Source organism: Pantoea sp. SO10 (genome assembly GCF_005281435.1).
Lineage (GTDB): Bacteria > Pseudomonadota > Gammaproteobacteria > Enterobacterales > Enterobacteriaceae > Pantoea > Pantoea leporis.
In genome coordinates this window covers 2,582,993-2,640,663 of record NZ_CP040095.1, presented here as the reverse complement: position 1 = coordinate 2,640,663, position 57,671 = coordinate 2,582,993, and the positions used below count along the sequence as shown (strand labels likewise).

Annotated in this window: 45 protein-coding genes and 1 tRNA gene (2 of these 46 running past the window's edge); 36 read left to right on the top strand and 10 right to left on the bottom strand. The window is 58.5% G+C overall.

Going from position 1 to position 57,671, the window contains the following annotated elements; translation table 11 throughout:
* The 4 genes from otnK to FCN45_RS12275 form a co-directional block, all read left to right on the top strand.
* Positions 1–28, top strand: the end of a protein-coding gene (gene otnK, locus FCN45_RS12290; RefSeq protein WP_137386090.1) for a 3-oxo-tetronate kinase. It extends 1,232 nt beyond the left edge of the window; the window shows 28 of its 1,260 coding nt (coding positions 1,233–1,260); its start codon lies beyond the left edge, outside the window; its stop codon occupies positions 26–28.
* Positions 25–651, top strand: a complete 627-nt coding sequence (locus FCN45_RS12285) for an aldolase (RefSeq protein WP_137386089.1) — start codon at positions 25–27, stop codon at positions 649–651. Before otnK ends, FCN45_RS12285 begins: the two co-directional genes overlap by 4 nt.
* Positions 651–1,430: an HPr family phosphocarrier protein gene (locus FCN45_RS12280; protein ID WP_137386088.1), complete on the top strand. Its 780-nt coding sequence runs from the start codon at positions 651–653 to the stop codon at positions 1,428–1,430. Before FCN45_RS12285 ends, FCN45_RS12280 begins: the two co-directional genes overlap by 1 nt.
* 119 nt (positions 1,431–1,549) lie before the next feature.
* On the top strand, positions 1,550–2,902 hold the full coding sequence (locus FCN45_RS12275) for a GntP family transporter (protein ID WP_137386087.1): 1,353 nt from the start codon (positions 1,550–1,552) through the stop codon (positions 2,900–2,902).
* Positions 2,903–3,030: 128 nt separating this feature from the next.
* Here FCN45_RS12275 and sbcB read toward each other — a convergent pair whose 3' ends face one another.
* On the bottom strand, positions 3,031–4,452 hold the full coding sequence (gene sbcB / locus FCN45_RS12270; RefSeq protein WP_101763407.1) for an exodeoxyribonuclease I: 1,422 nt from the start codon (positions 4,450–4,452) through the stop codon (positions 3,031–3,033).
* 202 nt (positions 4,453–4,654) lie between these two features.
* Here sbcB and dacD point away from each other — a divergent pair, with 202 nt between their 5' ends.
* The 5 genes from dacD (at position 4,655) to FCN45_RS12245 (ending at position 8,431) form a co-directional block, all read left to right on the top strand.
* Positions 4,655–5,821, top strand: coding sequence for a serine-type D-Ala-D-Ala carboxypeptidase DacD (dacD, locus tag FCN45_RS12265; RefSeq protein WP_210421282.1), 1,167 nt, complete (start codon positions 4,655–4,657; stop codon positions 5,819–5,821).
* A 308-nt stretch (positions 5,822–6,129) separates the two neighbouring features.
* A complete protein-coding gene (locus tag FCN45_RS12260; RefSeq protein WP_101763409.1) occupies positions 6,130–7,188 on the top strand; it encodes an FUSC family protein in 1,059 nt (352 codons plus the stop codon).
* A 161-nt stretch (positions 7,189–7,349) separates the two neighbouring features.
* Entirely contained in the window at positions 7,350–7,670 is a 321-nt protein-coding gene (gene tmaR, locus FCN45_RS12255; RefSeq protein ID WP_008110563.1) for a PTS system regulator TmaR, read from the top strand.
* Positions 7,671–7,811: 141 nt separating this feature from the next.
* Positions 7,812–8,000 carry a type II toxin-antitoxin system HicA family toxin gene (locus FCN45_RS12250; protein ID WP_007891008.1) on the top strand — a complete coding sequence of 63 codons (189 nt, stop codon included), beginning with the start codon at positions 7,812–7,814 and terminating at the stop codon, positions 7,998–8,000.
* 17 nt (positions 8,001–8,017) lie between these two features.
* Complete coding sequence (locus FCN45_RS12245) at positions 8,018–8,431, top strand: type II toxin-antitoxin system HicB family antitoxin (protein WP_101763410.1); 414 nt, start codon at positions 8,018–8,020, stop codon at positions 8,429–8,431.
* A gap of 86 nt (positions 8,432–8,517) precedes the next feature.
* On the opposite strand, the gene FCN45_RS12240 is transcribed toward FCN45_RS12245, so the two are convergent.
* From FCN45_RS12240 to FCN45_RS12230, 3 genes are all read right to left on the bottom strand, one after another.
* Entirely contained in the window at positions 8,518–9,345 is an 828-nt protein-coding gene (locus FCN45_RS12240) for a glycosyltransferase family 8 protein (RefSeq protein ID WP_137386085.1), read from the bottom strand.
* An 18-nt stretch (positions 9,346–9,363) separates the two neighbouring features.
* Positions 9,364–10,746 (bottom strand): D-arabinono-1,4-lactone oxidase, encoded by a 1,383-nt coding sequence (locus tag FCN45_RS12235; protein ID WP_137386084.1) that lies wholly within the window; start codon positions 10,744–10,746, stop codon positions 9,364–9,366.
* Positions 10,747–10,820: 74 nt separating this feature from the next.
* A complete protein-coding gene (locus FCN45_RS12230) occupies positions 10,821–11,462 on the bottom strand; it encodes a TetR family transcriptional regulator (RefSeq protein ID WP_137386083.1) in 642 nt (213 codons plus the stop codon).
* Positions 11,463–11,676: 214 nt separating this feature from the next.
* Between FCN45_RS12230 and FCN45_RS12225 the strand changes: the two genes are divergently transcribed.
* The 7 genes from FCN45_RS12225 to FCN45_RS12190 all read left to right on the top strand — a co-directional run bounded on the left by FCN45_RS12225 (position 11,677) and on the right by FCN45_RS12190 (position 17,905).
* Entirely contained in the window at positions 11,677–12,504 is an 828-nt protein-coding gene (locus FCN45_RS12225; protein WP_137386082.1) for a MetQ/NlpA family ABC transporter substrate-binding protein, read from the top strand.
* A gap of 12 nt (positions 12,505–12,516) precedes the next feature.
* A complete protein-coding gene (locus FCN45_RS12220; RefSeq protein ID WP_137386081.1) occupies positions 12,517–13,647 on the top strand; it encodes a methionine ABC transporter ATP-binding protein in 1,131 nt (376 codons plus the stop codon).
* Positions 13,628–14,284 (top strand): methionine ABC transporter permease, encoded by a 657-nt coding sequence (locus FCN45_RS12215; RefSeq protein WP_137386080.1) that lies wholly within the window; start codon positions 13,628–13,630, stop codon positions 14,282–14,284. The genes FCN45_RS12220 and FCN45_RS12215 overlap by 20 nt, the downstream gene beginning before the upstream one ends.
* Before the next feature lie 97 nt (positions 14,285–14,381).
* Positions 14,382–15,581 carry a M20 family metallopeptidase gene (locus tag FCN45_RS12210; RefSeq protein ID WP_137386079.1) on the top strand — a complete coding sequence of 400 codons (1,200 nt, stop codon included), beginning with the start codon at positions 14,382–14,384 and terminating at the stop codon, positions 15,579–15,581.
* Positions 15,582–15,592: 11 nt separating this feature from the next.
* Entirely contained in the window at positions 15,593–16,897 is a 1,305-nt protein-coding gene (locus FCN45_RS12205; protein WP_137386078.1) for an NtaA/DmoA family FMN-dependent monooxygenase, read from the top strand.
* A 417-nt stretch (positions 16,898–17,314) separates the two neighbouring features.
* On the top strand, positions 17,315–17,572 hold the full coding sequence (locus tag FCN45_RS12195) for an AbrB/MazE/SpoVT family DNA-binding domain-containing protein (RefSeq protein WP_075808466.1): 258 nt from the start codon (positions 17,315–17,317) through the stop codon (positions 17,570–17,572).
* Positions 17,573–17,905: a type II toxin-antitoxin system PemK/MazF family toxin gene (locus FCN45_RS12190; protein ID WP_137386077.1), complete on the top strand. Its 333-nt coding sequence runs from the start codon at positions 17,573–17,575 to the stop codon at positions 17,903–17,905.
* Positions 17,906–18,672: 767 nt separating this feature from the next.
* Here the strand turns inward: FCN45_RS12190 and FCN45_RS12185 are convergent.
* Positions 18,673–18,748 (bottom strand) — tRNA-Asn (locus FCN45_RS12185).
* A 507-nt stretch (positions 18,749–19,255) separates the two neighbouring features.
* Here FCN45_RS12185 and FCN45_RS12180 point away from each other — a divergent pair.
* The 6 genes from FCN45_RS12180 (at position 19,256) to FCN45_RS12150 (ending at position 26,502) form a co-directional block, all read left to right on the top strand.
* Positions 19,256–20,179 carry a sugar ABC transporter substrate-binding protein gene (locus FCN45_RS12180; protein ID WP_110866691.1) on the top strand — a complete coding sequence of 308 codons (924 nt, stop codon included), beginning with the start codon at positions 19,256–19,258 and terminating at the stop codon, positions 20,177–20,179.
* Positions 20,180–20,212: 33 nt separating this feature from the next.
* A complete protein-coding gene (locus FCN45_RS12175; RefSeq protein WP_101763420.1) occupies positions 20,213–21,697 on the top strand; it encodes a sugar ABC transporter ATP-binding protein in 1,485 nt (494 codons plus the stop codon).
* A 14-nt stretch (positions 21,698–21,711) separates the two neighbouring features.
* Positions 21,712–22,743, top strand: coding sequence for an ABC transporter permease (locus FCN45_RS12170; RefSeq protein ID WP_101763421.1), 1,032 nt, complete (start codon positions 21,712–21,714; stop codon positions 22,741–22,743).
* Positions 22,744–23,312: 569 nt separating this feature from the next.
* The gene (gene nac, locus FCN45_RS12160) at positions 23,313–24,230 is read left to right on the top strand and encodes a nitrogen assimilation transcriptional regulator NAC (protein ID WP_101763422.1); all 918 of its coding nucleotides are present in this window, start codon (positions 23,313–23,315) and stop codon (positions 24,228–24,230) included.
* Positions 24,231–24,582: 352 nt separating this feature from the next.
* Positions 24,583–25,542, top strand: coding sequence for an HTH-type transcriptional regulator Cbl (gene cbl / locus FCN45_RS12155; RefSeq protein WP_101762578.1), 960 nt, complete (start codon positions 24,583–24,585; stop codon positions 25,540–25,542).
* A gap of 114 nt (positions 25,543–25,656) precedes the next feature.
* Positions 25,657–26,502: a GNAT family N-acetyltransferase gene (locus tag FCN45_RS12150; RefSeq protein ID WP_137386076.1), complete on the top strand. Its 846-nt coding sequence runs from the start codon at positions 25,657–25,659 to the stop codon at positions 26,500–26,502.
* A gap of 201 nt (positions 26,503–26,703) precedes the next feature.
* Here the strand turns inward: FCN45_RS12150 and FCN45_RS12145 are convergent, their stop codons facing one another.
* From FCN45_RS12145 to FCN45_RS12130, 4 genes are all read right to left on the bottom strand, one after another.
* Positions 26,704–31,683 (bottom strand): Ig-like domain-containing protein, encoded by a 4,980-nt coding sequence (locus tag FCN45_RS12145; protein ID WP_137386075.1) that lies wholly within the window; start codon positions 31,681–31,683, stop codon positions 26,704–26,706.
* 248 nt (positions 31,684–31,931) lie between these two features.
* Complete coding sequence (locus tag FCN45_RS12140) at positions 31,932–38,780, bottom strand: Ig-like domain-containing protein (RefSeq protein ID WP_137386074.1); 6,849 nt, start codon at positions 38,778–38,780, stop codon at positions 31,932–31,934.
* A 342-nt stretch (positions 38,781–39,122) separates the two neighbouring features.
* Positions 39,123–40,550 (bottom strand): Ig-like domain-containing protein, encoded by a 1,428-nt coding sequence (locus FCN45_RS12135; RefSeq protein WP_137386073.1) that lies wholly within the window; start codon positions 40,548–40,550, stop codon positions 39,123–39,125.
* A 173-nt stretch (positions 40,551–40,723) separates the two neighbouring features.
* Positions 40,724–42,907 carry an EAL domain-containing protein gene (locus FCN45_RS12130; RefSeq protein ID WP_137386072.1) on the bottom strand — a complete coding sequence of 728 codons (2,184 nt, stop codon included), beginning with the start codon at positions 42,905–42,907 and terminating at the stop codon, positions 40,724–40,726.
* Between the two features lie 311 nt (positions 42,908–43,218).
* On the opposite strand from FCN45_RS12130, the gene phnF reads away from it, so the two are divergent.
* The 13 genes from phnF to phnE (FCN45_RS12065) all read left to right on the top strand — a co-directional run bounded on the left by phnF (position 43,219) and on the right by phnE (FCN45_RS12065) (position 53,865).
* Entirely contained in the window at positions 43,219–43,935 is a 717-nt protein-coding gene (gene phnF / locus FCN45_RS12125; protein WP_137386071.1) for a phosphonate metabolism transcriptional regulator PhnF, read from the top strand.
* Complete coding sequence (gene phnG / locus FCN45_RS12120) at positions 43,932–44,378, top strand: phosphonate C-P lyase system protein PhnG (RefSeq protein ID WP_137386070.1); 447 nt, start codon at positions 43,932–43,934, stop codon at positions 44,376–44,378. Before phnF ends, phnG begins: the two co-directional genes overlap by 4 nt.
* Entirely contained in the window at positions 44,378–44,953 is a 576-nt protein-coding gene (phnH, locus tag FCN45_RS12115; RefSeq protein ID WP_137386069.1) for a phosphonate C-P lyase system protein PhnH, read from the top strand. The genes phnG and phnH overlap by 1 nt, the downstream gene beginning before the upstream one ends.
* Positions 44,953–46,029 (top strand): carbon-phosphorus lyase complex subunit PhnI, encoded by a 1,077-nt coding sequence (locus FCN45_RS12110; RefSeq protein ID WP_137386068.1) that lies wholly within the window; start codon positions 44,953–44,955, stop codon positions 46,027–46,029. Before phnH ends, FCN45_RS12110 begins: the two co-directional genes overlap by 1 nt.
* A complete protein-coding gene (locus FCN45_RS12105; RefSeq protein ID WP_137386067.1) occupies positions 46,022–46,858 on the top strand; it encodes an alpha-D-ribose 1-methylphosphonate 5-phosphate C-P-lyase PhnJ in 837 nt (278 codons plus the stop codon). The genes FCN45_RS12110 and FCN45_RS12105 overlap by 8 nt, the downstream gene beginning before the upstream one ends.
* 1 nt (position 46,859) lies before the next feature.
* Positions 46,860–47,621: a phosphonate C-P lyase system protein PhnK gene (gene phnK, locus FCN45_RS12100; RefSeq protein WP_101762819.1), complete on the top strand. Its 762-nt coding sequence runs from the start codon at positions 46,860–46,862 to the stop codon at positions 47,619–47,621.
* A gap of 14 nt (positions 47,622–47,635) precedes the next feature.
* Entirely contained in the window at positions 47,636–48,340 is a 705-nt protein-coding gene (phnL, locus tag FCN45_RS12095; RefSeq protein WP_222233639.1) for a phosphonate C-P lyase system protein PhnL, read from the top strand.
* Positions 48,337–49,473, top strand: a complete 1,137-nt coding sequence (gene phnM / locus FCN45_RS12090) for an alpha-D-ribose 1-methylphosphonate 5-triphosphate diphosphatase (RefSeq protein WP_137386066.1) — start codon at positions 48,337–48,339, stop codon at positions 49,471–49,473. The genes phnL and phnM overlap by 4 nt, the downstream gene beginning before the upstream one ends.
* Positions 49,473–50,021, top strand: coding sequence for a ribose 1,5-bisphosphokinase (gene phnN, locus FCN45_RS12085; RefSeq protein ID WP_137386065.1), 549 nt, complete (start codon positions 49,473–49,475; stop codon positions 50,019–50,021). The genes phnM and phnN overlap by 1 nt, the downstream gene beginning before the upstream one ends.
* Positions 50,022–50,101: 80 nt before the next feature.
* The gene (gene phnC, locus FCN45_RS12080; RefSeq protein WP_137386064.1) at positions 50,102–50,932 is read left to right on the top strand and encodes a phosphonate ABC transporter ATP-binding protein; all 831 of its coding nucleotides are present in this window, start codon (positions 50,102–50,104) and stop codon (positions 50,930–50,932) included.
* Positions 50,933–50,958: 26 nt separating this feature from the next.
* Complete coding sequence (phnD, locus tag FCN45_RS12075) at positions 50,959–51,885, top strand: phosphonate ABC transporter substrate-binding protein (RefSeq protein ID WP_110868351.1); 927 nt, start codon at positions 50,959–50,961, stop codon at positions 51,883–51,885.
* Between the two features lie 235 nt (positions 51,886–52,120).
* Positions 52,121–52,984: a phosphonate ABC transporter, permease protein PhnE gene (gene phnE, locus FCN45_RS12070; protein ID WP_137386063.1), complete on the top strand. Its 864-nt coding sequence runs from the start codon at positions 52,121–52,123 to the stop codon at positions 52,982–52,984.
* A complete protein-coding gene (gene phnE, locus FCN45_RS12065) occupies positions 52,981–53,865 on the top strand; it encodes a phosphonate ABC transporter, permease protein PhnE (RefSeq protein ID WP_137386062.1) in 885 nt (294 codons plus the stop codon). Before phnE (FCN45_RS12070) ends, phnE (FCN45_RS12065) begins: the two co-directional genes overlap by 4 nt.
* Here the strand turns inward: phnE (FCN45_RS12065) and FCN45_RS12060 are convergent.
* On the bottom strand, positions 53,819–56,407 hold the full coding sequence (locus FCN45_RS12060; RefSeq protein WP_137386061.1) for an ATP-binding protein: 2,589 nt from the start codon (positions 56,405–56,407) through the stop codon (positions 53,819–53,821). The two genes, phnE (FCN45_RS12065) and FCN45_RS12060, sit on opposite strands and share 47 nt — an antisense overlap.
* A gap of 144 nt (positions 56,408–56,551) precedes the next feature.
* On the opposite strand from FCN45_RS12060, the gene FCN45_RS12055 reads away from it, so the two are divergent.
* Positions 56,552–57,671: the 5' portion of a sugar ABC transporter ATP-binding protein gene (locus tag FCN45_RS12055; RefSeq protein ID WP_101762810.1), read on the top strand. It continues 386 nt past the right edge of the window; only the first 1,120 of its 1,506 coding nucleotides appear in the window; its start codon is at positions 56,552–56,554; its stop codon lies beyond the right edge, outside the window.

Sequence of the window (57,671 nt, the reverse complement as noted above, 5' to 3'; positions counted from 1 at the left end):
CCGCGCACAACAGGAGTATTCAGCATGACGGAACAACAAGCACGCGAAGAAATGGTACAGCTCGGTGCGTCCTTCTTTCAGCGCGGTTACGCCACCGGTTCAGCGGGCAATTTGTCGCTGCTGCTGGAGGATGGCAACTTGCTGGCGACGCCAACCGGCTCCTGCCTCGGCGAATTGCAGACCGATCGCCTGTCGAAAGTGACGATTCAGGGCGAATGGATCTCCGGCGACAAGCCGTCGAAAGAGGTGGCTTTTCACCGCGCGCTCTACCTGAACAATCCCGCGTGCAAAGCGGTGGTGCATCTGCACAGCCACTATTTGACGGCGCTCTCCTGCCTGAACGATCTCGACACTGAAAACTGCATCCGTCCGTTCACGCCGTACGTGGTGATGCGCGTCGGCGATGTGCCGGTGGTGCCCTATTACAAGCCGGGCGATCAGCGCCTGGCTGACGATCTGGCCAATCTGGCCTCGCGCTATAACGCCTTCCTGCTGGCCAATCACGGTCCGGTGGTGGTGGGCAAATCCCTGCGCGAAGCTGCCAATAACACTGAAGAACTGGAAGAGACCGCGCGCCTGATGTTTACGCTCGGTGACCGCTCGATTCGTTATCTGACCGATAGCGAAGTCGCGGAATTGAGGAATGTTTAATGCCTAAGTTTGCAGCCAATCTATCTACGCAGTTCGGTGAGTTGCCGTTTATCGAACGCTTTGCCGCCGCGGCCAACGCCGGTTTTCGCGCCGTTGAATTCCTGTTCCCGTATGACTTTCCGGCCGAGGTGATTAAAGCCGAGCTGGAAAAACATCAGCTGGAACTGGTGCTGTTTAACACCGCTGCGGGCAACGTGCAGGCGGGCGAGTGGGGCGTATCCGCCATTCCGGGCCGTGAACAGGAAGCGCGTGCCGATATCGATCGGGCACTCGAGTATGCGCTGGCGCTCAACTGCCGGCAGGTGCATGTGATGGCGGCAACGGTGCCAAACGGTGCCGATCGTGCAGCCTATGAAGAGACTTTCGTGCGTAATATGCATTATGCCGCCGAGCGTTTTGCGCCGCACGGTATTCGCCTGCTGCTGGAAGCACTTAATCCAGTGACCAAGCCGAATTATCTCTACGCCAGCCAGTATCAGACGCTGGCGATGATGACGCGTATCGATCGTGCCAACGTCTTTACCCAGCTCGATCTGTTCCATGCACAGCTGGTGGACGGCAATCTGACGCATCTGATTCGTGAATACGCTGGTCGTTATCGCCATATCCAGATCGCCTCTGCGCCGCATCGCCACGAGCCGGATGAAGGCGAGATCAACTATTCCTATCTGTTCGACCTGCTGGATGAAGTGGGTTACGACGGTTGGGTGGGATGTGAATACATCCCGCGCGGCCGCACTGAAGCTGGCCTCGGCTGGTTCGCGCCTTACGCTAAATAATTTTTGTTTAACCACCCAGCACAGGGATTTTCAGCACTGTGCTGGGTAAGTCATACCTTAATCCGTCAATACCAGATAGAGCTGTACCCAAACTATACTAATTAAATCAGAGGATTATCATGTCTACCGCGTTGTTGTTAGCCATTGCTACCGCCAGCATTGTGATCTTGCTGCTGCTGGTGATTAAAACCAAAGTTCACCCCTTTGTGGCGCTGCTGATTGTCAGCTTGCTGGTGGCGATTGCGACCGGCATTCCAGCCGACAAAATTATGGAAACCATCTTTAGCGGGATGGGTAACTTGCTGGGGCATATCACCATTATCATCGTGCTGGGGGCGATGCTCGGCGCAGTGATTGAAGCCTCGGGCGGTGCCGAGTCGCTGGCGCAACGTTTCAGTAAATCGCTGGGTATCAAGCGTACCGTGGCGGCGCTGACCATGGCGGCGTTTATCCTCGGCATTCCGGTGTTCTTCGAAGTCGGCTTTATCATCGTGATTCCGCTGATTTATGGCTTCACCAAAGTGGCGCGCGTGTCACCGCTGAAGTTTGGCTTGCCGATGGCGGGCGTGATGCTGACGGTGCATGTGGCGCTGCCAACCCATCCCGGCGCGGCGGCGGCAGCGGGCATTCTTCACACTGATATGGGCTGGCTGATGATGCTCGGTATCCTGATCTCGATTCCGGTCGGTATCGTCGGTTATTACGTCGCGAAAGCGATGAACCTGCGTCAATATCATCTTTCCGTTGATGTATTAGAACAGCTGCAGCTGGCGAAGCCGGAAGGCAAGCCGAAGAACGACGCGCCAGCGCCGGGTGCACTGACCATCACCGGCCTGATTGTTGTGCCGATTCTGTTGATCGTCATGGGCACCGTCGCGCACACCACGCTGGCTGAAGGCAGCACGCTGCGTGCGGTGATGACGGTGATCGGTACGCCAGCCATTGCGCTGCTGATTGCGCTGGGACTGGCGGCGTGGCTGCTCGGCGTGCGTCGCGGCTGGAGCAAAGAGAAATTGGAAGATCTCACCGGACGTGCGATTCCCAGCTCCGCCAGCGTGATTCTGGTGGCGGGCGCGGGCGGCGCGTTTGGTAAGGTGCTGGTGGAATCGGGCGTGGGCAAAGCGCTGGCGTTGACGCTGGAAACCTTGCATCTGCCATTAGTTCCGGCGGCCTTTATTCTGTCGCTGGCGCTGCGTGCTTCGCAGGGGTCGGCAACGGTGGCGATTTTAACCACCAGCGGCTTGCTGAGCCAGGCGGTGGGCGATGTGACGGATATGCAGCGCGTGTTGGTGACGCTGGCGGCCTGTTTCGGCGGGTTAGGCTTGTCGCACGTCAATGATGCGGGTTTTTGGGTGGTGACGCGCTATCTGGGCTTGTCAGTGGCCGATGGCCTGAAGACCTGGACGGTATTGACGACGGTGATGGGGCTGAGCGGTTTCGCACTGACGTGGCTGGTGTGGGGGATGATTTAAGGGTTTTCCCTCACCCTAACCCTCTCCCACAGGGAGAGGGAACCGATCGTGCACTCACGCCAGCATTTGGCAGCGTCTTCCTCTCCCTGTGGGAGAGGGCCGGGGTGAGGGCATCAAATCGCAGAGGACTAAGACACCAGCTCCTGCGCATACAAATAGAGCGCCTTCAGCTGCGCCATCTTCTCCGTATTTCCCTCATGCAAACTCGCCAGCGACTCCAGCTCCAACAGGAACGCCTGCACGCGCTCGGCATTCAGCGCTTCGCGGCGATGCTGCAACCAGCGCTGCTGTTCGGCGTCATCCAGGGTGCCGGGGAAGTTGCGCGCACGGTAGCGGAACAACAATTTAGCAATGCGCTTATCGTCGAAGGTCAAATCCAGCGCCGGTAAATTCTGCGGCGGCGTCTGGCGGATGATATTCATGCCAGCGCGATCGGCATCGCTAAAGAAACCGTCATACAACTGCGCGTCAACATCATCTGACGGGGTAAACGGCTCGGCGTCGGCAAACAGCGCCACCACTTTCTCACGCACTTCCGCGTGGTCACGCAGCAGCTTGAGGTTTGCAAGGCACTGCTGACGATCGATGTTTAGGCGCGCGGCATCTTCCGGACGCAGCGTGCTGGCAGGCGCCAGCACCGGACACTTATTAATGTGCACCAGCTTGATCGGCACCGCAGGCAGATCGCCCAAATCGCTGTGGCGGGTATATAAACGCTCGCGCAGTTCGTCAGATTCCAGCGTCAGCAGCGGCGACATATCACCGGCCAAATCGGCGACAATCAGCGCGTTACGGTTATCCGGATGCCACGCCAGCGGCACAATCCAGCTGGTGTTACCGCGCGCCGCACCGAACATGCCGGAGACGTGCACCAGCGGTTTCATCTGCGGGATATCAATCAGCGTCATCAGTTTCTGTTTGTTGCGATGGGTAAACAGAAACTCAAACAGCTTCGGCTGCTTCTCTTTTACCAGTTTTGCCATCGCCAGCGTGGCATAAACGTCGGACATCGCATCGTGCGCCTGTTCGTGCGCTACGCCGTTGGCCTTAGTGAGATGCTCCAGCTTGAAGCTGGGGAAGCCATCGTCATTCTCCGGCCACTCAATGCCTTCCGGACGCAACGCGTAGCAGGCGCGCATCACATCGAGTAAATCCCAGCGCGAATTGCCGTTCTGCCAGCTCCAGCCATAGGGATCAAAGAAGTTGCGATAGAAGATATTGCGCGTCACTTCATCATCAAAACGCACATTGTTGTAACCAATCACACAGGTTTGCGGCTCGCTAAACAGGCCGTGAATGCGTTCGGCAAACGCTGCCTCGGTCACGCCGCGCGCTTTGGCGGTTTGCGGCGTAATGCCGGTGATCATCACCGCTTCCGGCTGCGGCAGATAATCGTCGGCTGGCTGGCAATAAAATACCTGCGGTTCACCTACTGCATTGAATTCTTTATCGGTACGCAGGCCCGCGAACTGCGCCGGACGGTCCAGCGACGGGCTTTTACCGAAGGTTTCATAATCGTGGAATAAGAAGGTGAACTCAGAGGCGGGCACGGCGTTATCCTGGCAATGGAGAATCAACGCACAGGATAGTCGTCCATGGGTAGCAGTACAACCTCGATCATCCTCGCTGCGAGCAGGCGCGCAGCATTTATGCGCAGTTCATACTTTTTTTCAATTTATTCAGATCTGTAAGCGCTATTTGCCGTAAAACGTGCGGCGGTAAATTCATTTTTTTGATTTTGAGGAAGAAGTGTTGAAAAGGCGTCTGCTGGTAACTGTATCTGGAATAATTATTTGGGCATCGTGGGCGCAGGCTGACGACAGCATGCCGTTTCCCCTGACACCACCGCCGATTGATGCGGCTTCATGGGTGTTGATGGACGCCACCACCGGACAAATTCTCACCGCTGGCAATCCGGATGAAGAGCGTAACCCGGCCAGCCTGACCAAACTGATGACCGGCTATGTCGTGGATCGCGCTATCGATCAGAATAAAATCAGCCGCGATGACAAAGTCACTATCGGCAAAGATGCGTGGGGCGCAGGCAATCCGGTGTTCAAAGGCTCCTCGCTGATGTTCCTCAAGCCGGGCGATCAGGTCACGGTGCGCGATCTGATGCGCGGCGTGATCATCGATTCTGGTAACGATGCCTGCGTAGCGCTGGCGGATCACTTGGCCGGCAGCGAAAGCAGCTTCGTCACCATGATGAACAGCTACGTGCAGAAACTCGGCCTGTCGCACACCCATTTTGAAACCGTGCACGGCCTCGATGCGCCGGGCCAGCACACCACCGCACGCGATCTGGCGGTGCTGTCGCGCGCCATCATCAGCGGCGAGCCCGATTTCTACGCCATGTACGGGGAGAAAACCCTGACGTGGAACGGCATCACCCAAAACAACCGCAACGGCTTGCTGTGGGATCAAAATCTGCACGTCGATGGTCTGAAAACCGGCCACACCGAAAGCGCCGGTTTTAACATCATCGCTTCTAACGTTGTCGGACGTCATCGCCTGATTGCGGTGATCATGGGCGGCAAGAGCCCGAAAGGGCGTGAAGATCAGGCGCGCAAGCTGCTGGTATGGGGCCAAAACAGCTTTGATACCGTGCAACTGTTCCACGCAGGCAAAAAAATCGGTAGCGAAAACGTCTGGTACGGCAATCCGCATAAGGTCGATGTCGGCACCACGCAGGATATCTACCTGTCGCTGCCGCGCACAGAAGTGGCCAACGTGATGGCGAAATACGTTATCGATCGCAAAGATCTGGAAGCGCCGCTGAAAGCGGGCGAGCAGATTGGCGAAATTCAGGTGATGGACAAAGATAAGCAGCTGGCCAGCTATCCGCTCTACGCGCTACAGGCGGTGGAAGAGGCGGGCATCATTACGCGCATCAGCGATTACGTGAAACAGAAACTGTAATCTGTCGCGTATTTCCGCGTCATCATCGTCGCCGTGATGCGACGATGATGACACATTCGTTGTTGGCGTTGCAGACCAGAAAGGTGTGCTGGTGCGCAATGACGTGATTTTCTGATCGCCATTCATGGCAACCGTTTTAATGTGCGCACCAAACCCATTGCGTTACATCAATGTTTCTATTGAGAAAACCTGATGTAACGTCCATGTTGTATTTCAGCAAAACCTGAAAAATAATTGCGTTCGACCCTGATGATGCAGCCGTCGCCAGGGTAACATAGCGCGCAAATTTTTAGCGTTCCCGGACAACCATGTTACGCGCTGACAAGCCCATCTCGCAGATTGAGTTCTGGTTCTACCGCCACTATCGCACCGTACACGGTGTGCGTATCGCTATCGCCTTTGTGCTGTGTTTCCTGTTTGTGCGGCTCACCGACATTCCCGAAGGCACCTGGCCGCTGATTACGCTGGTGGTCGTGATGGGGCCGATTTCCACCTGGGGCAATGTGCTGCCGCGCGTGGTGCAGCGTATCAGCGGCACCTTTGCCGGACTGATTTCTGGCCTGATCGCGCTCAAGCTTGAGCTGTTTTCACTGCCGGTAATGCTGGTGTGGTGCGCCGTTGTGATGGTGGTCTGCGGCTATCTGACGCTGGGAAAACATCCTTACATGGCGCTGCTGATCGGCATCACGCTCGGCGTGGTGGTTGGCGCACCGGCCGGGGATTTCACCATCGCCATGTGGCGCGGAGGCGATGTGATTCTCGGTTCACTGATGGCGCTGCTGTTTAGCGCCATCTGGGCGCAGCGTGCCTATACGCATTGGCGCATCCAGTTGTCGGATGCGTTTATCGCCATGGCCAAACTGCATCACACCGGCTTCTCCGCCAATTTGCTGGAGAAGCCGCGGCTGAATAAACCTTTTCAGAAATTGCTGAGCAGCGTGATCAAAATGCGCGCGCTGCTGGAGCCGGCGAGTAAAGAGACGCGCATTCCGAAATCGGTGTTTGAGGCGATCCAAACCATCAATCGCAATCTGGTCAACACCATGCAGATGCAAATTGATGCATGGTGGTCGTCGCGTGAAAGCCACTTGATTATGCTCAACGCACCTACGCTGCGCCGCACCCAGCAGATGACAGAAGACACGCTGAATGCGCTGGCCACGCTGATGGTGAAAGGCGAAACCGAGCAGATCACCGCCAACAGCCACGCGCTGGAGGAGATCACCCAGGAACTGGAGCAGCTGATTGCTAATCGCAGCGGACGTTCCGAAACCACGGCGATTTACGGCTACGTTTGGCTGAGCCTTGAACAGGCGCGTCAGCTGGAGCGTATGACTGATTTAGTGCGTCTGGCGCTGCGTAAATAGTTTTCTCAGGCAAGGACTTAATGTGAATCACCCTTTCTTTGCGCTAAGATAAGCGCCAGTCCGAATTTAGCGGTGAGAATTGCAACCCTGGCGGCCAAGCCGCTAAGCTAAACGTTATGACTATTCCGCCTGCCGACGCAGGCCTCAAGAAAGGTGCCAACATGGAAAATGCCAAGCAATCATTTCAGGACGTACTGGAGTTTGTGCGTATGTTCCGTCGTAAAAACAAACTGCAGCGCGAAATCGTGGATAACGAGAAGAAAGTCCGTGATAACCAGAAACGTGTGCTGCTGCTGGACAACCTGAGTGAATACATCAAACCCGGCATGAGCATCGAGGCGGTGCAGGAAATTATCGCCAGCATGCGTGTGGACTATGAAGACCGCGTTGATGAATACATCATCAAAAACGCTGACCTCTCCAAAGAGCGTCGCGAGCTGTCGAAGAAGTTGAAAGCGATGGGCGAGCCAAAAGCGCAATAAATTTCCATTCACCACTCATCTTGAGGTCGTCATTTATGACGACCTTTTTATTTGGGAAAAAGATAACCCCAATAACTCTTCTTGCGATTTAGAGTTATTGGGGTTATCTTTTATGCTTTCAGGACGCGGTAAGGCAATGGCATGGATAGCAGATCATTAATGGCCGAGATCAAGGCCGATGGCTGGGAACTGATACGTGTAAACGGTAGCCATCACCATTTTGTCCATCCGGTAAAAAAAGGGCTGGTGACGATACCGCACCCCAAAAAGGATTTGCCGATCAAAACGGTGAAAAGTATCAGGAAACAAGCCGGACTGACTGTCCATTAATTCGAAAGAGGTGACGTATGTTTTATCCCATCGCGATTGAGGCGGGTGACCAAAGCACGGCATTTGGCGTCACGGTGCCGGATTTGCCGGGCTGTTTTTCTGCTGGAGATACGCTGGAAGCGGCGGTAACAAATGCCAAAGAGGCGATTATCGGCCATCTGGAGCTGCTGGTAGAATTAGAGCAGGACATCCCGGCGGTTTCTGAATTGAAATCGTTGATGAAAGATCCGCAATATGCAGGTTATGTTTGGGTACTTATTGATGTGGATGTCACTCGCATTTTGGGCGGGTCCGAGAAAATCAACGTAACCTTGCCAAAACTGCTGATTGATCGCATTGACCGCTGCGTAGCAACGCATCCCGAATTCAAAACCCGTTCAGGTTTTTTGGCGCAGGTCGCGCTCGAGCGCATTGCGAAGACCCGTTCATAAGCTGCGTCGGGCACCCATTTATGGCGACCTGGCCCGCAGTAATGGGCAATTCATATGAAACAGCGCGACGAATCGCGCTGTTTTTTTTATTCCGCCGCGAACTCCCACCACAGCTTATCCAGCGCGTAGTAGCGGTCGCGTTCCGATTCAGGCTGATTCAGGTCGCGTTTCCAGGGCTTCGCCAGAATAAAGTGCAGGTTCTTCACTTCATCTTCGCGCCACATCTTACTGTGCTGGAACTGTAAGGTTTTCAGCGCATTGTATTTGTACGAAAGCGGCAGCCAGCGATCCTCGAACACTTCATTAAGCAAATCCTGCTCGGAGAACGGATAGCGGCGCAGATCGGTAATGCCCGCCACTTTCTCCTGCAGCCACGCAAACACCGCCAGATCCGGCTTCAGCACCAAAAAACCGCCGTTCAGGTAGCGATCGAGCGTGGTTGGTGCCGGTTCGCCGCGATCCTGCCAGGTATAGTGACAATTCTCTGGCTGCCAGCTGGCGGGATAACTGGCGATCTTGTTGGGATTGCAGCGACAGGCGTGGCACGCTGCCAGCGCATGCTTGCCCAGATCGAGCGTAAACAGCTCATCCATGTTGCGCAGCACCAGCATGTCGGCATCGAGAAATACTACGCGCTCACAATCAACCAGCTCCCACGCGCGCAGCTTGCTCCACACTTCACCGAACTGCGCCGAGGCGTAATGCTGCTCCAGTTCGGCGTTTGGCATCAGCGGATCCACCGGATGGATCACGCAGCCCAGCGCCTGCAACGCTTCACGCGTCTCCAGATCGATGGCGTCTGTAACCATCACAATCAGCGGCCAGCGGGTTTCGCTGCGCTTCAGCGAGCGGTGCAGCGCCTTCACGCCAATAAAATAGTCCGGCTGCGTTAACAGCGTTACCCATGCAAACATGGTTTCTCCCCTTCAAACTTAATCAAACAAAGCAGTGACATAGTCATTGCTAAAACGGCGTTGTGGATCGAGCTGGTCGCGCACTGCGCGGAAAGCGTCCCACTGCGGATAGATATCGCGCCACTGATAGCGCTGCGGATCGTAATATTTGCCCCAGTGCGGACGTCCGCCTTCGGCCGCCAGCAGCTTCTCGACTTCAGTGAGAAAATGCAGGCCATCCTGCGACAGCGAACCGTCATCAGCGTAATAAACCACAAAGCCAAAGAAGCAGGTGGCGTGCTGATACGCCGGGCTGAGCCAGCCTTCAGACGCGCCGGTACAGCGCAGAATGATCGGATAGTGCATGTGCGGATGATTCTCGGCATACCACGCTTTGATCTTGCTGATGATCTGCGGCGTTTTCTCTAGCGGCACGCCGATCTCGACGTTGATCTGCGGCACGGCAATGCCGCGACAAAATAGCTGATAGATATCGCCGCTGATGTCGGTGAAATCGCGGAAACGCGTCACGGTGCGGAACTGTTTACCCCCTTTGCCGTGAATCTGCGTATCGCGATGCATCTGCGCCAGCGTCTGGTCGATGGTGTCATTCAGGCTGCTGTCGGTGTCATCGCCATGCTCAATCACCTCGCGCTGATTGGCGTGCCATGCCTGCGAATCTTCAGCGCTGGCTTCGTGCGCGTTCCACACGTGCATCAGGTTGTCATCGACAAACCACCAGGCTTTGCTCATCTCATACTGCTGGTTCCATTCGATCAGATCGTTCTCCAGCGTATCGGCGGAGACGGCGAATTTGTGGCAGGTAAACAGGCGGAAAGGGCGGGTGCGCAGCGTCACGGCCGTCACAATTCCCAGGCTGCCGAGCGAAACCTGTGCGGCAGCGAAATCGGGCTCACCGCGCACAAATTCACGCACGCTGCCGTCAGCCAACACCATGCGGATGCGCAGCGCTTCATCGGCGATGGAGCTTTGCGCTAAACCCTGGCCGTGTGTGCCGGTGGCCATCGCGCCCGCCAGCGTCTGCACCGCGATCACCCCCGGCGACGAGGCCAGCATGCGATCCATCTCGGTTAGGGTGCTGTAAACCTGCTCCAGCGGCGTACCGGCGGCAAAGGTGACGCTCTCTTCGTCATGGGCGATCACGCCGTTGAACGCGCTGAGATCCAGCAGCAAATCCTGCTCATCAACGCCCAGCATGCGGCCCGGCGACAAGCGGTTGCCCAGCACGCGCACTTTGCCGCTGGCGGTGCGCAGCAGTTGTTGCAACTCCGCTTCAGTTTGCGGCTGTTGTAACTGACTACGCTGACCAACCACCGTGTTTTGCGCCCAGTTCCACAGTGCGCTGTCCCGATCGGTATTCTGCGTATGGCGTAAGGGATAAAGGTGGGGATCTTTGTTCACTACGGCGTTCCTTAGTCTGTGGTCTGTGACGGTCCCAAATTTAAAAGCGTAGACCATCAGCGCGCAGCCGCAGCCTACGAGGCTTTGCGCACATAACGCAGCGTGGCGGTGACGGCTAACTGGCGGTTGCGACGGATGCTGTCTTCCTCGCTATCGTTCGGCGTGAACAGCGTGTGAAAGGTGTAGCGATTGGAGACGTGATGCACACAAATGCTGCTCAGCAAGCGGTGCACATCCACGGTATCCAGCCCAGCAATAAACAGCCCTTGCTGCTGGCCGCGCGTCAGAATGTCATCCAGCACATCGAGTGCACTTTTGTTCAGCGCCTTGATGCGTTCGGATTGCATGATGTAGCGCCCGCGCAGCAGGTTTTCGGTACACACCAGCCGCATAAAATCCGGGTGCGAAACGTGGTAATCAAAGCTGGCTTCCACCAGTTTGGTCATCGCCAGTTCCGGTGCCATCTCGGCGAGATTAAGGCCGGTTTCATGCTGCCGAATCGCCTGATACACCTGCTCCAGCACCTCAATATAGAGCTGCTCTTTATTGCCGAAGTGATACACCACCATGCGTTTAGTGGTATGCGCGTGCTCAGCGATCTGCTCCAGCCGCGCGCCCTGCATACCGAACTCGGCGAACATTTTCAGCGCACCAGCAAGAATGCGCTTCTTAAGCCCTTCAGGGTCATTTTTTCGTTTAGGTGTGGTGTTCGACATAGCGCTTATAGTAACAAGTCCATCAAAAGGGGGAGGATAGCACAGCCCTTTCTCGCGTGTGGCGATGCGAGCGGCGCGGCGGCTTTATGCTTTTCAGGAATAGCATTCCTGAATAAATCATAATGCAGGAATAAGCATCTGCGTATACTGCGGTCAACTGTCGTTACGACAGCTAATTTTGACTCGCGCAATTATAACGATTAGGAAGCACTTTATGCACACACGTCTGTCAGCAGTAAAAAATAAATTCCTGTTAACGGCTGGCGCCTTGCTGCTGGCCAGCGCGGCGCTGTCGCCGCTGTCCATCGCGCACGCGGCGGACAAAACCTCGGTAAAAGTCGGCATTATGAGCGGCGAAGATGAAGACGTCTGGCGCGAAGTGATCAAACAGGCGGCGGCGAAAGGCTTAACGGTGAAAACCGTCATTTTCAACGATTACAACCAGCCGAACGAAGCGCTGCAAAACGGCGAAGTGGATGCCAACGCCTTCCAGCATCAGCCGTTCCTCAATAACCAAATCAAGGTCAATCACTACGACATCGTACGCGTCGGCGATACCGCCGTGTGGCCGATTGGTCTCTACTCGAAGAAAGTGAAAAGCGCCAAAGCGCTGAAAGAGGGCGCGGTGATTGGCGTGCCAAACGATCCCTCTAACGAAGCGCGCGGTCTGGTGCTGCTTGAGCAACAAGGCCTGATCAAACTGAAGCCGGGCGTCGGCATCGCGGCCACCACCGCCGATATCACCGCCAATCCGCATCATCTGAAAATCAAAGAGCTGGATTCCGGCATCATCGGCCGCTCCGTTCCTGATCTGGATGCCGCCGTGGTCAACACCGATTGGGCGCTGAAAAGTGGCCTGACCGCCGAAGATCGCATTGCGCAGGAGCCGGTAAAAGATAACCCGTACAACAACTTTATTGCGGTGAAGAAAGAGAACGTCAGCGCGCCGTGGGTGAAAACGCTGGTGGCTTCTTATCAGAACGATGCCGTGAAGACCGTGTTTGACAAGGTCTACAAAGGCACGGGCGAAACGGCCTGGTAAGGAACGATAAAGATGACGTTATTCTCAGCAGCCGAAACGCCCTTTACCGCCGTGAAACGCGGCGTGGCGGAAAGTGCCCATGACGAGGCGCAGGTGAAGTTTCGCGACAGCGGCAGCGTGGTGCGCCTGCAAGGTGTGTCACGTCGTTTTGGACAAACCCAGGCGCTGCGCGATATCTCGTTGACGGTGCAGAAAGGCGAAATCCTTGGCCTGATCGGGCGCAGCGGCGCGGGGAAATCCACGCTGATCCGCTGTCTCAACGGGCTGGAACAACCTGATGAAGGCGTCATTGAAATCGAAGGCCGTAACATCACCGGCCTGTCGGAAAAACAGCTGCAAACGGTGCGCAGCCGCGTTGGCATGGTGTTCCAGCACTTCAATCTGTTATCAGCAAAAACGGTGGCGCAGAACGTTGCGCTGCCGCTGAAAATTGCCGGCATGGATAAGGTGCAACGAAAGCAGCGCGTGGCGGAACTGCTGGCGCTGGTGGGATTGGCGGACAAAGCGCAAAGCTATCCGGCAGCGTTATCCGGCGGTCAAAAACAGCGGGTTGGCATTGCCCGCGCGCTGGCGGCCAGCCCGGCGCTGCTGCTGTGCGACGAAGCCACCTCGGCGCTCGATCCGGAAACCACGCGCTCAATTCTGGCGCTGCTCAAATCCCTGAATCAAAAACTCGGCATCACCATTCTGCTGATTACCCATGAGATGGAAGTGATCAAATCCGTGGCGCATCGCGTGGCGGTGATTGATGCCGGTGAAATCATTGAACAAGGTCCGGTTTGGCAGGTGTTTGCGCATCCGCAATCGGCCCTGACGCGCACGCTGCTGCGCGGTTTGCTGCCGCAGCTGCCGGAAAATATTGCAGCGCGCCTCAGCGATGACAAGCAAGGCGACGCCATCTACAGCGTGCACTTTGCCGGTGACGATGCGCAGGGCGATCTGCTCACCCGCTTTGCCGGTGCGCTGCCGGGCAAATTCCGCCTGCTGCAGGGCGGCATCGATCACATCCAGCACTACGCGGTGGTGCGTTTCTTTATTGCGCTCCCGGCAGCCAACGCGGCCGACGAGCAACAGATTCTCAGCTGGCTGCAGGCGCAGCAGGCTCAAGTGGAGTGGGTGGGTTATGTCGCCAGTCATGATTGATCGTTTACTCAATGCGTTAGGCGAAACGGTATTAATGACGGTGATTTCCGGCCTGTTTTCGCTGGTGGCGGGCTTGCCGCTCGGCCTGATTCTGGTGATGACCAGCCCCGGCGGCATCGCCGAACATCGCGGCGTTAATCGCGTGCTGGGCCTGATCATCAACAGCTTCCGCTCGCTGCCGTTCATCATTCTGCTGGTGGCGCTGATTCCCTTTACCCGTTTTCTGGTCGGCACCTCGCTCGGCACCTGGGCCGCGATTGTACCGCTGTCGATCACCGCCACGCCGTACTTCGCGCGCGTGGCGGAAGTGTCGCTGCGTGATGTCGATCGCGGCCTGATTGATGCGGTGCGCGCCATGGGCGCCAGCAAGCTGCGCATTGTCTGGGACGTGCTGATCCCGGAAGCGCTGCCCGGCATCTTGTCGGGATTTGTGGTTACGCTGGTGGCGCTAATTGGTGCTTCGGCCATGGCCGGCGCGATTGGCGCAGGCGGACTGGGCGATTTGGCGATCCGTTATGGCTATCAGCGCTTTGAAACCTCAGTGATGATCGCGGTGATTGCGGTGCTGATTGTGCTGGTGTGCGGCATTCAGTGGCTCGGCGACCGGTTAGTGCAGCGTATTGATAAGCGCCATTGATTATCACTGATGCGCGATAAATCGCGCCGCTACGAATACCTGCATCTAAGGTAGCGGCGCAATCTATTGCGCATTGTTTTGCCAAAGGAGAATGCTCATGTCGCTGAATCCACTTCAGCTCACGCTCGAAAACAGCCTCGAACAACACAGCGCCGCTTATCTCAAGGTATCGCAGGCGATATTCCAAAATCCCGAAACCGGCAACAACGAATATTTTGCCAGTGAGCGACTCACGCAACTACTTAGCGCTGAGGGCTTTGCGGTCACGCGCAACGTCGCCGGACATGAAACGGCGTTCTACGCGGTGAAGGCCAGCGACAAACCGGGCCCCACCATCGCTTTTCTCGCGGAATATGACGCGCTGATCGGCATCGGTCACGCCTGCGGTCATAACCTGATTGGCACCACCAGCGTGGCGGCGGCCATCACGCTCGCGCAGGTGCTGGATCAAACCGGCGGGCGCGTAGTGGTATTAGGCACCCCCGCGGAAGAGGGCGGATTGGGCGGACCGGGCGGACCCAAAGGCAACGTGAAAAAGCGCTTTGTCGAAGCCGGCTACCTCAAAGATGTCGACGTGGCGCTGATGGTGCATCCTTCGGGCAAAACCCGCCTGACTGAATCGACGCTCGCCAATAATCATCTCTATTTCCACTTCTACGGCAAGCCGTCGCACGCCGCCAGCGCGCCGCATGAAGGGATCAACGCGTTGGATGCGCTGGTGCTGCTCTACAACGGCATCAGCGTGCTGCGCCAGCAACTGCCGGATGGCGTGCGCGTGCACGGCATTATCACCAACGGCGGCCAGGCCCCGAACGTGATCCCGGAATACGCGTCGGCGCATTACTACATCCGCGCGGACAGCCGCGAAGTGGTGGAATCCTTTGAGCCGCGTCTACGTGCTATTGCTGAAGGCGTGGCGCTGGCGACCGGCGTGCGCGTCGAGATTGATCATCAGATTGGCCCGCGCGATTTCAAACTCAACGCAGCGCTGGATGCCTTGCTGCTGGAAGAGTTCACCGCGGCAGGCGAGCAGGTTGATCTCTCGCCGCAGAAAAACAAAGTCTCCACCGATGCTGGCGACATCAGCCACGCGGTGCCGACGGCGCATCCGTGGCTGAAAATCGGCCCCGACGATCTGATTTTCCATACCGTGCCATTTCGTGAAGCGGCCAACTCAGCGCGCGGCTATCAGGCGCTGCTGATTGGCGCCCGCGTGCTGGCTCGCACCGGCTTACGTCTGCTGACCGATGCGGACGCCTTAAACCATGTCAAAGCGGATTTCGCGCGACAACCATAAAGGAGAGTGTTGTGTCGCAAACGTATCGCAGAAAACTGAAAACGCTGGTCGGCGCCAGCAGTGTGATTTCCGCCGCCAATGACAGCCAGACCGGCGTGGGCATCACGCGCGCCATCGAACTGGCGAAAATTGCCGAGCGCGAAAAAATCACCGGCCTGTTCACCGCCGATTTGCTGCAGGCCGATGCGGCCGGATTAGCGGGCACCACCGGCACGCAAGATCCGCTGATTGCGCTGGCGGCATTGAGCCAGGTCACTTCGCACATCGGTTTAATCGCTACCGTCAGCACCAGCTGGCTGCATCCGTATAATCTGGCGCGTCAGGTCGGCACGCTCGATCACATCAGCGGCGGCCGCGCGGGCTGGAACGCGGTAACTTCCTCGGTTGGCGAGGAGAACTTCGGTGAGAGCCAGCTGCCGCCACCGCAGGAGCGCTACGCGCGCGCCACTGAATTTATTGAAGTGATGAACGCGCTGTATGACGCCAACGAACGCGCGGCAGTGCAGCGTACGGCCAGCGGCGGCATTCGTCTCAATCACAGCAAACTGCATCCGATTCACTATCGCGGCGACTATTTCCAGGTGGCGGGACCGCTTAACGTGCCGCCGCCGCCTCAGCGCCGTCCGGTGCAGTTCCAGGCGGGCCAATCCGACGCGGGCGTCACGCTCGGCGCACGTTATGCCGAGGTGATTTACACCTCGCAGCCCACGTTTGATGCGGCGCAAACCTTCGTGGCTGATGTGCAGCAGCGGGCGCGACGTTTTGGCCGCGAACATAATCCGCCGCTGATCATGAACTCGTTCCACGCCATCATTGGCGACAGCGACGCCGATGTGGCGCGCCGTCTGCGCGATAAGCATGAACGCATCAACTATGAACAGGGCAGATTACGCGTGGCCGACATGCTGGGCGGCGAGGTGGATCTACGCGATGTGCCGCTCGACCAACCGCTGCCCGCCGCGTTGATTCCCGAACTGGCGCAGGTGCATCGTCGTCAGGGGCGCGCCGCCATTTTCCGTGGCTATGCGTTGGAAGGATTAACCTTGCGCGAGCTGATCATCAAAGCCGAAGAGACCGGCCACTGGTTTGTAGCCGGTACGCCAGAAACCCTGGCCGATGCCATCGAACAGCGCTACCGCGCCGGCGTGCTGGATGTGATTTCGTTGCATGGACTCGGCCAGCCCGATCAGCAGGATTTGCTGCTCAACGGCCTGCTGCCAGAACTGCGTCGCCGCCAGCTGATCGATAACGATTATGTCGGCAACGATTTCCGCAGCAGTCTGGAGCTGGCTCCGCTACCAAACGCTATCGATTAACCCAAACCAGGTGCGCGCTTATGCGCATCTGGTTGGCGGTCGCCATACGAAGCGCCATTTCAAGTTAAAGCTCAGTCACTGCAAGCAAGGTTACGGAAGCTGCGCCGCATTTTGTTTATCCGATCCGTCATAATCCTTTGAACTGCAAAAACAGTTTTCTATTATCGGCCTTCTTTGTTACGCACTAAGCTCCCGCCTGTACAAAATGCTTCATGACCTGAAAGAAGCGCCTTGTGTATCAGGATGGTCGCCGTTTTTTCGGCAACGCTGCCTTTGAAAACGGCTGAATCTGTCCTTCGATGGATTAAGGCTTTCTTCACGCTTTATTACGCTAAGGAAATCACAATGAATCAGATGAATAATTGTGCATCGCCTGCTGTAGATGTTATATTAAAATATAATATCAGGAGGTGCTCTATGTATACAACTCGCCTGAAAAAGGTCGGCGGATCCATCATGCTGGCGGTTCCCCCCGCCGTGCTGAAAACGCTGGAGCTGTCGATGGGCAGCGAAGTGGGTATGACTATTGATAATGGCTGCCTGATTATTGAACCCCAGAAACGGCCCCGTTATTCGCTTGAGGAACTGCTGGCGCAGTGCGATCCGCACGCCGAAATGAGTGAAGAGGATCGGGAATGGATTGATGCGCCTGCGGTGGGCAAGGAGATCCTGTAAATGGACAGAGGGGAAATCTGGCTTGTTTCACTGGATCCGATTGCCGGCCACGAGCAAAGCGGAAAACGTCCGGTGCTTATCGTATCGAAGGCATCATTTAACACGCTCACCCGGTTGCCCGTTGTTGTCCCTGTGACCAGCGGCGGAAACTATGCTCGCGAAGCCGGTTTCACCGTTTCACTGGACGGGGCGGGAACAAAAACAACGGGCGTGATCCGCTGCGACCAGCCCAGAACCATTGATATGGGAGCCCGAAATGGTAAGCGACTGGAGCGTATACCCGACGCTGTCGTGAATGAGGTGCTGGCTCGACTGGAAGCCATTCTGAGCTGATATTTTTTATGTAACCTGAACGAGGGCGCTGTCACATACAGCGCCCTCATTTTTTATAACAACAAGTGATTAAAAAATCTTTTGCAGGTAAAAACAGTTTCTCCTTTCCCCGCCAGCGGCACTGGCGTAGTCTCCCCCTTGCTCTATGCTGTCGTAGACAGCGCCCAACGCTTCACAACCTGAAAGAAGCGCCTGTTATCAGGACGCTGGATCCGTTTACCTGTGCAGACCTCTGCAAACCCCGGGTTGCAGAACATCGCGACGGAGGCCCGAGTTTTAACACGATACGTCCTTTACTGCGCCAGCCTGCTGGTCTGAATTTGCACCGTGCCGGAATTCTCCTGGCTAACCTGTACCCTCAGCGCCTTTTACCCTACGGACTGCGGCCTGCATTGCCGCAAGGCTTTCCTGCTGCGTGGTCGTAAAACTGCACCAACAATAAATTTTCAGACACTGCACCAGTCCAGTGCGCCACTTTAACCGCGCAGAGCGGGAAGTGACGCACGCAGCCTTTTCGACCTGCACCAGAAAACTCAACTGCGCCAGCTCACGGCTGGATCCTGACACCGCCTTTTCAGGCCATTTGACCAAAAAGGAGAACATGAACCGATACCAGAGGGGAATCAGGACGATCCGGGGGATGACCCGCTAAGGCGGGCCGCTGCTCAGAGAGCACAACCGAAGCCCCACCACACCTCAACAGCGACCGCTCCGGCGCATAAAAAGCAAAAAGCCCGCTTAGTTTCCTAAGCGGGCTTTTCTAAATTTGGCTCCTCTGACTGGACTCGAACCAGTGACATACGGATTAACAGTCCGCCGTTCTACCGACTGAACTACAGAGGAATCGTGTGAACGAGGCGCATATTAGCGATGCCGATCCCCGTTGTCAAAGCCCGACTGCACACTTTTGGTTTAAGTGCGCGTAAAAGCAGCGGAATGCTGCTTTTCTGCCTTGAATGATCAGATTCTAAACTGCCAGCAAGATCTCACTTTAAACGCAATTCCTTTGAGATGTTAGATGCATGTCAAAGTTTTGTTATTTGCCGATTTTAAAACAATCATTTCAGTGCTTTTATGATGAAAGTTTCAAATGCAAGTTAGATGAAATAAATGAACTGCTAATCATCACCGGCGAAATGAGTTGTGTCATCTGAAACGGCATTTCGAAAATAACTGGCTGATTAGTAGCAAGTTACACAGAAAAGATGCAGTAAACCGATAGCGTTAGACCAGAAGCCTTACCTCTACAACCACAAAAAAAACGCCAGCGACGTTGAGTGAATGTAAAAGATATTTTTCATTCGCGGTCTCAGCCAACCTGAGCATGTTAACGAATAAGAAGGGTTACCTATGAAATTCAAAAAAGCGTTATTAACTTCCCTGTTAGTTTGCATGTTACCTGCCGCTGTGATGGCAAAAGACCTTCAGGTAGGCGTTTCTATGGCGCTGTTCGACGACAACTTCCTCACCATTCTGCGCAACGCAATGCAGAAAGAGATGCAAAAAGACAACATCAAAGGCCAGGTTGAAGACGCCAAAGGTGACGTGGCACAGCAGCTGCAGCAGGTGCAGAACTTCATTGGGCAGGGCGTTGACGCCATCATCGTTAACCCTGTGGATACCAACGCGGTGAAACCGCTGGTGGATGCCGCAGCGAAAGCCGGCGTGCCGCTGGTGTTCGTCAACCGTAAACCGGCAGGCGAGTTGAAAGACAAAATGGCGTTTGTCGGTTCGGATTCTGAACTGGCGGGCCGTCTGCAGATGGAAGCGCTGGCTAAAAAGATGAACGGCAAAGGCAACGTGGCGATTCTGCTGGGTGACCTGGCTAACGAATCCACCCGTGAACGCACCAAAGGTGTGGAAGCGGTGGTTGCCAAATATCCGGGCATTAAGGTTGTGCAGAAACAGACTGCTAAATTCACCCGTAATGATGCGGTGGACGTGGTGAGTAACTGGCTGACCGCGGGCGATGACATTCAGGCGATTGCCTCTAACAACGATGAAATGGCAATCGGTGCGCTGCAGGCGCTGGGTAAAAACCCGAATCACATCCTGGTAGCGGGTGTGGATGGGACACCGGACGCACTGCAGATGATCAAGAACGACAAAATGGTCGCCACGGTCTTCCAGGATGCGAAAGGTCAGGGCGAAGGCGCGGTACAAACGGCGGTCAAGCTGATTAACGGCGAGAAAGTGCAGAAAGTCGTCGATATCCCGTTCCAGCTGATTACCAAAGATAACTACGAAAAATTCGCCAGTCAGAACCAGAAATAAACCGTAACCGACTTAGCCGTACGGAGGTGATGTATGACCGCTTTTGCGCTTGAAGCCGAAGGCATCAGCAAGTTCTTCCCCGGAGTGAAGGCACTCGACAATGTCTCACTGCGTATTAAACCGGGGTCGGTACATGCCCTGATGGGTGAAAATGGCGCGGGCAAATCCACTTTAATGAAATGCCTTATCGGGATGTATCGTCCCGATAAGGGCACCATTCGCATTAAAGGGGAGCCGGTGCAGTTTCAGGACACCATGGATGCGCTGCGTTCCGGCATCTCCATGATTCACCAGGAACTCAATCTGGTGCCTTACATGACCGTGGCCGAGAACATCTGGCTCGGCCGCGAACCGATGAAGTACGGCTTTGTTGACCATGGCAAGCTGAACAAACAGACGCAGGAACTGCTGAACAAACTCAATATCCGTTTGAAAGCCGATCGTCTGGTCGGCGAGTTAAGTATTGCGTCGCAGCAGATGGTGGAAATCGCGAAAGCGGTGTCATGGAATTCGGACATCGTGATTATGGATGAACCGACCTCCGCACTGACGGAAACCGAAGTGGCGCACCTGTTCACCATCATCCGCGACCTGCGTGAGCAGGGCAAAGCCATCATCTACATTAGCCATAAGATGGATGAGATTTTCACCATTACCGATGAGATCAGTATTTTCCGTGACGGATCGTGGGTCGGCAGCAACAGTACCAGCGAATACACGCGTCAGTCACTGATTACGCAGATGGTGGGCCGTGAATTAACTCAGCTGTTCCCGAAATTCAACGGTGAAATCGGTGGGGATGTGCTGACGGTGCGCAATCTCACCTGCAAAGATCGCTTCACCGACATCAACTTCACGGTGCGCAAGGGCGAAATCCTCGGCGTAGCGGGATTGGTGGGTGCCGGACGCAGCGAAGTGATGGAAAGCCTGTTCGGCATGGAGAGTTTCGACAGCGGTGAAATCCTGATTGATGGCGTGCCGGTCAAGATCGATTCGCCGTCAACGGCGATTGAGAAGGGCATGGCGTTCCTGACCGAAGACCGTAAAAAGTCGGGGCTGTTCCTGGTGTTGTCGGTGATGGAGAACATGAGCATCGTCAACATGCCCGATTACACCCATAAAAGCGGTTTTGTCAGCCACATCAAAATGGCGCAGGACTGCATGGATCAGATTCGCAAGCTGAACATCAAAACCCCCACCATGGATCAGATCATCAATAACCTCAGCGGCGGTAACCAGCAGAAGGTGCTGATTGCCCGCTGGCTGCTGGCGCAACCGAAGATCCTGATTCTCGACGAACCCACGCGCGGTATCGACGTGGGGGCAAAAGCAGAGATTTATCGCTTGATCAGTGAACTGGCGAATCGCGGCGTGGCCATCATTATGGTGTCGTCCGAACTGCCAGAAATTCTCGGCATGAGCGACCGCGTGATGGTTATGCACGGCGGACGTATAACCGGCATCCTCGATAAAGAAGAGGCCAATCAGGAATCCATTTTGTCGTTGGCATCCGAGTGAGGCGTGAGACACCTATGAGTAACGTAAAAATTACGGCCCCGCAGGCCGCAGAACAGAGTTCTTTCTTTGGCAACCTGCGTCACAAGCTGCCAAAAGACACCGGGATTTTTGTCGTGATGGTGGGCATTGCCCTGATTTTTGAAATTGCCGGTTGGTACGTACGTGACCAATCTTTCCTGATGAACACCAACCGCTTAGTGCTGATTATTCTGCAGGTGGCGATCATCGGTATCATCGCGGTGGGCGTGACCCAGGTCATCATCACCACCGGTATTGACCTGTCATCCGGTTCGGTTATTGCCCTCACCGCGGTAGTGGCGGCCAGTCTGGCGCAAACTTCAGACAGCCTGTCGCCGATGTATCCCTCGCTGGTGAACCTGCCTGCGGTGATTCCCATCGTCGCCGGCATCGGGGTCGGGCTGCTGTGCGGCGTAATGAATGGCGTGCTGATCACCAAAACCGGTATTCCGCCGTTCATCGCCACGCTTGGCATGATGGTGTCGGCACGCGGTTTGGCGCAGTACTACACGCAGGGTAACCCGATTAGCTTCCTGTCAGATGGCTTCACCTCCATCGGCCAGGGCGCGATGCCGGTCATTATCTTCCTGGTGGTGGCGTTCCTGTTCCATATCGCACTGAAACACACCCGCTACGGCAAATATGTTTACGCGATTGGCGGCAACATGACCTCCGCCAAAGTGTCCGGTATCAACGTTAATAAGTACCTGATCATCGTCTACACCATCGCCGGTGCGCTCTCTGGCCTGGCGGGTGTGGTGCTGGCGGCGCGCGTCAGTAGCGGCCAGTCCAGCATGGGGATGGCGTACGAACTGGATGCCATCGCCGCAGCGGTTATTGGCGGCAGCAGCCTGATGGGCGGCGTGGGGCGCATCACCGGTACGCTGATTGGTGCAGTGATTCTTGGCCTGATCAAGAGCGGCTTCACTTTTGTCGGTGTCGATGCTTACGTGCAGGACATCATCAAAGGCATCATCATCGTCGCAGCGGTTTCTATTGATATGCACAGAAACCGTAAAAAAAGATAATACGCTTCATACTTCACGCTGTAGCGGCGTTGGCTGCGAAAATTCCCCCCGGTCACATAGTGAACTATGCTCCCGGGGCTGAATTTTCTTGCCGCCTTGCTACAGCGCGAATTATTTTGCGTAGTGACATTGTGCACGGTCGGTTCCCTCTCCCGCGCGCGGGAGAGGGTTAGGGTGAGGGACAACGCGCATCGCCCGCCACATAAGTTTTCCAACTGGCTAAACCCCTTCTTTCCCGCTCGTTTTGTTCCATTCCCGCCGTTTCTGTTCACTTTCTGTGTTTTCTGCACCAAACCAGCTCATCCGGTCATCACTTTTTTGCACGCCTGACTCGCATTTTCTGCCCCATCGCGGTGCATGTTGTTCAACGCTTACGCAAATCACGTCATCGTCCGCGCTTATTAACTCCTTAGAGGTAATCACAAACGCTTATTTTCCGTGCCGTTAGGAAAAATCTGGCAACGCAATTTTGCATCGCGAACAAACCTGGCCTGCATATTGCAACTTCATTCCCACAAGCCAGCAGGCTGAAACACCCAACTGGGTATTCGGGGATTGACGGAGGCAACATGAATTTAAGACGACTCAAATATTTTGTAAAAATCGTCGATATCGGCAGCCTGACTCAGGCAGCAGAAGTGCTGCACATCGCGCAGCCTGCGCTTAGCCAGCAGGTGGCGACGCTGGAAAATGAACTCGATCAGCAATTGCTGATCCGCACCAAGCGCGGCGTGACGCCCACTGAAGCCGGAAAAATTCTGTATGCCCACGCTCGCACCATTCTGCGCCAGTGTGAACAGGCGCAAACGGCGGTGATTAACGCCGGCCAGGCACTGAACGGCCAGGTTTCGATTGGTTTAGCGCCGGGCACCGCCGCATCTTCGCTCACCATGCCGCTGCTGCACACGGTGCGTGAGCAGTTCCCGGATGTGCTGGTGTATCTGCATGAAAACAGCGGCACCTCGCTCAATGAAAAAGTGATGAACGGCCAGCTGGATATGGCGGTGCTGTACGACCGTGCGCCAACGGCGGGCATCAACAGCATTCCCTTAATGAAAGAAGAGCTCTATCTGGTGGGCGCAACGGCATGCCCGGGTGCGACGGTCGATCTGGCCGATGTGGCGCAGATGAGCCTGTTCCTGCCACGCGATTACAGCGCGGTGCGTAAACGTGTCGATGAAGCGTTCTCGCTGCGTCGTCTGAGCGCGCGCATTATTGGCGAAATCGAATCCATTTCGACGCTGACAGCGGCGGTGTCCAGCGGCATGGGCGTGACGGTGCTGCCGGAATCTGCGGCGCGGGCGCTGGTGAGTTCAACCCATGCGTGGATGGCGCGCATTAACAGTCCGTCACTCAATCTGCCGCTGTCGCTGAACATCTCGGCGCGTCTGCCGCTGTCGCCATCGGCGCAGGCCGTGAAGAATATTCTGCTGTCGCTGCTGAATAAGCCAGCGGTAGAGGACCGTGAATTGATGCTGGTGGGATGAGTTAAGCGCACTTTTTCCCTCACCCTAACCCTCTCCCATCAATGGGAGAGGGGACCGATCCCGCCGATATTAGCCAAATAAATCACCTCACCAACCAACCGCTCGATCATCTCCCTCGCCCGCTTGCGGGAGCGGGGATCGATCCAGCGCATATTTAGCCACAATGATCACCTCACCAACCAACCGCTCGATCAGCGCCCTCGCCCGCTTGCGGGAGAGGGCGGGGGTGAGGGCGTCCTTCAAACGACTCCTTATTACTATTACGCATAACACACCGTTTTTTATTATTTGTTGCCATGACACCAACTTCATAACATGGACGAAACAGGGGCAGGAATCAGGAGAAAAGGGTGTGAATTTCCAGCAACTTAAAATTATACGTGAAGCGGCCCGTTGCGAGTTCAACCTGACCGAAGTGGCGAATACGCTGTTTACCTCCCAATCCGGAGTCAGCCGCCATATTCGCGATCTGGAAGATGAACTGGGCGTAGAAATCTTTATTCGTCGTGGCAAGCGACTGTTAGGCATGACCGAACCGGGCAAGGCGCTGTTGACCATTGCTGAGCGCATCCTTGATGAAGCGGGCAAAGTACGCCGCTTAGCGGATGTGTTTACCAATGAAACCAGCGGCGTGCTGACCATCGCCACCACGCACACCCAAGCGCGTTACAGCCTGCCGCGCGTGATCAAAGCGTTTCGCCAGCTCTATCCCAACGTGCGCCTTGAGCTGAATCAGGGATCGCCGCAGGAGATCGTCGCCATGCTGCTGGCCGGTGAAGCCGATATCGGTATCGCCTCCGAGCAGCTAGTGAACAACAGCAGTCTCGCGGCGTTCCCGTGGTTCAGCTGGCATCACTCGCTGCTGGTGCCGCACGATCATGAACTGTTACAGCAGCAGCCTATTACGCTCGCCAGCCTGAGCCGCTATCCGTTAATCACTTATCGTCAGGGCATCACCGGCCGTTCGCGGGTGGATCGGGCATTCCAGGCCGCCGGTCTGCGCCCGGATATCGTGCTCAGCGCGCAGGATTCTGACGTGGTGAAAACCTACGTGGAACTCGGTCTTGGCGTGGGGATTCTCGCCGATCAGGCGTGCGATATTTACGAAGGCGAAGATCTGGTAAAAATCGACACCCATCATCTGTTCGATGCCAATACCGTGTGGCTCGGCCTGAAGCGCGGCCAGCTGCAACGCAATTACGTTTGGCAGTTCCTCGAACTCTGTAATGCCAACCTGTCGCTGGAGGAGATCAAGCGTCAGGCGCTCTCCTACGAAACCGAAAACGAACCGGCCATCGACTTCCAGATCTAAGCCAGCACGGTGCGGCGCAACCTAGCCGCACCGCCACGCAACCGCGTTCCCGCTTTCATCCCCGCCCTGAAATGTGCTAAAGACAAGGGCATTTCCCGCACATCAGGAGCAAACATGATTAGGCTACGCGCTATGACGCCACGCGACATCGATTCCGGCGTTGCCCTCACGCAGCAACTGCACTGGCCGCATCGCCGCGAAGACTGGCAGCAGGCGCTGACGTTCGGCGCAGGCACGGTGGCTGAACATCAGGGCGACTACGCCGGCAGCGCGCTGGGGTTTCGCTGGGGCGAGCAGGCGGCCACCATCGGACTCGTCATCGTCAGCCCACGCTGGCAAGGGCAGGGCATCGGTAAACAGTTGATGCTGGCGCTGCTGGAACAATTTCCTGATTATCGGCTGCGGCTGCACGCCACCGAGAGCGGTAAACCGCTGTACCAGAAACTCGGTTTTACGGTAGCGGGCCAGATCCTGCAGCATCAAACGCGCGCGCTGGCGGCGGTGCCGGCGTTAAGGGTGCCAGCCGGTTTCACGCTGCGTCCCGCGCAGCCCGCAGAGGCACAACAGTTAACCGCCTTCGATCACCAGGCGCACGGCCTGTGGCGCCCCGCCTTAATCGCCCATCTGATTGCCGCTGCACAAACCCGGATATTGCTGGATGCACAGCAGCGCGTGCAGGGCTTTGCCAGCCTGCGCCGTTTTGGTCACGGCTGGTCGATTGGCCCGGTGATTGCGTTGAATCTGGCGAGCGCGCAAACCTTGATTGCCGCCCTGATGCAGATGCTGCGCGGCGAGTTTGTGCGCATCGATACCGACGCCGCGTTACCGCTGGCGCCATGGCTGAAAACCCTGGGTCTGGAGCAGATGGATGCGCCCACCATCATGGTACGCGGCACGCCGTGGATGCCAAAGCCCGGCGCGATGCAGGCTTATGGTTTGATGACGCAGGCGATGGGGTGATGCTGAGTGGCAAGGGGCGCGATGCCGCCACGGTAACGAGCGGAATTTGTGTGACGTGACCGCCGCGCAACGTAGCGGCGCGATTTATCGCGCAATCCCAGCCCGGGGACAATGCCAAAACCCCTAAACGTGCTGATAAACAGCAAAAAAAAGCCACCGAATTTCGGTGGCTTTCCAGACAGATGATAGAGGATCTACCCGTTAAATCAGCTCGGTTTTCACCCCCTGCTGCACCAGCAGTTCCGCGTCATCGCCGTGGCTGTAAACCTCATACTCCACGCCCGCGACCGTTACGGTACCTTGCTGATGCTGCCACTCGCTGATATCGCTGCCTTCCGGCAGAATATCTTTCAGCTGCACCACATCGCCGGCATCGCCGTTCACCATCAGCTGGGTTTTACCGTCTTCGATAAACAAATCTTTTTCGCCGTAATGCAGCAGCGCATCCAGATCGATTTTCAGCGTATTATCACCGCTGCCGCGAATATCAAATATCTCCACCGATTGAATCTCAGCTTGATGCTGAGATAAATCGAGCAGCTGATCTTTACCGGTTAATTGCAGGGTATCAACCTGCGTTTCACTGCCGGTGATAGCGTGTTCGGTTAATTTATCGACGCCGTCGAGGAAATGGACGATGTTTTCGGGTTCTTCAGAAATAAGTGGACGGGTTACAATGTCTTCTTCAACAGAATATATATTATCAATGTAAATTCCATCAATATAATTATCAAGAGTTAACTTACAAGTCCAGAAATTAGGAATGCCTATACCTGTGTAATCTGTGCTATCGAATGACAATAATTCTCCAGCCTTAACTACAAATGTATACTGTCTGGGAGTTGAGTCGTTAGGGTAAAGATAGGTAAATGAAAACGTAGCATCTTTACTACCACGATTCCAGATATTACATCCTAATTCCGAAAATGTACTCGATCTCCCCCAACCAGTCACCGCAGTCCAAATACCAAAACCTCCTGATGTCAAAAGATTGAGGCACTGATTACTCCAGCCATCGGGGGCGTTGTCAGGTGTTTTAACTACTTTGCCATTAAATACCAAGTCACCATTACTTACGAATGCTAATCTTGAATTATCATTAAATCTGATTTCATTGCCAAATTTGAATTCGCGCCCCGCCAAATTTTCAAAATCCAATACTCCCCAGTTTCCTGAATATTCTTTAGTAATATTCAGCTCAAACGATTCGCCCCAATTCTCCGCTTCGAATTGCTTAACCTGGAAATTCCATTCCCCTTTTGCCAGGCCTTTCTCCGGCGTCCAGCTCCACTTACCATCCGCATCCGCCTTCACGCTGTAAGTTGTCTCACCCGACGCATACTGCGCACGGATCATCACCACGCTGTCCGCCGGCGCGGTGCCGCGCAGGGTTGGCGTCTGGTCATCGGTGGTATCACCGCTGGCGAGGTTGCCGGTTTCGGCACCAAAATCATCAAACGCGTCGGTAATGGTCGGCGCCGGGTTGTTGTACTCCAGCACAAATTTGCCGCTCCAGTCGCTCTCAGCGCCGTCGAGTCTGGCCATCGCGCGGAACTCCCAGGTGGTGTTTTGGCTGAGCGCCGGCGAGGTCCACTCCCAGCTGCCGTCGGCTTTCACCACGGTGCTCCCCGCGTTTTCCCACGCGCCGTCCCACGTACCGCTCTGGAAGTAAATCACGCTGCCGGCCACGCCGCGCCCGCGCAGGGTCGGCGTGCTGTCGTCGGTGGTGTCACCGCTCTTCAGGCTGCCGGTCACCGCGCCGACGTCGTCCCAGGCGCTGTCAATAGTTGGCTTCAGGTCCAGCGCCGGATCGACGGTGAGCTGGAAGCTGCTCCAGCCGCTCTGGCCGGGCTTCTGCACCTCAAAGGTCCAGCTGCCTTTCGCCAGCGCGGACGGCGTCCACGTCCACTTGCCTGCACTGTCCACGTTCACCGTGGTAGAGGCGTACTCGCCCGAACCCAGCTTATAGCGCAGCGTAATGGTGCTGTTCGCCGCGCCGCTGCCGCGCAGGGTTGGCGTGGTGTCGTCGGTGCTGGCGCCGCTCGCCAGGCTTCCGGTCACCGGGCCGGCGTTGTCCAGCGCGCTGTCGATGGTCGGGTTGCGGTCCAGGTCCGGGTCGATGGTCAGCGTGAAGCTGTTCCAGCCGCTCTGGCCGGCGTTCTGCACCTCAAAGGTCCAGCTGCCCTTCGCCAGCGCGGACGGCGTCCACGTCCAGTGGCCGGTGCTGTCCACGCTCACGGTGGTGGAGGCGTAGCTGCCGCCGTCCGTTTTGTAGCGCAGCGTGATGATGCTGTTCGCCGGGCCACTGCCGCGCAGGGTTGGCGTGGTGTCGTCGGTGCTGCTGCCGCTGCTCAGGCTGCCGGTCACCGGGCCGGCGTTGTCCAGCGCGTCGGTGATGGCCGGCGCCTCTGCGGCGGTGTATTTGAGGATGAACTTGCCGGTCCAGGTGCTGTCGACGCCGCCGTGGCTGGCTTTGGCGCGGAACTCCCAGGTGCCGTTTCTGCTCAGCGCCGGCGAGGTCCACTCCCAGCTGCCGTCGGCCTTCACCACGGTGCTGCCGACGTCGTACCACGAGCCGCCCGCCGTGCCGCTCTGGAAGTAAATCACGCTGCCGGCCACGCCCTTGCCGCGCAGGGTCGGCGTGCTGTCGTCGGTGGCGTCACCGCTCTTCAGGCTGCCGGTGACCGCGCCAAAATCGTCCCAGGCGCTGTCGATGCTCGGCTTCAGGTCCAGCGCCGGATCGATGGTCAGCGTGAAGCTGCTCCAGCCGCTCTGGCCGGCCTTCTGCACCTCGAAGGTCCAGCTGCCTTTCGCCAGCGCGGACGGGGTCCACGTCCAGTGGCCTGCATTGTCCACGTTTACGGTGGTGGAGGCGTACTCGCCCGAACCCAGCTTATAGCGCAGCGTAATGGTGCTGTTGGCCGCGCCGCTGCCGCGCAGGGTTGGCGTGGTGTCGTCGGTACTGCTGCCGCTGCTCAGGCTGCCGGTCACCGGGCCGGCGTTGTCCAGCGCGCTGTCGATGGTCGGGTAGCGATCGGCATCAGAGTCAATGGTCAGCTCATAGCTGCTCCACTGCGACTGCCCCTCTTTTTTCACCTCAAAGGTCCAGTTGCCGTCCTCCAGCTGTGGCGCGGTCCACGTCCAGTTGCCGCTGGCGTCCACTTTAATGGTGCCTTCAAACATGGTGGCCAGGCGGAAGTAGCGCAGCAGAATGGTGCTGTTGGCCGGGCCGGTGCCGCGCAGGGTTGGCGTGCTGTCATCGGTGGTACCGCCGTTATTAACGAGGCCGGTGGTGGGGCCCACGTCATCCCAGGCGCTGTCGATGGTCGGTTTACGGTCCACGGTCGGGTCGATGGTCAGCGTGAAGCTGCTCCAGCCGCTCTGGCCGGGCTTCTGCACCTCAAAGGTCCATTTGCCGCTGGCCAGCGCGGACGGCGTCCAGGTCCAGTTGCCGTTCGCATCCACGTTTACCGTGGTAGAGGCGTACTCGCCCGAACCCAGCCTGTAGCGCAGCGAAATCACGCTGTTCGCCGGGCCGCTGCCGTTCAGGGTTGGGGTGGCGTCGTCGGTGATGCCGCCGTTAGCGATAATGCCCTTAACGGTTCCAAAATCATCGTAGGCGCTGTTAATGGTCGCGTTGCGGTCCAGCGTGGGATCGACGGTGAGCGTAAAGCTGCTCCAGTCGCTCTGGCCGGTTTTCTGCACCTCAAAGGTCCAGCTACCTTTCGCCAGCGCGGACGGCGTCCAGGTCCAGTGGCCGCTGCTGTCCACGTTCACCGTGATGTAGGTGTAGCCGCCGTTGCCGAGCTTATAGCGCAGCGTAATCTCGCTGTTCGCCGGGCCGCTGCCGCGCAGGGTTGGCGTGGTGTCGTCGGTGCTGCTGCCGCTAGCCAGGCTGCCGGTCACCGGGCCGACGTTGTCGAGCGCGCTGTCGATGGTGGCGTTGCGGTCGGCGTCCGGGTTGATGGTCAGCGTGAAGCTGTCGTTCCAGCCGGACTGGCCCTGCGACTTCACGTCAAACGTCCACTGACCGGTGGCCAGGCTGACGCCCGGCGTCCAGCGCCAGTGGCCGGTGCTGTCGGCGTTAACCGTGACGGAGGCGGCCGCGCCGCCCGCCAGCGTGTAGCGAATCACCACCTGGCTGTTGGCCTCCGCGCGGCCCTGGAAGGTTGGCGTGGCGTCATCGGTCATCGCGCCGTTAGCCAGCGGGCCGGTAACGGGGCCGAAGTCGTCCGTCACGGACTCAATGCGGGTGCGCTGGGCGATGCCGGCGGTGCCGGCGATTTCCAGCTCGAACAGCACCGAGGCGACCTCGCCGGTGCTGGCCTGGAACTCATAGCGGCCGTCGGGCAGGTTGCTGCCCGGCGTCCAGCTCCAGCTGTCGCCGCTGACGGTGGCGGTGGCGCTGCCGGCCCAGGTCGGGCTGCCGGCGAGGCGGTAATAGACGATAACGGTGCTGCCTGCGGAGACCTCGCCGCGCAGGGTCGGGGTGGCGTCGTCGGTGAGCGCGCCGTGGCCGAGCGAGCCGGTGAAGCTGCCCGCGTCGTCAAGCGCGTCGGTGATGGTGACTTTAACGTCCTCGCCGGCAATCACGATGTCAAAGGCCTGAGAAGGCGCGCCGGCGCGCAGCTTTCCGCCGAAGGTCTCTTCGGCCATCAGGCGCAGGCTGTTAACGCCGTCTTTCAGGTCCTGCGCCGGCTCCATCACCCACTTGCCGGTGACCTTGTCCGCCACCGCGCTGCCGATTTTTTCATTTTTGTCGTTGAGCAGGTAAACGGTGCTGCCTTTCTGCGCGATGCCGGTCAGCGTCGGGCGTTTATCGTCGGTGGCTTTGCCGGCGTCGAAGCTGCCGGTCACGGCGCCCTGGTCGTCGTAAAGGTTAATCAGGTCCGGCGCGGCCGGCGGGGTGGTGTCGACAATCACGGTGCCGAGGGTCGGCGTGCTGCGGTTGCCGGCGGCGTCAAAGTGGCGGATGGAGAAGCTGTACTCGCCGTCGGCGTAGGGCGTCGGCGCCTCCCAGCGGTAAAAGCCTTTGTCGTCCACCGGGACGCGGAAGGTGTCGGTGCCAATCACCAGCTCGATAAAGCCGCCGGGCTCGAGCGCGGTTTTATTACCGAACACCAGTCTGCCGTCGGCGCTTTCGCGATAGAACACCGGGCTGCGGGCTAGTAAGTCATTCATAGGTATTGTCCTTAATGTGTTGTCAAAGGTGGTGCGGCGCGGTCAACGCGACATCGCACAGCGGCGGGAATGGTAGAGCAGCGCGTAACGGGCCCGTATCAAGAACCGTCTGCAAAGGAGGAAAATTCCTGGAGTGGCGCAGCGCCGGGCGGGGCACAATGCCCAAACCCCTGAACGTGCTGATAAACAGCAAAAAAAAGCCACCGAATTTCGGTGGCTTTCCAGACAAACCTGCAACGATCTAACCGTTAAATCAGCTCGGTTTTCACCCCCTGCTGCACCAGCAGTTCCGCGTCATCGCCGTGGCTGTAAACCTCATACTCCACGCCCGCAACCGTCACCGTGCCCTGCTGATGCTGCCATTCGCTGATATCGCTACCTTCCGGCAGAATATCTTTCAGCTGCACCACGTCGCCAGCACCGCCATTCACCATCAGCTGAGTTTTACCGTCTTCGATAAACAGATCTTTTTCGCCGTAATGCAGCAGCGCATCAAGATCGATTTTCAGCGTATTATCCCCGCTGCCGCGAATATCAAATATCTCCACCGATTGAATCTCTGCCTGATGTTGAGATAAATCGAGCAGCTGATCTTTACCGGTTAATTGCAGGGTATCAATTTGCATTTCACTGCCGGTGATGGGGTGTTCGGTTAATGCGTCGACGCCGTCGAGTTTGTGTAGAATTGAATTAACTCCATCTTCAGTGTCATTTAAGACATTCATTTTTTGTAGCGTGCCATAAATGTTGTCTATATATATGTTTTCCGAGAATTTAATAGTTTTTATAACTACCCTATCAACATTATCAAGGCCATAATCTGAAAGGTTAAAGAAATATGATTCGCCAGCTTTAACAAGTATTCTATCTACTTCTATTGTCGAACCATAAAGTAAAACAAATTCAGCATCTTCTGTGCCATTATTCCATATAGTTGCTCCAGCCTCTTTTATATCATTATTTATATCTGATCTACCAATTTCAAGCATCCAAGGCTTATAAAAGATTAAGGATTGCTTGCCGAAATTATCCGGCGCTTCGTCTGGTGTTTTAACTATTTTACCAATTTCTGAGCGATTAGGTATACCAAAGCCAGAGGCCCGATAAAAATTAAACGAAAGTTGATTGAAGAAAGCAAATTTTTTTCCGTCTTTAATTGAACCTAATGGTAACTCTTCAAAATTGAGAATACCTGCTCCCTCAGGATAACCTTGCGAAACATTTAATTTAAAAGTATCTCCCCAGTTATCCATTGCAGAGTTTTTTACCTGGAAATCCCAGTCTCCTTTCGCCAGTCCTTTATCCGGCGTCCAGCTCCACTTACCATCCGCATCCGCCTTCACGCTGTAAGTTGTCTCACCCGACGCATGCTGCGCACGGATCATCACTACGCTGTCGGCCGGCGCAGTGCCGCGCAGGGTTGGCGTGCTGTCATCGGTGGTATCACCGCTGGCGAGGTTGCCGGTTTCGGCACCAAAATCATCAAACGCGTCGGTAATGGTCGGCGCCGGGTTGTTGTACTCCAGCACAAACTTCCCGCTCCAGTCGCTCTCAGCGCCGTCGAGTCTGGCTAACGCCCGGAACTCCCAGGTGGTGCTGTGGCTCAGCGCCGGCGAGGTCCACTCCCAGCTGCCGTCGGCTTTCACCACGGTGCTGCCCGCGTTTTCCCACGCGCCGTCCCACGTGCCGCTCTGGAAGTAAATCACGCTGCCGGCCACGCCCTTGCCGCGCAGGGTCGGCGTGCTGTCGTCGGTGGCGTCACCGCTCTTCAGGCTGCCGGTGACCGCGCCGAAATCGTCCCAGCCGCTGTCGATGCTCGGCTTCAGGTCCAGCGCCGGATCGACGGTGAGCGTGAAGCTGCTCCAGCCGCTCTGGCCGGGCTTCTGCACCTCGAAGGTCCAGCTGCCTTTGGCGAGCGCGGAGGGCGTCCACGTCCAGTGGCCTGAATTGTCCACGTTCACCGTGGTGGAGGCGTACTCGCCCGAACCCAGCTTGTAGCGCAGCGTAATCTCGCCGTTCGCCGGGCCGCTGCCGCGCAGGGTCGGCGTGCTGTCGTCGGTGCTGCTGCCGCTGCTCAGGCTGCCGGTCACCGGCCCGAAGTCGTCCCAGGCGCTGTCGATGGTCGGATAGCGGTCCAGGTCCGGGTCGATGGTCAGCGTGAAGCTGTTCCAGCCGCTCTGGCCGGCGTTCTGCACCTCAAAGGTCCAGCTACCCTTCGCCAGCGCGGACGGCGTCCACGTCCAGTGGCCTGCACTGTCCACGTTCACCGTGGTGGAGGCGTAGCTGCCGCCGTCCGTTTTGTAGCGCAGCGTGATGGTGCTGTTCGCCGGGCCGCTGCCGCGCAGGGTTGGCGTACTGTCGTCGGTGCTGCCGCCGCTCGCCAGGCTGCCGGTCACCGGGCCGGCGTTGTCCAGCGCGTCGGTGATGGCCGGCGCCTCCGCGGCGGTGTAGATGAGGACGAACTTGCCGGTCCAGGTGCTGTCGACGCCGCCGTGGCTGGCTTTGGCGCGGAACTCCCAGGTGCCGTTTCTGCTCAGCGCCGGCGAGGTCCACTCCCAGCTGCCGTCGGCCTTCACCACGGTGCTGCCGACGTCGTACCACGAGCCGCCCGCCGTGCCGCTCTGGAAGTAAATCACGCTGCCGGCCACGCCCTTGCCGCGCAGGGTCGGCGTGCTGTCGTCGGTGCTGTCACCGCTGTTCAGGCTGCCGGTGACCGCGCCAAAATCGTCCCAGGCGCTGTCGATGGTTGGCTTCAGGTCCAGCGCCGGATCGACGGTCAGCGTGAAGCTGCTCCAGCCGCTCTGGCCGGCCTTCTGTACCTCAAAGGTCCAGTTGCCTTTGGCGAGCGCGGACGGGGTCCACGTCCACTTGCCTGCACTGTCCACGTTCACCGTGGTAGAGGCGTACTCGCCCGAACCCAGCTTGTAGCGCAGCGTGATGGTGCTGTTCGCCGGGCCGCTGCCGCGCAGGGTCGGCGTGGTGTCGTCGGTGCTGCTGCCGCTGCTCAGGCTGCCGGTCACCGGGCCGGCGTTGTCCAGCGCGCTGTCAATGGTCGGGTAGCGATCGGCATCAGAGTCAATGGTCAGCTCATAGCTGCTCCACTGCGACTGCCCCTCTTTTTTCACCTCAAAGGTCCAGTTGCCGTCCTCCAGCTGTGGCGCGGTCCACGTCCAGTTGCCGCTGGCGTCCACTTTAATGGTGCCTTCAAACATGGTGGCCAGGCGGAAATAGCGCAGCAGAATGGTGCTGTTGGCCGGGCCGGTACCGCGCAGGGTTGGCGTGCTGTCGTCGGTGGTGCCGCCGTTATTAACGAGGCCGGTGGTGGGGCCCACGTCATCCCAGGCGCTGTCGATGGTCGGTTTACGGTCGACGGTCGGATCGATGGTCAGCGTGAAGCTGCTCCAGCCGCTCTGGCCGGGTTTCTGCACCTCAAAGGTCCATTTGCCGCTGGCCAGCGCGGACGGCGTCCAGGTCCAGTTGCCGTTCGCATCCACGTTCACGGTGGTGGAGGCGTACTCGCCCGAACCCAGCCTGTAGCGCAGCGAAATCACGCTGTTCGCCGGGCCGCTGCCGTTCAGGGTTGGGGTGGCGTCGTCGGTGATGCCGCCGTTAGCGATAATGCCCTTAACGGTTCCAAAATCATCGTAGGCGCTGTTAATGGTCGCGTTGCGGTCCAGCGTGGGATCGACGGTGAGCGTAAAGCTGCTCCAGTCGCTCTGGCCGGTTTTCTGCACCTCAAAGGTCCAGCTGCCTTTCGCCAGCGCGGACGGCGTCCACGTCCAGTGGCCGCTGCTGTCCACGTTCACCGTGATGTAGGTGTAGCCGCCGTTGCCGAGCTTATAGCGCAGCGTAATCTCGCCGTTCGCCGCGCCGCTGCCGCGCAGGGTTGGCGTGGTGTCGTCGGTGCTGCTGCCGCTGCTCAGGCTGCCGGTCACCGGCCCGAAGTCGTCCCAGGCGCTGTCGATGGTCGGGTAGCGGTCCAGGTCCGGATCGATGGTCAGCGTGAAGCTGTTCCAGCCGCTCTGGCCGGCGTTCTGCACCTCAAAGGTCCAGTTGCCTTTCGCCAGCGCGGACGGCGTCCACGTCCAGTGGCCTGCATTGTCCACGTTCACGGTGGTAGAGGCGTACTCGCCCGAACCCAGCTTATAGCGCAGCGTGATGGTGCTGTTCGCCGGGCCGCTGCCGCGCAGGGTTGGCGTGCTGTCGTCGGTGCTGCTGCCGCTCGCCAGGCTTCCGGTCACCGGGCCGGCGTTGTCCAGCGCGCTGTCGATGGTCGGGTAGCGGTCGGCGCTGGAGTCAACGGTCAGCTCATAGCGGCTCCACTCATATTGCCCCTCTTTTTTCACCTCAAAGATCCAGTTGCCGTCCTCCAGCTGTGGCGCGGTCCAGGTCCAGTTACCGCTGGCGTCCACTTTAATGGTGCCTTCATACACGCTGGTCAGGCGGGCGTATCGCAGCAGTATGGTGCTGTTGGCCGGACCGGTGCCGCGCAGGGTTGGCGTGCTGTCGTCGGTGGTGCCGCCGTTGTTGATGAGGCCGGTGGTGGGGCCCACGTCATCCCAGGCGCTGTCGATGGTCGGTTTACGGTCTACGGTCGGATCGATGGTCAGCTTATAGCTTTTCCAGCCACTCTGGCCGGAACGCTGCACCTCAAACGTCCAGCTGCCGTTGGCCAGCGGCGGCGGCGTCCACGTCCAGTTGCCGTTCGCATCCACGTTCACGGTGGTGGAGGCGTACTCGCCCGAACCCAGCCTGTAGCGCAGCGAAATTACGCTGTTCGCCGGGCCGCTGCCTGTCAGGGTTGGGGTGGCGTCGTCGGTGATGCCGCCGTTAGTTACCAGCCCCTGCACGTCACCAAAATCATCGTAGGCGCCGTTAATGGTGGCGATGCGATCCACGGTGGGATCGACGGTGAGCGTGAAGCTGCTCCAGTCGCTCTGGCCGGGCTTCTGCACCTCAAAGGTCCAGCTGCCTTTCGCCAGCGCGGACGGCGTCCACGTCCAGTGGCCGCTGCTGTCCACATTCACTTTGATGGAGGTGTAGCCGCCGTTGCCCAGCTTGTAGCGCAGCGCAATCTCGCTGTTCGCCGGGCCGCTGCCGCGCAGGGTCGGCGTGGTGTCGTCGGTGGTGGCGCCGCTCGCCAGGCTGCCGGTGACCGGCCCGACGTTGTCGAGCGCGCTGTCAATGGTGGCGTTGCGGTCGGCGTCCGGGTTGATGGTCAGCGTGAAGCTGTCGTTCCAGCCGGACTGGCCCTGCGACTTCACGTCAAACGTCCACTGACCGCTGGCCAGGTCGTTGCCCGGCGTCCAGCGCCAGTGGCCGGTGCTGTCGGCGTTAACCGTGACGGAGGCGGCCGCGCCGCCCGCCAGCGTGTAGCGGATCACCACCTGGCTGTTGGCCTCCGCGCGGCCCTGGAAGGTCGGCGTGGCGTCATCGGTCATCGCGCCGTTTGCCAGCGGGCCGGTGACGGGGCCAAAGTCGTCCGTCACGGACTCAATGCGGGTGCGCTGGGCGATGCCGGACGTGCCGGCGATTTCCAGTTCGAACAGCACCGAGGCGACCTCGCCGGTGCTGGCCTGGAACTCGTAGTGGCCGTCGGGCAGGTTGCTGCCCGGCGTCCAGCTCCAGGTCTCGCCGCTGACGGTGGCGGTGGCGCTGCCGGCCCAGGTCGGGCTGCCGGCGAGGCGGTAGTAAACGATAACGGTGCTGGCGGCTAAGACCTCGCCGCGCAGGGTCGGGGTGGCGTCGTCGGTGAGCGCGCCGTGGCCGAGCGAGCCGGTAAAGCTGCCCGCGTCGTCAAGCGCGTCGGTGATGGTGACGTTGACGTCGTCGCCACCAATCACGATATCAAACGCTTCAGAAGGCGCGCCGGCGCGCAGCTTGCCGCCGAAGGTCTCTTCGGCCATCAGGCGGAGGCTGTTAACGCCGTCGTTCAGGTCCTGAGACGGCTCCATCACCCACTTGCCGGTGACCTTGTCCGCCACCGCGCTGCCGATTTTTTCATTTTTGTCGTTGAGCAGGTAAACGGTGCTGCCTTTCTGCGCGATGCCGGTCAGCGTCGGGCGTTTATCGTCGGTGGCTTTGCCGGCGTCAAAGCTGCCGGTCACGGCGCCCTGGTCGTCGTAAAGGTTAATCAGGTCCGGCGCGGATGGCGGGGTGGTGTCGACAATCACGGTGCCGAGGGTCGGCGTGCTGCGGTTGCCGGCGGCGTCAAAGTGGCGGATGGAGAAGCTGTACTCGCCGTCGGCGTAGGGCGTCGCCGCCTCCCAGCGGTAAAAGCCTTTGTCGTCCACCGGGATGCGGAAGGTGTCGGTGCCAATCACCAGCTCGATAAAGCCGCCGGGCTCCAGCGCGGTTTTATTACCGAACGCCAGTCTGCCATCGGCGCTTTCGCGGTAGAAGGTCTGGCTGCGGGCCAGCGGTTCGGCGGCCGCAGGAGCGGTGTCGCTGACTGGCGCGGCGGCCGCGTCAGCGGTGGTTTCAAGCTGCGCGGTGCCGTTGCCGATGATGATGCTGAACGGCGCAGATGGCGTGCCGGCGCGCAACTGTTTACCAAAGGTCTCTTCGGCCATCAGGCGCAGGCTGTTGCTGCCGTCTTTTAAGTCCTGCGCCGGCTCCATTACCCACTTGCCGGTGACCTTGTCCGCCACCGCGCTGCCGATTTTTTCATTTTTGTCGTTGAGCAGGTAAACGGTGCTGCCTTTCTGCGCGATGCCGGTCAGCGTCGGGCGTTTGTCGTCGGTGGCTTTTCCTGCGTCAAAGCTGCCGGTTTTGTCGCCCTGGTCGTCGTAGAGGTTCAGCAGTTCAGGGGCGGCGGGTGCGCTGGTATCGACAATCACGGTGCCGAGGGTCGGCGTGCTGCGGTTGCCGGCGGCGTCAAAGTGGCGGATGGAGAAGCTGTACTCGCCGTCGGCGTAGGGCGTCGGCGCCTCCCAGCGGTAAAAGCCTTTGTCGTCCACCGGGACGCGGAAGGTGTCGGTGCCAATCACCAGCTCGATAAAGCCGCCGGGCTCCAGCGCGGTTTTGTTACCGAACACCAGTCTGCCGTCGGCGCTTTCGCGATAGAACACCGGGCTGCGGGCTAATAAGTCATTCATAGGTATCGTCCATAATTGTGTTGTCAAAGGGGGTGCGGCGCGGTCAGCGCGACATCGCACGGCGGCGGGAATGGTAGAGCAGCGCGTAACGGGCCCGTATCAAGAACCGTCTGCAAAGGAGGAAAATTCCTGGAGTGGCGCAGTGCCGGGCGGGGTGGGGTGCGGCCGTCAGCATGCGCGATGAATCGCGCCGCTACGGAAGGTGCGGTGATTTGCTACGTCGCTTAATTGATCGGCATTAAACCGGACTCATGCGCACTTCATTTAACGCCGCCCAAAAACAAAAAAGCCATGCTGCAAAGGCGGCATGGCTTGGTTAATACGGCTCTCACTTAATGCTGATTAAACGGCGTGTTGCACCAGTAATTCCGTCTCATCCGTGTACTGATAAACATCGTATTGAACACCCGCCACGGTGAGGGTGCCTTGCTGCTGTTGCCAGCCGTCAATATCGTTGCCGGACAAAATATCCTCCAGCTTCACCACGTTGTTGGCGTCGTTGTCCAGCATGTACTGCGTTTTACCGTTATCAATCAAAATGTCACTATCAACAACCGATAACAGGTCGCCTACACTCAGTGACGTAAACCCGTTGCTGAACGCGTCATCACTGCTTGCCGTATCCGCCGAGGTATCAATGGTGATCGCGAAGCTCTGGCTCCAGCTCGGTGCATCCTCAACCTGCACCTGGAATGTCCAATAGCCGTCTTTCAGTGCCGCCCAAGGCGTCCAGCTCCAGTTTCCTTCACTGTCCGTGAATGTGCTGTTGGTGCGCACCTTGCCGCCATCGGTATACAAAATATCGATCAGCGTATTCGCCGGACCGGTGCCGTGCAGGGTTGGCAGCGCGTCGTCGGTGATGCTGCCGCTGAAGCGGTCGCCCTGATCGTTGCCGACGTTATCGGTGATATGGGTGATCTCGGCATCGCGCAGCGCGATACGGCCTTCCGGCGTATCAATGGTGATCGCGAAGCTCTGGCTCCAGCTCGGTGCGCCTTCAACCTGCACCTGGAACGTCCAGTAGCCGTCATTCAGATTCTGCCAGGGCGTCCAGCTCCAGTTGCCCTCATCGTCGGTGAAGGTGCTGTTGGTGCGCACCCTGCCGCCATCGGTATACAGGATATCGATCAGCGTATTGGCCGGTCCGGTGCCGTGCAGGGTTGGCGTCGCATCATCGGTAATGCTGCCGCTGAAACGCTCACCTTGCTCGCTGCCCACGTTATCGTAGATGTGGGTGATCAGCGCGTCCGGTGCCGCCGGGGTGTCGATGACCAGTGTGAACGCATTGCTCCACGTCTCCTGGCCGTCGGCCTGGACGGTAAATGTCCAGGTGCCGTCGGCCAAATCGGCGCGTGGCGTCCAGCTCCAGTTACCGTCAGCGTCGGTGGTGATGCCGTTGTAGCGGGTTACGCTGCCGTTGGTGAACATAATGTCCATGTAAGTGTTCGCTGGGCCGGTGCCGCGCAGAGTCGGGGCGGCATCGTCGGTGCGGTTGCCGCTGGCGAGCATGCCTTGCTCTTGTCCAACGTCATCCCAGGCATAGCGAATAACCGGGGTGATCGCTTTTACGCCGTAAGCGTAGGACGAAGGCTGGTGCGCGTAGCTTACCGGTGTGTCACTGACGAGGCTTTCGGGGAAACTGCTCAGGGATTTGGTGGCGGTTTGCTCAATCACATAAGTTGAATTATCGAGCGCGATATAGGCGGTTGAGCCGTTTTCACGCGACGCGCGGTCGGTGTCGAGGGTGTAATCCGGATAGCGTGTTTTCATCTGTGGTTCCTTAACAGAGTAAAAGAAGGGATCGACGCCTGCCTGGCAAGCGCACAGACGAGAGAGTGGGTTAAACGCGTTAATCAGGGTACGAGAATGGTCCCGATGCGCATATGGCTTTTCAATGCGTTAGCGAGAAAAGCGCGGCAGTCGGCGGCGGCCGCGCGGCGGCGTTAAGGGCGGGAAGCGGGCGGCAACATGGTTAAAATGTCATCCAGCGGCACCGCGTGGCTAAACAAATAGCCTTGCAGCTGATTACAGCCGGCTTCGGCCAGCGCGTTTTTTTGGCCTTCGGTTTCCACGCCTTCAGCGGTCACCGTTAAGCCCATCGCGTGACCCAGCCGCACCACCGATTCCACAATCGCGGTAGAGTTCTGCGCCACGCCCAGCGACTGAGTAAACGAACGGTCAATCTTGATTTTGTCCACCGGGAAGCTGCTGAGGTAATTAAGGCTTGAATAGCCGGTACCAAAATCATCCAGCGCAATCCGGAAGCCGGCTTCGCGCAGCGCAATGATGCTGTTGCGCGCCTCGTGTTCATCTTCAATCAGCACGCCTTCGGTGATCTCCAGCTCCATGCGCTGCGGATCGGCACCTTCTTCCTGCACGATATGGATGATGCGCTCAACAAAATTCACCGCGCGGAACTGCACCGGCGAGACGTTCACCGCCACCACAATATCCGGCAGCTTGAGCGACGTTTTACAGGCTTCGCGCAGCACCCATTCGCCGAGCGGGATGATCATGCCGGTCTCTTCGGCGATGGCGATGAAATCACCCGGTGCAACGTCGCCGCGCATGGCGTGATGCCAGCGCAACAGCGCCTCCAGGCCCACCACCTGCTGGCCGCTGATATCCATTAGCGGCTGATACCACACCGCTAATCCGTCAAACTTCACCAGCGCCTGACGCAAATCCGCCGCCATCTGCTGACGGGTGCGCAGCGATTCATCCATCACTTTTTCGAACTGGCGATACTGGCCGCGTCCGTGGTTTTTGGCATCATAAAGCGCGATATCCGCTTTGCGCATCAGCTCCAGCCGATCAATGCCGTCTTTTGGCGCCAGCGCCAGACCGATGCTGACGCCCACCCACAGCTCGCTGCCCACCAGCTGATACGGCTCGCTCAGGCGGCTGATAATGCGTTTCGCCAGCGATTGCACCTGACCAATATTCTCCACCTCCGGCATCACGATGATGAACTCGTCGCCACCAATGCGGCCCACGGTGTCGCTGGTGCGCACAATCTCATTGAGGCGGCGCGCCACCTCAATGATCAACTCATCCCCGGCGTGATGGCCGTAGGTATCATTGATATTTTTGAAGCGATCAAGATCCAGCAGCAGCAGCGCCACGCGCTGATCGTGGCGTCCGGCCAGCGCCAGCGCCTGAGTTAAGCGATCTTCCACCAGGGAACGATTGGGCAAACCGGTTAACACATCATGAAATGCCAGATGCTGCGCCTGCGCTTCACTGGCACCGAGTTTCAGCAGCGACTGCGACAGCTTGAGTGACGAAGTCCAGATGCGGCGCACCATCACCAAACACAGCACGGTAATCAGGATCACCGACAGCAAGGTAGAAGGGCCGAGGGTGCGTAACATCTGCGCGCCGGGCTTATCGGGATTCCAGCTGAGATAACCGACCGGTTCGCCCTGTTGTGAATTCAGCATATAGCGCGCTTTGGTTTTCCCCGCTGGCTCGCTGTCGCTGAAATGCAACTGACGCAGCTGGCTGCGATCGGCGAGGTTGCGCAGATAGCCATCGTCGAGAAACTTTATGCTCACCAGACGATAGCGCCCGGCCTGTTTAGTACTGCTGATATCGCCCACCGCCAGCGCGGCGGCGCGTTGGCCGATGCGCACGAAATCGGCGTGATCGGTGGGGCCGGCTACCACATCGCTGTTTTGCACCAGCGGACTGTTCAGCATGTCCTGCAGATAAGGCCCGATGCGTTTGTCCGGCACCGGCTGGCCATTGCGCCACACGTTGATCAGCTGGTTGTCGCGGTCCAGCAGCACCACCAGCTGGTGATCAAACATGTCATACAGCCAGCCGCCGACATTTTGCGTCAGCCAGCGTTGATCGGGATGCGACGACGCCAGCTGATCGGCCAGCGGAGACCAGCGCGTCAGGCTGCGCAGCTGGCGCAGATGTTCCGTCAGGCTCTGGGTAAACGAAGCCTGGATCATGCGCTGTTGCTGATCGCGCGCTTCGTTATTGCTTAACGCTGTGCCCCAGAACAGACCCACGCCCGCGCCGACAAAGGTCAGAAGCAAAATTGCCAGCAGCGGCAAAATAACTTCACGCACAAAGTTGCGGCGAAAACCATCCGATAGTTTTATTGCGTTAATCATTTTAAAAGTTGGCCTGACAAGAAGGGTTCATCCTTTAACCTAGCAGAACATCCGCAGGCTGTATTCTGTAAGGGAGCTGAAAGCGTGATGTAAATTAGCGTTAATTTTTTGAATGCTGTCACAAACGGAACAGTTAAAAATAATTTATTAAAAACACCCTCCGTTTCGCTGCAATTCTGCTGCCCTAAAACAAATTCATCCGCCCGTCATTGAGCCGTCACGGCGCTGTCATCTGACATGCGCAATGTAATCGCCATCCCGCAGCAAGCCCGCTGCGTTCCTCAACCAATGCGAATGAGGTATTGAGCGTGATGGAGATATCCAGACATCCGACCACTGTTTATCAGGCCGTTGCCGCCCAACTGGAGCTGGCGCTACAGGAGCGCTATCGCTGCGGCGATTATCTGCCTTCTGAACAGCAGCTGGCCGATCACTACGCAGTGAATCGCCACACTTTGCGGCGCGCGGTGGATGAGCTGGTCAATAAAGGCCTGCTGCAACGGCGTCATGGCGTGGGCATTTTGGTACTGATGCGGCCGTACGATTATCCGCTGCATGCGCAGGCGCGCTTCAGCCAGAACCTGATGGAGCAGGGCAGCCATCCCACCAGCGAGCGTCTGCTGGCGGTGCTGCGTCCGGCGAGCAGCGATGTGGCGAGCGCGCTGGGCGTCAACGAAGGCGACAACGTTATCCACTTGCGCACGCTGCGCCGCGTCAATGGCGTGGCGGTGTGCGTCATTAACCACTTCCTGGCGCAACTCAGCTGGTGGCCAGCGCTGCAACAGTTCCACAGCGGTTCACTGCACGACTTTATGCAGCAGCAGCTTGGCCTGAGCCTGACGCGCAGCCAAACCCGCATCAGCACGCGTCGTGCACAAGCCAAAGAGTGCAAGCAGCTGGAGATTGCGCTGCAGTCGCCGCTGCTGTGTGTGCGCACCCTGAATAAACACAGCGACGGTCAGGTAGCGGAATACTCCGTCAGCCTGACGCGTGGCGACATGATTGAACTGACTCTGGAGCACGAATGACACAGCAAACCGCCCGCCAGCATTGGCTCTCGGTGCTGGCGCACAGTGAAGCCAGCCAGCTTGAAGCGCACTGGCAGCCGTTACATATCAATACTGATTTTGAACGCATCCGTCTGGCAGAAACCGGCTTAACCCGCCTGCAGGCGCGCATGGGCGGCAGCGGCAAGCGCTTCGTGATGGGCGATGCCACGGTGACGCGCGCGGTGGTGAAGCTGCACGACGGCACGCTCGGCTTTAGCTACGTGCTGGGGCGCGACAAAGCGCACGCCGAACGCTGCGCGCTGATTGATGCGCTGCTGCAACAGCCGGAAACCCAGGCGCTGTTGCAGGAAAAATTGATTGCCCCGCTGGCGGCTCTGCGTGAAGAGCAGCGACAGCTGCGCGCACGTGAAATCGCCAGCTCCAAAGTGGATTTCTTTACGTTGGTTCGCGGAGATAACTGATGACTTTACTGGCAAGTTTTACCCATCCGGTGGCCGATGCCCAACGAGCTTTCCGCCGCATCCTGAAAGCGATGAGCGAGCCGGGTGTGATGGTATCGCTGCCGCTGCAACAGGGCTGGGGCGATCTCTCGCCGGCGGCCACGGCGGTGCTGCTGACGCTGGTCGATCAGGAGAGCGCGCTGTGGCTGGATGGCCACATCGATAATGACGTGGTGCGCAGCAACCTGCGTTTCCACACCGGCGTGCCGATTGTCGATGAGCGCGATGCCCCTTTTGCGCTGACGCACGCGGCGGCCAATCCGGATCCGGCGCTGTTCGCCTCTGGCGACAACATGTCCCCGGAAAAAAGCACCACGCTGATTGTGGAAGTGCCGTCACTGAGCGGTGGCTTAACGCTGCGTCTTTCCGGTCCCGGCTTACGTGAACCGCGCGCCGTTGCGCCGCAGCTGCCGGAAGCGATTCTGCACTATCTGCGCGAGCGTCCACATCCGTTCCCACAGGGCGTCGATCTGATTTTCACCTGCGGTGAAGCGATGATGGCGCTGCCACGCACCACCGACGTGGAGGTGTGCTGATGTACGTTGCGGTCAAAGGGGGCGAAAAGGCGATAGCCAGCGCCCATCAGCTGCAGGCCGATCTGCGTCGTGGCGATCGCGAGGTCGCCGAATTGGGTTGCGATCAGGTGGCGCAACAGTTGGGTTTAGCGGTCGATCGCGTGATGACCGAAGGCGGCATCTACGATCCGCAGCTGGCGGCTTTGGCAATTAAACAGGCGAGTGGCGATCTGGTGGAAGCGATCTTCCTGCTGCGCGCCTATCGCACCACGCTGCCGCGCCTCGCTGATAGCCTGGCGCTGGCAACCGCTGAGATGCGCCTCGAACGCCGCATCTCAGCAGTTTACAAAGATTTGCCGGGCGGACAGGTGCTCGGCCCAACCTACGATTACAGCCATCGTCTGCTCGATTTCACCCTGCTGGCAAATGGCGAAACACCCGCCGCGCCGCGCGACGATCAGGCGCTGCCACAACGCTGTCCGCACGTGTTCAGCATGATGACGGCGGAAGGATTGGCGGCACGCGAAGAGGATGACGGCAGCGAGCCGTGCGACATCACCCGCGAACCGCCAGGCTATCCGGCTACGCGCGCCGCACGGCTGCAACAGCTGGTGCGCGGCGACGAAGGTTTTCTGCTGGCGCTCGGCTACTCGACGCAGCGCGGCTACGGCCGCAACCATCCGTTCGCCGGTGAAATTCGTACCGGTTATCTCAGCGTGTCAATCTGCCCGGAAGAGTTGGGATTTGAGATTGAGATTGGCGAAATCCTGCTGACCGAATGCGAGATGGTGAACGGCTTCACCACCGAAACTGACAGCGCGCCGCACTTTACGCGCGGTTACGGCCTGGTGTTTGGCCGTTCCGAGCGTAAAGCGATGGCGATGGCGCTGGTGGATCGCGCGTTGCAGGCGCCGGAGTACCACGAACGTATTGCCGGCCCGGCGCAGGACGAAGAGTTTGTGCTGTCGCATGCCGACAACGTCGAAGCTGCGGGCTTTGTCTCGCATCTGAAACTGCCGCACTACGTCGATTTCCAGGCGGAGCTTGAGCTGCTGAAACAACTGCGCCAACCGCATCAGGAGCAGAACCATGAGTGAGTTAACCGGCTACAACAACGGTTATCTGGATGAGCAGACCAAACGCACCATCCGCCGCGCCATTCTGAAGGCAGTGGCGATTCCCGGTTATCAGGTGCCGTTCGCCGGACGCGAAATGCCGATGCCTTACGGTTGGGGCACCGGCGGCATTCAGATCACCGCCAGTATTATTGGCGATGCCGATGTGCTGAAGGTGATCGATCAGGGCGCGGATGACACCACCAACGCGGTATCCATTCGTCGCTTCTTCCAGCGCGTCAGCGGCGCGGCCACCACCGAAGCGACCCGTGATGCCACGCTGATCCAGACGCGTCACCGCATTCCGGAAACGCCGCTGGAAGAAGATCAAATCCTGATTTTCCAGGTGCCGATCCCCGAGCCGCTGCGCTTTATCGAGCCGCGCGAAACCGAAACCCGCACCATGCACGCGCTGGAGGAGTACGGCATCATGCAGGTGAAACTGTATGAAGATATCGCCCGCTACGGCCATATCGCCACCACCTATGCCTATCCGGTGAAGGTCAACGATCGCTACGTGATGGATCCGTCGCCGATCCCCAAATTCGACAACCCCAAAATGCACATGATGCCGGCGCTGCAGCTGTTTGGTGCCGGACGTGAGAAACGCATCTATGCGCTGCCGCCGTATACCAAAGTGGAAAGCCTCGACTTCGACGATCACCCGTTCAGCGTGCAGCAGTGGGAAGAACCCTGCGCGCTGTGCGGTTCGCGCCACAGCTACCTCGACGAGGTGGTGATGGATGACGCCGGTACGCGCATGTTTGTCTGCTCCGATACCGATTTTTGCCACCAGCAGCAGGAACAATAGCATGCACAGTGAACAGCCGCTGCTTGCGGTCAACCATCTCACGCACCTTTACGCGCCCGGCAAAGGGTTTGAAGAGGTGAGTTTTGAACTCTATCCCGGCGAAGTGTTAGGCATTGTTGGGGAATCCGGATCGGGCAAAACCACCTTGCTGCGCAGCCTGTCAGCACGCTTAGCGCCGCAGCAGGGCAACATTCTTTATCGCGCGCAGGATCTCTATCAGCTGAGCGAGAGCGATCGCCGCCGCTTGCTGCGCACCGAATGGGGCGTGGTGCATCAGCATCCGCTGGATGGATTGCGTCCGCAGGTCACGGCGGGCGGCAACATCGGCGAGCGGCTGATGGCGGTGGGCCAGCGGCATTACGGTGATATTCGTCAAGAGGCGATGCGCTGGCTGCAGGATGTGGAGATCCCCGCTAACCGCATCGACGATCTGCCCACCACCTTTTCCGGCGGCATGCAGCAGCGTTTACAGATTGCGCGCAACCTGGTGACGCAGCCGACGCTGGTATTTATGGATGAGCCAACCGGCGGGCTGGATGTGTCGGTGCAGGCGCGCCTGCTGGATCTGCTGCGCACGCTGGTGCGTGAGCTGAATCTGGCGGTAGTGATTGTGACGCACGATCTCGGCGTGGCGCGTTTGCTGGCGCATCGCCTGCTGGTGATGAAGCAGGGGCGCGTGGTGGAGAGCGGGTTGACCGACCGGGTGCTGGACGATCCGCATCATCCGTATACGCAGCTGCTGGTTTCATCGGTGCTTAACTAATGGCGGACATCACTATGCAACCTTTATTGCGCGTAGAGCATCTGAGCAAAACCTTTGTGCTGCACAACCAAAGCGGCGCCGCGCTGCCGGTATTGCAGGACGCCAATCTTGACGTCAGCGGTGGCGAATGCGTGGTGCTGCATGGCCGCTCCGGCAGCGGCAAATCCACGCTGCTGCGCGCGCTGTACGGCAACTATCAGGCCAACAGCGGTCACATCTGGCTGCAACATCAGGGCGAATGGATCGACATGGCCAACGCGCCCGCCCGCCAGATTCTGGCGATTCGCCGCCACACCGTCGGCTGGGTCAGCCAGTTTTTGCGCGTCATCCCGCGCGTGCCCACGCTGGAGATTGTGATGCAACCGCTGCTGGAGCGCGGCACCGAGCGCGCTTTCTGCGAAAAGCGCGCCAAAGAGCTGCTGACGCGCCTCAACGTGCCGGAGCGTTTATGGTCACTGGCGCCGTCCACTTTCTCCGGCGGCGAACAGCAGCGCGTCAACATCGCGCGCGGCTTTATCGCCGACTATCCGGTGCTGCTGCTGGATGAGCCAACCGCCTCGCTCGACAGCGCCAACAGTGCGGCGGTGGTGGAACTGATTGAACAGGCGCGCGCCCGCGGTGCCGCCATTGTCGGAATTTTCCATGACGAAGCGGTGCGCGCACGCGTGGCCGATCGCCTGCACGTCATGCAGCCAATGCAAGCAGGAGCAGAAGCATGATCGTCAACAACGTCCAGCTGGTGCTGGAAAACGAAGTGGTAACGGGATCGCTGGAAATCCGTGACGGGCGCATCGCCAGCTTTAGCGACAGCGTCAGCCAACAGCCGGGCGCGCTGGATGGCGAAAACGCCTTCCTGCTGCCGGGTTTGGTGGAGCTGCACACCGATAACCTCGACAAGTTCTTTACGCCGCGCCCGAAGGTGGATTGGCCCGCCTATTCGGCGATGAGCAGCCACGATGCGCTGATGGCCGCCAGCGGCATCACCACGGTGCTGGATGCGATTGGCGTCGGCGACGTCCGCGATGGCGGCCATCGTCTGGATAATCTCACCAAAATGATCGACGCGATTCAGGACAGCAATCGCAAAGGGATTAACCGCGCCGATCACCATTTGCATCTGCGCTGCGAGCTGCCGCACAACACCACGCTGCCGCTGTTCGAAGCGCTGATCAACACGCCGGAGCTGTCGCTGGTGTCGCTGATGGATCACTCGCCGGGCCAGCGCCAGTACGCCTCGCTGGAGATGTATCGCACCTATTATCAGGGCAAATATCAGCTCAACGACGAGCAGATGGATCAGTTTGAGCGTGAGCAGCTGGCGCTGGCCGCCGAGTTCTCCACGCCTAACCGCAACGCCATCGCCAGCTTGTGCCGCTCGCGCGGCATTCCGCTGGCCAGCCACGATGATGCCACGGCGGCGCACGTTGCCGAATCGCATGCGGTCGGCAGCGCCATCGCCGAATTTCCCACCACGCTGGAGGCGGCACGCTCATCACGTGACTGCGGCATGCAGGTGCTGATGGGCGCGCCCAACATCGTGCGCGGCGGCTCGCACTCCGGCAACGTGGCGGCAGCGGAACTGGCGAGTCACGGCCTGCTGGATATTCTCTCCTCCGACTACTATCCCGCCAGCTTGCTCGATGCGGTGTTCCGGCTGGTGGCCGATGAGCGCAACACGCTGACGCTGCCGCAGGCGGCCGCGCTGGTGACCCGCAATCCGGCGCGGGCGATTGGCCTGCAGGATCGCGGGCGCATCGCCGAAGGACTGCGTGCCGATTTAGTACTGGTGCATACCGATCATGGTCATTCGCACATTCGTCACGTCTGGTCGCAAGGCAAGCGGGTGTTCTGATGGCGCGCCTGATCTGGCTTACCGGGCCTTCGGGCGCGGGCAAAGACAGCCTGCTGAACGCGCTGCGCGAGGCGCCGCCGGAGAATCTGCTGATCGCCCATCGCTACATTACGCGCGCCGCCGATGCGGGTGGCGAGAACCATGTGGCGCTAAGCGAAGCCGAGTTTCGACGGCGTGAGGCGCTGGGGTTGTTCGCCGTCAGCTGGCAGGCGCACGGCATGTATTACGGGCTGGGCGAGGAGATCGATCTGTGGCTGGCGCGCGGAATGAACGTGCTGGTGAACGGTTCTCGCCTGCATCTGCCGATGGTGCAGCAGCATTACGGCACGCAGCTGCTGCCGCTGGTGTTACAGGTTTCGCCAGCGGTGCTGGAAGCGCGTTTACGGCAGCGTGGGCGCGAGACAGAAGCGGAGATCGCGCAACGGCTGGCGCGTGCCGCCGAACCGCTGCCTGCGCACTGTTATGCGTTGAATAATGATGGTGCGTTGAGCGAAACACTGCTAACGCTGCGCCAGTTGCTGACCGATCCAGCCGCTGTCACCGTTTAATCATTTTACTGTCATCAAGCTTTCATCCGTTTTGCCCGTAATAGCGTGCAATCAACAGCTCAGAAGAGATGGAGTGCAACATGGCACAGGCATTACTGAAAACCGTTGTCGACAATCCCTTCCCGCACGTTACCGGGCAGGGCAACAAGGTGCTGTCGGTGCAGGGATTGTGCAAAGCGTACGGCGCCAACCAGGTGCTGGATAACGTCAGCTTCGATCTGCATGCGGGCGAGCTGGTGGCGGTGATTGGCCGCTCGGGCGCAGGCAAATCGACACTGTTACACATGCTCAACGGCACGATCGGCGCTTCGCAGGGCGCGATCCTTAGCAATCGTCACGGCGAAGTGGATCGCGATGTGGTGACGCTGAACAGCCGCCAGATGCGTGAGTGGCGCAGCGAATGCGGCATGATCTTCCAGGACTTCTGTCTGGTGCCGCGCCTCGACGTGCTGACCAACGTGCTGCTCGGTCGTTTAAGCCAAACCTCGACGCTAAAATCGTTCTTCAAAGTCTTCTCCGAAACCGACCGCGCCCGCGCTATCGAACTGCTGCAGTGGATGAACATGCTGCCGCAGGCGCTGCAGCGTGCGGAAAATCTCTCTGGCGGCCAGATGCAGCGCGTAGCGATTTGCCGGGCGCTGATGCAGAACCCGCGCATTTTGCTGGCGGACGAACCGGTGGCGTCACTCGATCCGAAAAACACCAAGCGCATCATGGACGTGCTGCGTCAGGTGAGCGAGCAGGGCATCAGCGTAATGGTGAACCTGCACTCAATTGAATTGGTAAAAAGCTACTGCACCCGCGTCATCGGTATTCAGCGCGGCAAAGTGCTGTTTGATGGACATCCTTCCCGGTTGACCGACGGCCTGATGCATGAGCTGTACGGCGACGAAATTAACCAGCTCCACTAACTCCCACGGCAAGAGAAAACCTAAGAATGAAACTGACTTCTTTAGCTTTACTGACTATTGCGATGGCATTTGGCGCAAACGCAGCGGATGCACCAAAAGAGTTGAACCTCGGGATTCTTGGCGGCCAGAACGCCACGCAGCAGATTGGTGATAACCAATGCGTGAAAGATTTCTTCGATAAAGAGCTGCAGGTGGATACCAAACTGCGCAACTCGTCTGACTATTCAGGCGTGATTCAGGGCTTGCTGGGCAACAAAATCGACCTGGTGCTGAGCATGTCGCCCGCCTCGTTTGCCTCGGTTTATCTGCAGAACCCGAAAGCGGTGGATGTGGTGGGCATCGTGGTGGACGACAAAGACGGTTCGCAGGGTTATCACTCAGTGGTGATCGTGAAAGCCGACAGCCCCTACCAAAAGCTGGAAGACCTAAAAGGCAAATCGTTCGGCATGGCCGATCCGGATTCCACTTCCGGCTTCCTGATGCCGAACCAGGCGTTCAAGAAAGAGTTTGGCGGCACGGTGGACGATAAGTACAACAACACCTTCTCCAGCGTCACCTTCTCCGGCGGTCACGAGCAGGACATCCTCGGCGTGCTGAACGGCCAGTTCGAAGGCGCAGTAACCTGGACGTCGCTGATTGGTGACCGCGAAACCGGTTATACCTCGGGTGCCTTTGGTCGTTTAATTCGTATGGATCATCCGGATCTGATGAAGCAGATCCGCATTATCTGGCAGTCGCCGCTGATCCCGAACGGTCCGATTCTGGTGAGCAATAATCTGCCCGCTGACTTCAAAGCGAAAGTGGTGGCCACCATCAAGAAACTGGATAAAGAAGATCACGGCTGCTTTGTTAAAGCGGTTGGCGGTGCCCAGCACATCGGTCCAGCTACCGTGGCGGATTACCAGAATATCATCGATATGAAGCGTGATTTGATGAAGGGTACGCGCGGTTAGTTGTGGTGGGGTGCTTGCTGTTACCTTCCTCGGTCGGTGCTCGCTGTCCCCCTCCTCGGTCCGTGCTGGCTGTCCCCCATCCCGGCCTTCCCCCACAAGTGGGGAAGGAGATGCTGCCACATGCGACTTCGGAGCTGCATTTTGCAGCATCTTCCTCCCCCATTAATGGGGGAGGACCGAGGAGGGGGACAGCGAGCACCATCCAGCAAGTCCCCAACCAACAGGAATTCCCCCCTTGACCGATTTCGAACACTACTACCAACGCATCCGCCGCCAGCAAAAGCGCGACTCGCTGCTGTGGTCGCTGCTGTTACTGGCGCTCTATCTGGCCGCGGGCAAGATGGCGGAATTTAATCTGCTCACCGTCTGGCAGTCGCTGCCACACTTTTTCGATTACATTGGCGAAACGCTGCCGGTGCTGCATTGGTCGGAACTCTTCTCCGATGTGAAAACCGAGGGATCGCTGGCTTACTGGGGCTATCGCCTGCATTTCCAGCTGCCGCTGATCTGGGAAACCTTACAACTGGCGCTGTCGTCCACCATCGTGGCGGTGGCGGTGGCTGGCGTGCTGGCGTTCTTCGCCGCCGACAACACCCAAACACCGCGCAGCCTGCGCATGGCAATCCGCGCGTTTGTCGCCTTCCTGCGCACCATGCCCGAACTGGCGTGGGCGGTGATGTTCGTGATGGCGTTTGGCATTGGGGCCATTCCCGGCTTCCTTGCGCTGGCGCTGCACACCGTCGGCAGCCTGACCAAACTGTTTTACGAAGCGATTGAGAGCGCGTCGGATAAACCGGTACGCGGCCTTGCGGCGTGCGGCGCCAGCAAACTGCAGCGCATGCGCTTTGCCTTTTGGCCGCAGGTTAAACCGACGTTTCTCTCCTACAGCTTTATGCGTCTGGAGATCAACTTCCGCTCCTCCACCATCCTTGGGTTGGTGGGCGCGGGCGGTATCGGGCAAGAGCTGATGACCAATATCAAACTCGATCGTTACGATCAGGTCAGCATCACGCTGTTGCTGATCATTGTGGTGGTGTCGCTGCTGGATACGCTGTCCGGCTGGCTGCGTCGCCGCGTAGTGGAAGGAGACGTATCATGATCGCCCTAGCGCCGGATGTCGCCAAACTCAAGCAGGAGCATGCCGCCCTGTTTGCTGCGCAAAATCGCTATCTGCGCCGCGTTGCGCTGGTGGCGCTGGCCATCGCGCTCTATTACCTGTTCTTTTTCGAATTCTTTGGCATTGAGTGGAGCCGTTTTCTCATCGGCTGCCAGCAGCTCAGCCGCTATTTCCTGCGTATGTTTGTCTGGCAGGACTTCCTTAACTGGCCGTTTGCTTACTACTTCACGCAAGTCGGGATTACGCTGGCAATTGTGTTTTCCGGCACGTTGACCGCGTCACTCATCGCCTTGCCGGTCTCGTTCCTGGCGGCGCGCAACGTGATGCACGATCCGTTGACGCGTCCGATTGCGCTGGTGGTGCGTCGCGTACTGGATGTGCTGCGCGGCATCGATATGGCGATTTGGGGGCTGATCTTCGTGCGCGCCGTCGGCATGGGACCGCTGGCCGGCGTGCTGGCGATCGTGATGCAGGATGTCGGCCTGCTCGGCAAACTCTACGCCGAAGGGCATGAAGCGGTGGAGCGTTCGCCGAGTCGCGGTCTCAGCGCGGTAGGCGCGAACATCCTGCAAAAACATCGCTACGGCATTTTCACCCAATCGTTCCCGACCTTCCTCGCGCTCAGCCTGTATCAGATTGAGTCCAACACCCGCTCCGCAGCGGTGCTGGGCTTTGTTGGCGCGGGCGGCGTCGGCCTGGTGTATGCCGAGAACATGCGTTTATGGAACTGGGATGTGGTGATGTTCCTGACCCTGATTCTGGTGGCGGTGGTGATGATCATGGATGTGGTCTCCAGCAAGCTGCGTAAACGTTACATCACGGGGAAAGGGGTGCCGTTGTGGCAGCCTGCCGCGCGCGACTAAGCCGTTCACTGCGCTGCCAGGCGCGCTCCAGCGCCTGCACCAGCTGCGCCTGATGCCAGGGTTTCGCCAGCCGCTCACACAGCGGCAGCGTGACCTGCGTCTGGCGCAGATCCTGACCGCTGATCAACACCGTTGCCAGATGCGGCCACTGCGCCTGCGCCTGGCGAATCACATCCGCGCCATTAATGCCGCCCGGCAGCATCAAATCACTGATTAACAGATCGATATCCGGCGTCTGGCGCAGCAGCCTCAGCGCGCTTTCGCCGTCGCCACACTCCAGCGTCAGATAACCCAGCTGATGCAGATGTTCGCACAGCGTTTGCCGCACCGTCGGTTCATCATCCAGCACCAACACCAGCCGATCATTGCTGGCCTGCGGTACCAGCGGCGGCGGCACGCTGAGCGGTTGCGCCGCTTCGGGCGCGCGCGGTAATAACAGCCGCACGGTGGTGCCTTGTCCCGGCGCGGTTTCCAGCTCAATCTGGCCGCCGGATTGCCGCACAAAGCCATACACCATCGATAAGCCCAAACCGCTGCCGCTGCCGATGGCTTTGGTGGTGAAGAACGGCTCAAACACCTGTTCACGCACTTCGGCCGACATGCCGCAGCCGTGATCGATCACTTCAATGGTGACGCGATCGCGCTTGCCGTCGACTTCCTGTTTACGCTGATTCCAGATACGCAGGCGGATTTCGCCGCTCTGCTGCGCCATGGCATCGCGCGCGTTGACCACCAGATTGATCAGCGCGTTCTCCAGCTGGCCGGCATCGATCCACGCTGGCCAGCCGGGACGCTGCGCATCGATCACCAGCTGCTGGCCGGGCAGCAGCGCGTGCTGCAGCAGTGAATGCAGATTATCCACCAGCTCCACCACCGACACCGCGCGCGGATAGAGCGCCTGCTTACGTGAGAAGGCCAGCAAGCGCTGCGTCAGCTGCGCCGCACGGTCGGCAGCCTGACGTGCGCGTTCGATGCGGCTGGCGAGCGTGCCGGGCGGTAGCTGATCGACGGTTAACGCCAGGCTGCCGATGATCACCGCCAGCAGATTATTGAAGTCGTGCGCCAGTCCGCCGGTCAGCTGTCCCACCGCTTTCATCTTCTGGCTGTGCAGCAGCGCTTCCTCCAGCGCCTTGCGCGTGGTGCGCTCCAGCACGGTATTCACCATGCCGCGCCGTGGCACCGGGCTGAAGCGCAGCTCCAGCGTGCGACCATCCGCCAGCCGCACTTCCTGCGCATCGGCTATTCCGTTGAGCTCGACATCGACGCGTTTGAGTAGCTGCTGATAGTGCAAACCGCGATGCAGTTCACGCGGCGCGATGCCGAGCAGCTCGGCATATTGCGCATTCCATACCACCAGCTGACCGCTGTTATCAAACAGCGCAAAGCCGTCGCGCATGGCGAGAAAGGTCGATTCCAGCTGGTTGCTTTTCTCTTTTAGCAGGCGCGACGTGTGCGCCAGCGACGCCGTATTGCGCGCAAACACGTTAAAGGCGCGCGCCAGATCGCCCAGCTCATCGCGCCGCGCAAGGCCCGGCACGTTGACGCTCTTTTCACCCTGCGCCAGCCGCGTCATGGCGTGGGCGATGGCGGTCAGACTCGAACCGAGATTACGGTAGATGTAGTAACCGGCGTAACCGGTGATCAGCAGCGCCAGCAGCATAAACAGGCCGATAAAGCCGATGATCGAATCCAGCTCTGCATGCGTCACCGCGCTGCGGGCGTCACTCTGTTGCGCCACCAGCTGCACATAATGGGTGATGTCGTCGTTGAGCATCGCCACCAGCGCTTTGATGCGATAGGTAGCGTAGGCAATAGCGATATCACTCTGCTCCAGCTGCTGCGCCACCGGCTGCAAATCCGTGCTGGTGGCGATCAGCCGCTGCACCTGAGTATTCAGCGCGCCGTTAAGCCTTAACGCTTGCCACTGGCGCAGCACCGATTGCAGCTGCTGCACCGCGGCCTGCGGCGCGCTGGATTGAATCGCCACGCTGAATAAGCTGTGGGTTTGCTGACGCAGCGCGGCAGAAGGGGAATCGGTGCGCGTAAGCAGGTCAATGCGATTGAGTAACAGCTGCGATTGCCACAAGCCGCTCAGCATCACGTTGCGCTGCAGATGGCGCTGATGCCCGGCGCGCAGCAATTGATTAATGGTTTGTTCCAGCGTCTGGCTGCGCTCACGAATACGCGCTAGCAGCTGCGGCTGCTGTGCCGCCAGCGGCGCACTTGCCAGCAAGCTCAGCGACTGTTGCAGTTCCCGCTGCGTTTGCTGCAGGCGCGCCGATTCGCTCTGATACTCCAGCGCGCCGACCACCTGCGATAACCGCACCGCCGCAATGGCCACATTGGCGGTGTCGCGCGCCAGCGCCAGGCTGCCGTTCATATCGGCCAGCGTTTGTGCCTGCGCCTGTTCCTGAATGTGACCTGCGTGGCGAAATCCAAAAATCGCGACCAGGCTCACCGCCAGCGTCACCGACATCACCAGCAGATTAAACAGCAGCAGGCGACTACGCGCGCCCGCGTGCCAGTGCAGACTGTGACTCATGGCTGCCACTCCTTACCGCTCAACTGCTGGCGAGTATAGAAGCGCGATCGGGGCGAAATATGACAAATATGAATGGCCTCTGACATTTTCCATTTATCTAAGCAGGTTTTACTCGCTGCAACCTTTGCCAGCAGGAGTCTGTAAATGGATGCCACACCGATACTCTCCATGCGGGGAATCACCCGACGCTTCGGCAACTTCTATGCGCTCAAGGGCGTGGATCTCACGGTCTGGCCCGGTGAAGTGCATGCGCTGATGGGCGAAAACGGCGCGGGCAAAAGTACTTTGATGAAAATTCTGGCCGGCGCCTATACCGCCAGCAGCGGGGAAATTCTTATCGACGGCCAGCCGTATGTCATAAAAGGCCCAAAAGAGGCGTTGGCGGCGGGCATCACCCTGATTTATCAGGAGATCAATCTGGCACCCAATTTGACGGTGGCGGAGAACATCTTTCTCGGCAGTGAAATCACGCGTGGAGGCCTGGTGAAGCGTCGCCAGATGGCGGAAGAGGCGCAGCGGGTGATTGATCGCCTGGGTGCGCAGTTCAGCGCCACCGATCTGGTGAGCCGCCTGAGTATTGCCGAGCAGCAGCAGGTGGAAATCGCCCGCGCGCTGCACCGCAACAGCCGCATTCTGGTGATGGATGAGCCGACAGCCGCACTCTCCAATCGTGAAACCGAGCAGCTGTTTGCGCTGATTAAACGACTGCGCAGCGAAGGCATGGCGATCATCTACATCAGCCATCGCATGGCGGAAGTGTATGAGCTATCCGATCGCGTGAGCGTGCTGCGCGACGGGCAGTACGTCGGCAGCCTGACGCGCGAGCAGCTCAACGCCAGCGAGCTGGTGCGCATGATGGTCGGGCGTCCGCTCAGCGATCTGTTTAACAAAGACCGCGATATTCCGCTCGGCGACATCCGTCTCGCCGTCAATCACCTGTGCGATAAACACAAAGTGCGTCCCAGCAGCCTGTCGGTGCGTGCCGGCGAGATTGTCGGGCTGGCGGGGCTGGTCGGCGCCGGGCGCAGTGAACTGGCGCAGCTGATTTTTGGCGTGCATCAACCGAGCGGCGGTGAGATCTGGATCGACGGCGTGAAAGTGCAGATTCACTCGCCGCGCGACGCCATCGCACGCGGCATCGGTTTTCTCACCGAGAACCGCAAAGAGCAGGGCTTGTTCCTCGAACTGGCGGCGCAGGACAACATTGTGATGGCGACGCTGGAGCGCGATGCCAGCTACGGCCTGCTCAATCGGCGCAAAGGGC

Coding starts and splice junctions, on each gene's coding strand:
- FCN45_RS12280 (WP_137386088.1), top strand. CDS start 651: ATGCCTAAGTTTGCAGCCAATCTATCTACGCAGTTCGGTGAGTTGCCG.
- FCN45_RS12215 (WP_137386080.1), top strand. CDS start 13,628: ATGTCGCCAGTCATGATTGATCGTTTACTCAATGCGTTAGGCGAAACG.
- FCN45_RS12135 (WP_137386073.1), bottom strand. CDS start 40,550: ATGAAAACACGCTATCCGGATTACACCCTCGACACCGACCGCGCGTCG.
- phnE (WP_137386062.1), top strand. CDS start 52,981: ATGATCGCCCTAGCGCCGGATGTCGCCAAACTCAAGCAGGAGCATGCC.
- FCN45_RS12245 (WP_101763410.1), top strand. CDS start 8,018: ATGTTTTATCCCATCGCGATTGAGGCGGGTGACCAAAGCACGGCATTT.
- FCN45_RS12210 (WP_137386079.1), top strand. CDS start 14,382: ATGTCGCTGAATCCACTTCAGCTCACGCTCGAAAACAGCCTCGAACAA.
- phnC (WP_137386064.1), top strand. CDS start 50,102: ATGGCACAGGCATTACTGAAAACCGTTGTCGACAATCCCTTCCCGCAC.
- phnL (WP_222233639.1), top strand. CDS start 47,636: ATGCAACCTTTATTGCGCGTAGAGCATCTGAGCAAAACCTTTGTGCTG.
- phnN (WP_137386065.1), top strand. CDS start 49,473: ATGGCGCGCCTGATCTGGCTTACCGGGCCTTCGGGCGCGGGCAAAGAC.
- FCN45_RS12220 (WP_137386081.1), top strand. CDS start 12,517: ATGACGTTATTCTCAGCAGCCGAAACGCCCTTTACCGCCGTGAAACGC.
- FCN45_RS12130 (WP_137386072.1), bottom strand. CDS start 42,907: ATGATTAACGCAATAAAACTATCGGATGGTTTTCGCCGCAACTTTGTG.
- FCN45_RS12195 (WP_075808466.1), top strand. CDS start 17,315: ATGTATACAACTCGCCTGAAAAAGGTCGGCGGATCCATCATGCTGGCG.
- FCN45_RS12105 (WP_137386067.1), top strand. CDS start 46,022: ATGAGTGAGTTAACCGGCTACAACAACGGTTATCTGGATGAGCAGACC.
- FCN45_RS12060 (WP_137386061.1), bottom strand. CDS start 56,407: ATGAGTCACAGTCTGCACTGGCACGCGGGCGCGCGTAGTCGCCTGCTG.
- FCN45_RS12240 (WP_137386085.1), bottom strand. CDS start 9,345: ATGTTTGCATGGGTAACGCTGTTAACGCAGCCGGACTATTTTATTGGC.
- FCN45_RS12170 (WP_101763421.1), top strand. CDS start 21,712: ATGAGTAACGTAAAAATTACGGCCCCGCAGGCCGCAGAACAGAGTTCT.
- FCN45_RS12140 (WP_137386074.1), bottom strand. CDS start 38,780: ATGAATGACTTATTAGCCCGCAGCCCGGTGTTCTATCGCGAAAGCGCC.
- FCN45_RS12150 (WP_137386076.1), top strand. CDS start 25,657: ATGATTAGGCTACGCGCTATGACGCCACGCGACATCGATTCCGGCGTT.
- FCN45_RS12285 (WP_137386089.1), top strand. CDS start 25: ATGACGGAACAACAAGCACGCGAAGAAATGGTACAGCTCGGTGCGTCC.
- phnH (WP_137386069.1), top strand. CDS start 44,378: ATGACTTTACTGGCAAGTTTTACCCATCCGGTGGCCGATGCCCAACGA.
- FCN45_RS12225 (WP_137386082.1), top strand. CDS start 11,677: ATGCACACACGTCTGTCAGCAGTAAAAAATAAATTCCTGTTAACGGCT.
- FCN45_RS12275 (WP_137386087.1), top strand. CDS start 1,550: ATGTCTACCGCGTTGTTGTTAGCCATTGCTACCGCCAGCATTGTGATC.
- FCN45_RS12230 (WP_137386083.1), bottom strand. CDS start 11,462: ATGTCGAACACCACACCTAAACGAAAAAATGACCCTGAAGGGCTTAAG.
- FCN45_RS12250 (WP_007891008.1), top strand. CDS start 7,812: ATGGATAGCAGATCATTAATGGCCGAGATCAAGGCCGATGGCTGGGAA.
- phnM (WP_137386066.1), top strand. CDS start 48,337: ATGATCGTCAACAACGTCCAGCTGGTGCTGGAAAACGAAGTGGTAACG.
- nac (WP_101763422.1), top strand. CDS start 23,313: ATGAATTTAAGACGACTCAAATATTTTGTAAAAATCGTCGATATCGGC.
- phnG (WP_137386070.1), top strand. CDS start 43,932: ATGACACAGCAAACCGCCCGCCAGCATTGGCTCTCGGTGCTGGCGCAC.
- FCN45_RS12110 (WP_137386068.1), top strand. CDS start 44,953: ATGTACGTTGCGGTCAAAGGGGGCGAAAAGGCGATAGCCAGCGCCCAT.
- phnD (WP_110868351.1), top strand. CDS start 50,959: ATGAAACTGACTTCTTTAGCTTTACTGACTATTGCGATGGCATTTGGC.
- phnK (WP_101762819.1), top strand. CDS start 46,860: ATGCACAGTGAACAGCCGCTGCTTGCGGTCAACCATCTCACGCACCTT.
- tmaR (WP_008110563.1), top strand. CDS start 7,350: ATGGAAAATGCCAAGCAATCATTTCAGGACGTACTGGAGTTTGTGCGT.
- phnF (WP_137386071.1), top strand. CDS start 43,219: ATGGAGATATCCAGACATCCGACCACTGTTTATCAGGCCGTTGCCGCC.
- FCN45_RS12180 (WP_110866691.1), top strand. CDS start 19,256: ATGAAATTCAAAAAAGCGTTATTAACTTCCCTGTTAGTTTGCATGTTA.
- FCN45_RS12175 (WP_101763420.1), top strand. CDS start 20,213: ATGACCGCTTTTGCGCTTGAAGCCGAAGGCATCAGCAAGTTCTTCCCC.
- FCN45_RS12260 (WP_101763409.1), top strand. CDS start 6,130: ATGTTACGCGCTGACAAGCCCATCTCGCAGATTGAGTTCTGGTTCTAC.
- FCN45_RS12190 (WP_137386077.1), top strand. CDS start 17,573: ATGGACAGAGGGGAAATCTGGCTTGTTTCACTGGATCCGATTGCCGGC.
- FCN45_RS12145 (WP_137386075.1), bottom strand. CDS start 31,683: ATGAATGACTTACTAGCCCGCAGCCCGGTGTTCTATCGCGAAAGCGCC.